This is a genomic window from Actinokineospora sp. (genome assembly GCF_052390155.1).
In the GTDB taxonomy this organism is placed as follows: domain Bacteria; phylum Actinomycetota; class Actinomycetes; order Mycobacteriales; family Pseudonocardiaceae; genus Actinokineospora.
In genome coordinates this window covers 1-55,984 of record NZ_JBQTHF010000073.1, presented here as the reverse complement: position 1 = coordinate 55,984, position 55,984 = coordinate 1, and the positions used below count along the sequence as shown (strand labels likewise).

Sequence of the window (55,984 nt, the reverse complement as noted above, 5' to 3'; positions counted from 1 at the left end):
TGTACACAAGGAGCCGGACCTCACCGTGCAGGGCAGACGAACCTGGCGTTTCTCCCGGCAGGGCAAGACAGTCACGCTGGCGACGGCCGTGTTCGAGGGACGCTTGGAGGTCACCGAACCGGCGACCCTTCGGCGCGCGCTGACCCAGGGAATCGGTCCTGCCAAGGGATACGGGTGCGGCCTGCTCACCCTGGCCCAGGGGTAGGCGATGGCCGACATCCCTGGCGCCAAACCGGTTCCACTGTCCCAACTCACCCGGGCGCAGGACCGCCTCACGTTTGTCTACTTGGAACACTGCGTGGTTCATCGCGATGCCAACGCGATCACTGCCCAAGACAGGCGAGGCACGGTCCACATCCCCGCCGCGACCCTCGGTGCGTTGCTCCTCGGGCCAGGAACGAATGTCAGCCAGCAGGCCATGGTCTTACTCGCGGAGAGCGGATCGACAGCGGTCTGGGTCGGCGAACACGGCGTGCGCTACTACGCCCACGGCCGAACACTGGCACGATCGTCGCGCCTGCTGGAACGACAGGCAGCCCTGGTGTCCAACCGGAATTCCCGCCTGCGCGTAGCCCGCGAAATGTACGCGATGCGATTTCCGGGTGAGGACACAACCGGACTCACCATGCAACAACTCCGTGGCCGAGAGGGCGCCCGGGTACGCCGAATCTACCGCGCCCAAGCCGAACGAACCGGCATCGAATGGGAACGGCGCGACTATGACCCGACCGACTTCGCAGGCGGCTCGCCAGTCAACCAGGCGCTCTCGGCGGCGAACACCAGCCTGTACGGAGTCGTGCACGCGGTGATCGTCGCCCTCGGCTGCGCGCCCGGACTCGGATTCGTCCACACCGGACACATCAAGTCGTTCGTCTACGACATCGCCGATCTGTACAAGGCGGAAATCAGCATTCCGACTGCCTTCGACATCGCCGCCCGCGAAGTCGCCGACATCGGCGCCGAAACCCGGCGCGCGGTTCGCGACCACATGAAAGACGGCGCTTTCCTGGAAACCTGCGTTCGCGACATCAAGACTCTCCTGACCGAGGAGGACGACGCCGTCGAATACGGCCCGGAAGCCTTCGAGGACCCCGATGTGGTCATGCTGTGGGACTACAACGGCCGCAACGTCGCAGGCGGAACCGCATACGGAAACGACGACGAATGACCGTCATCGTCGTCGCCGCCTGCCCGATCGGCCTGCGCGGACACCTGACCCGCTGGCTGCTGGAAATTTCCCCAGGCGTCTTCGTCGGCAAGGTGAGTGCCCGAGTTCGCATCCTGATGTGGGAACGCGTGATCGAGATGGTGAAGAACGGACGGGCGATCATGGTTTACGGCGCCGACAACGAACAGGGGCTCGCATTCGAAGTCCACGCCCACGAATGGCTCCCGATCGACTTCGAGGGCATCAATCTGATGCTGCGCCCCGACAAGACGGAACGAGATCCAACGCGAAAGACCGGGTGGAGTAACGCCGGCAAACGTCGGCGCTTCGGCAGTCGATAGGAACGTTGCCGACGGAAGTGAACGAGAAACACTGTTTCGTTTACAGACCGCCTGGTCAACAAGCGTCCTCCCGCGCACGCGGGGCTGCTCCGGCATCGACTCCTGTCATGTAGACGCGGCGGGTGTCCTCCCCGCGCACGGAGCGGGAGCGGGCCCCCGACGCCCGCTCCTCCTCCGCCACCCCAGCTACTTCGTCGTAGTCACGACCGGAGGTGAGGTCGACACGGATGCGCTCGGGGCCGAGGGGGTGGTTGTGACGGACGGGGTGGTTGCGGCCGAGGGGCCGGGAATCAACGGGACGAACGGCAGGTCTGTCAGTTCCGTGCAGACTCCGGTGTCGTAGCTGACTCGGGGTAGCGGGAACCGGTTGCGGTATTCGTCCTCTACCGGCATCCTCGTCCGGTCGCAGTCGGGGTGGTAGACGTTGAGGGGGCGGCCGGTTTCGTCGTAGAGGTAGAACTCGGTGAGGGGGCGGCCGTCGGCGCCTACGGCGTACACATTGGACAGTCGGGAACCTTCGTAGGTGAGGCCGGACGTGGAGTAGCCGGTGACGTAGTACGGGTTTCGGTCCACACCGGACACCGCGGCCGCCGCCAGCGCCAAGCCGAGGCCGATGGCGAAGGCGTTGGCGGGGATGACGATCATCAGGAGCCGTCGGTCGGTGCGGACCTTGGCGCCGCACCAGAGGAGCAGGGCCGCTATGCCGAGGATGACCAGCAGGCCCGCGGCCCTGACATCCAGCGCGGCGAGGAAACCCAGGGCCAGCAGCACTATCCGGGCCAGCCACCACGCGGGCTGGAGAGTTCTCAGGTACCGCACCGGCTTGACCGGCAAGACACCGACCGCCGACCGGCCGAGGCGTTGGAACAACGCGTACTCCGGCAGGGTGGCGATGTCGGAGCGGCGAACGAGACCGCCGAAGACGAGCCACAGGGCGGGGATGGCCGCGAGCGTGAACAGCGCCAGGAAGACGAAGTGTTCGCCGGTGTAACCGTCCACTGTGCTCAGTCCGGTGAGCGCGGCGACGACGATCACCAGCGCGGTGATCCAGAAGACGTAGCGGCCGCGCACGGCGCGGGGGCGGCCGACCGGCGTGCCGGGTGGCGGATATCCGCCGGCTGCTCGCAGTTCCGCCGCGTAGTCCTCCGGTGTGCCGAGCCGGGTGGTGACCTCCTCGGGCGTGTCGGCTTCGCCGAAGACCTCGGTCACGTGCGGCTCGACGTCCTCCATGACCTCGGCCAGTTCCTCCGGCGGAAGATCGGCCAACGCGGCCCGCACGCGCCTGAGGTAGTCCGCCAACTCTGGGCGGGTGTCGATGTCCCCGTTCACGCCGCCGCCCCCTTTCGCAGAATCCCGTCCAACGTCTCGGAGAACGCCCGCCAGGCCTTCTCCGACTCGACCAGGCGCTCGCGGCCCGCTTCGTTCATCCCGTAGTACTTGCGGTGCGGCCCCTCATCGCTGGGGACCACATAGGACGTGAGGTATCCGGCGCGGTACAGCCTGCGCAGCGTCCCGTAGACCGACGCGTCCCCCACTTCGTCCATGCCGCCGTGCCGCAATCTTCTGAGTACGTCGTACCCGTAGCCGTCCTCGTCCTTGAGTACGGCGAGCACGGCGAGGTCCAGCACTCCCTTGAGCAACTGGCTCGTATCCATGCGCCCTCCCCGGTATCGCGCTACCAACACTATTGCGCATAGCGCAGTACCGCGCAAGGTGGAATGTCAAGGGCGTGCCGGGAAGTGGCTCAGGGGTGACGCTGGCAGCGCGGACAGGAGAACGACGAGCGGTTCATGAACGGTTCGCGCACGATGGGGCGGCCGCACCGGGGGCACGGCAGACCCTCCTGCCCGTACGCGGCGAGCGAGCGGTCGAAGTAGCCCGACTGGCCGTTCACGTTGACATACAAGGCATCGAACGACGTGCCGCCTGCGTCGAGGGCCGCGCGCATCACGTCGGTGGCCGCCGACAGCAGCTCGCCCGCCTTCGCGGCGGACAGTCGGTCGGTGGGCCGGGCCCAGTGCAGACGGGCGCGCCACAATGCCTCGTCGGCGTAGATGTTGCCGATGCCCGACACCAGGGTCTGGTCGAGCAGGGCGCGCTTGACCTCGGTTCGCTTGCGCCGCAACGCGGCTACGGCGGCGGCCGGGTCGAAGGCGGGGTCCATCGGGTCGCGGGCGATGTGCGCTACCGGGACCGGCAGCGGCACGCCGTCGACCTCGACGACCTCCTCGACGGACAGACCGCCGAACGTGCGCTGGTCGACGAACCGCAGCTCCGGGCCGTCGTCGGCGAAGACCATCCGCACGCGCAGGTGTTTCTCGTCCGGGGTGCCCGGCGGCTGGACGAGCATCTGGCCGCTCATGCCCAGGTGCGCGAGCACCGCCTCGCCGGACCCCAGCTCGACCCACAGGTACTTCCCGCGACGACGCGCGGCGACCAGCTCGCGGCCCACGAGCCTGCCCGCGAAATCCGCCGCACCCGGTAGGTGGCGGCGGACGGACCGGGGATGGAACACCTCGACCCGGGCGATCACGCGGCCCTCGACGTGGTTCTGCAATCCGCGCCGGACGACTTCGACCTCGGGCAGCTCGGGCACGGCTCAGGACTTGTCGGCGCCGGCGTCCGCCTGTGCGGAGTCGGTCGACTCCGACAGCTCGCGCCAGGCCGCCTCGGCGGCCTTCTGCTCGGCTTCCTTCTTGGTGCGGCCGTCGCCGTTGCCGTAGCCCTGGCCGTTCACCACGACGATGGCGGTGAACTCCTTGCGGTGGTCCGGCCCTTCCTCGCGCACCCGGTACTCGGGCACGCCCAGCCCGGCGGACGCGGTCAGCTCCTGCAGGCTCGTCTTCCAGTCCAGCCCGGCCCCGCGCAGCGGCGCGGCGGTCAGCAGCGGGTCGAAGTGCCGGTGGACCATCTCGCGCGCGGTGTCGATGCCGTGCTGCAGGTACACCGCGCCGATCACGGCCTCCATGCCGTCGGCCAGGATGCTGGCCTTGTCGCGGCCGCCGGTCAGCTCCTCGCCCTTGCCGAGCAGCAGGTGCGCGCCGAGGCCGCCGTCGCCGAGGGCGCGCGCGACGCCCGCGAGCGCGTGCATGTTGACCACGCTGGCGCGCAGCTTGGCGAGCTGGCCCTCGGGCAGGTTCGGGTGCGCGCGGTAGAGGTGATCGGTGACCACGAGCCCGAGCACGGCGTCGCCGAGGAACTCCAGGCGCTCGTTGGGCGGCAGGCCGCCGTTCTCGTAGGCGTACGAGCGATGTGTCAGCGCCAGCACGAGCAGCTCGGCGTCCAGATGGACGCCGAGCGCGTCGAGCAGCGATTCCGGGTCCGCCGTCGGGCCCCGGGACGCCTTACCCCCCATGGCGTGGTCCTACTTCCGCCGTGGGATCACGCGGGCTGCGTGACCTGGCGACCGTCGTACTGGCCGCAGGTCGGGCAGGCGATGTGCTGCGGCTTCGGGGCGCGGCACGCCTTGTTCGAGCAGTTGACCAGGTGCACCGCAGTGGTCTTCCACTGCGACCGGCGCGAGCGGGTGTTCGAACGCGACATCTTCCGCTTGGGGACGGCCACGACTAGATCTCCTCTTGACGAGCTGTTGAGCAGGATCGAAAGCTACTACGTGACTACAAACCGCGATCCTGTTGGAACCGCTCTTGCAGCGCGGCCCACCGAGGGTCAATGGTCTCATGCCGGTGATTCGGACCGAGATCGGCCCACTTGCCGCCGCAGTCCGCGCACAGGCCCGCGCAGTCGGGCGCGCACAGCGGCACGTGCGGCAGGGCCAGCACGACCGCGTCGCGGACCACCGGCTCCAAGTCGATCAGGTCGTCGACGAGCCTGCCGACCTCGTCGTCGTCGGTGGTCGTGTCGGTGGCGCTGTCCGGGTAGGCGAACAGCTCGGTGATGTCGACCTCGGTCTCGTCGGCGATCGGGTCGAGGCAGCGGGAGCACTCCCCCGCCAACGGACCGGCCGCGGTACCGGTGACGAGCACGCCCTCGACCACGGACTCCAGCAGCAGGTCCAGCTCGACGTCGGCGCCCACGGGCACGGCGATGACGCCGTCGATCCCGAGCGGGTAGGTCGTCTGGGCCGCGCGGCGCAGCGGGCGGCTGGACCCGGGCCGCCGTCCGAGCTCCCTGGTGTCGATGACCCAGGGACTGCTCAGTACCGGGCGCGCCGGGCTCTTGCGGTTGTCGGACATGGTGGACTCAGGTCAACCTTCGGGCGGATTCGGCGCAGCGCGATCTGCGCGGCAGGCGAGAACAGCGTACGCGACGCGCCGGGGTGCGGAAAAATCAGCCGTGGTAGTCGAACGGCACGGCGCCCGCGGGCACCCCGGTGAGCGCGCCGCGCAGGTGCACGCGGCCCTTGCCGACCGTGCGCAGGGTGTGGGTGAGCAGATCCTCGATCTCGGCGAGCTTGCCGTCGACGTACTCGTCGCACTCGCCGCGCTTGCGGGCGGCCTCCTCGGCGGCGGCGTCGAGCAGCCGGGCCGACTCGGCGTGCGCGGCCTGCGCGACCTCCGTCTGCGAGACCAGCCTGCCCTGCTCGAAGCGGCCCTCCTCGACGGAGCGCTCGTAGGACTCGCGGCCTGCCTGGATCATCCGGTCGGCCTCGGACTGGGAGCGCCCGACCAGGCTCTCGTACTCGGCGCGCCCGGCGGCGACGGCGCGGTCGGCCTCGTGCTGGGCCTCGGCGACGAGCCGGTCGGCGTGTGCGGACGCCTCGGCGACCAGCCGCTCGGCCTGCGCGCGGGCCTCGGCCAGGGTGGTCCCGGCCTCCAGGTTCGCCTTGCTCACGGTCTGCTCGGCCTGGTGCTCGGCGCCGCCGACGATCTCGTCCTTGCGGTCGAGCACGTCTTGGGCGTCGTCGACCTCGGTGGGCAGCGCGTCGCGGATCTCGTCGAGCAGTTCGAGGACGTCGCCGCGCGGCACGACGCAGCCGGAGGTCATCGGCAGCCCCCGGGCCTCCTCCACGATCGTGACCAGTTCGTCGATGGCCTCGAAGACCTTGTACACAGCTCCTCCTCGCACCTGTCGCCAGGCTCCCCGGACTCCCCCAGTCGATTCTGCCTGTTCGCCGGGGCGCGGGGGTGGACGTGCGGCGGGCGTGTCGGTTGACCCGCTGTGGCAGGCTGTCGCCCCGTGAAGATCCGTCCCGCGCAGCTCGACGATGTTCCCGCCATCGTGGCCATGCTTGCCGACGACCCGCTCGGCGCCGCCCGCGAGAGTCCCGGCGACCCGCGCTACGCCGAGGCGTTCGCCGCCATCGACGAGGACCCCAACCAGTTGCTGATCGTCGCCGAGGCCGACGGCGAGGTGGTGGGCACCCTCCAGTTGACCATCACCCACGGCCTGTCCCGGCTGGGCGCCACCCGCGCGACCATCGAGGGCGTGCGGGTCCGCGCCGACCAGCGCGGCGGCGGCCTGGGCCAGGAGTTGTTCGAGTGGGCGATCGAGGAGGCGCGGGCCGTGGGCGCCGCGCTGGTCCAGCTCACCACCGACGCCACGCGCGCCGACGCGCACCGCTTCTACGAGAAGCTCGGCTTCGTCGCGAGCCACGTCGGGATGAAGCTCACGCTCTGATCGCGGCGGCCTTGGCGTCGAGGTAGTCGCGCTCGGGGGTGCTGGTCGTGCGGCGGGCCGCCCGCAGGTAGTGGGCGCGGGCGGCGGCGTGCTCGCCCGCCAGCTCCAGCAGGTGCGCGCGGACGGCGTCGAAGCGGTGGTTCGCGGTCATCCGGCTGTCGGCGTCCAGCGGCGCGAGCAGGTCGAGCCCGACGCGCGGCCCGTGCACCATGGCGGCGGCGACGGCGTGGTTGAGCGTGACCATCGGGTTGTCCGAGATGCGCAGCAGCAGCTCGTAGAGCGCGAGGATCTGCGGCCAGTCGGTGGCCTCGGCGGTGCCGGCCTCGTCGTGCACGGCCGCGATCGCCGCCTGGAGCTGGTACGGGCCGAACCGGTGCGTGGCGGCCAGCGCGGCGGTGACCAGCGCGACGCCCTCGGCGATGGCCGCGCGGTCCCAGCGGGTGCGGTCCTGCTCGCTCAGCGGGATCAGCGCGCCGTCGGGCCCGGTGCGCGCCGGGCGCCGCGCGTCGGTGAGCAGCATGAGCGCGAGCAGGCCGGCGACCTCGGTGTCGTCCGGGAGCAACCCGTGCACCTGGCGGGTGAGCCGGATCGCCTCGGCGGCCAGCCCGCGCCGCTCCAGCGGGCCGGAGATGCTGGTGTAGCCCTCGTTGAAGATCAGGTAGAGCACGTGCAGAACGGTGCCGAGCCGCTGCGCCCGTTCGGGCTCCGGCGGCATCCTGAACCCGACGCCGGAGTCCTTGATCCGCTGTTTGGCTCGGGTGACGCGCTTGGCCATGGTCGCCTCGGGCACCAGCAGGGCGCGGGCGATCTCGTCGGTGCTCAGGCCGCCGACCGCGCGCAGGGTGAGCGGGATCTGCGCGCCCGGGGTGAGCGCGGGGTGGCAGCAGAGGAACAGCAGGATCAGCGTGTCGTCCTGGTCCGGCCCGCGCGCGGAGTCGGCGGCGGGCGCCATGAACCGGTCGCGCGGGACCCGGGTCAGCTCGGCGTCCTCACGGTCGCGGCGGGACTGCTCGGCGCGCAGCAGGTCGATCATCCGGCGGGCCGCGACCCGGATCAGCCACGCCCGCGGGTTGTCCGGCCGCCCCTCCTCCGGCCACTGCCGAGTTGCCGCGAGCAGCGCCTCCTGGACGGCGTCCTCGGCGGTGTCGAAGTGCCCGTAGCGGCGCACGAGCGCGCCGAGAACCTGCGGCGCCAGCTCGCGCAGCAGGTCCTCGGCGACCGGTGGCTCGGTCACGCCTCCAGCACGCCCGCCTCGTCCATGATCGGGCGCAGCTCGACCGTGTCGCCGGTGAAGTCGACGATCCGGGCGGCGATCTCCACGGCCCGGTCGTAGCTCTCGCAGTCCACGATCGCGAAGCTGACCAGGACCTCCTTGGACTCCGCGAACGGCCCGTCCGAGGCGACCGGACCGCCGTCGGCCTTGCGGACGGTCTTGGCGTGCGCCGGGTCGGCCAGGCCCTCGGTGCTGACGAACTCGCCGGACTCGCCGAGCTCTTTCACCAGGTTCTCGAAGAAGTCGCACGCCGCCTGGACGTCGGCGGGCATCTGCTGGGTGGCGCTCCACTCGGCGTTCGCGGCGTCCCACGCCTCGCGGTTGGTGTAGGCCAACATCATGTACCTCATCGCTGACTCCCTCACGGTTCGCGATGCCCGCCGTGGGCATCTTCCGCCGGTGACGTCGGAGCGGCCCGCCCGGGATGGACACCGGTCCGCGAATTCTGCCCCAGAAAGTTTCCGCCGCGGGGATGTCCAGCCGGTCTCGTCCGCTCCGACGTACCGGCGAACCGATCCACCGGCGGAAGGACAGGACCATGGCTCAGCGGAAGAGGGGAGTCCTCATCGGACTCCTCGTCGGACTCCTCGTCGGACTTCTCGTCAGCCTGGGCGGCCAGGCGGCCGCCGAGGAGGACGAGCGGCGCAGTTACACGGGCACGATCGAGGGCGCGGACTTCCGGGTCGAGGTGCCGCGGCGCTGGAACGGCACCCTGGTGCTCTACAGCCACGGCTACTACACCCCCGAGGTGCCGCCCGGGATCTGGCTCGCGACCCGGCCGGAGACCGAGGAGTGGCTGCTCGACCACGGGTACGCGCTGGCCGGGTCGGACTACCGCGGCCGTACGGGCTTCGCGGTCGAGCAGGCGCTGCACGACCAGGTCGCGCTGCTGGACTGGTTCGCCGCGCGGGTCGGGCGCCCGCGCCGGACGGTCGCCAGCGGGATGTCGATGGGCGGCGGGATCTCGGTGCTGCTGGCCGAACGGAATCCGCGCCGGTTCGCCGGGGTGCTGGCCCAGTGCGGCGACCTCGACCTGAACGGGTCGTGGAACACCGCGCTGGACGTCGCGTTCACGGTCCGCGCGCTGCTCGCCCCCGACCAGGGCGTCGACCTGGTCCGCGCGACTGACCCGGCGGCCAGCGGCCGGGCATTGCAACACGCTGTCGAGCGGGCGCTGACCACACCGCTGGGCCGGGCCCGGCTGGCGCTGGCGGGCGCGTTCGGCAACATCCCGGACTGGGCGTCGGCGCACGCGCCCCGGCCGACCGATCTGGTCGAGCGGATCGGCCAGCAGGCGGCGTGGACGCACGGGGCCTACGTCGGCGGGCTCGGCCCGACCGGGCGGGTGGACCTGGAGCGGCGCGCGGGCGGCAACCCGTCCTGGAACACGGGCGTCGACTACGGCCGCCAGCTCGCCCGATCGAGTCAGCGTGAGCTGGTCGAGCAGGCGTACCGGGCGGCGGGCGCCGACCCGAGCGCCGACCTCGGCCTGCTGGCGGCGGCGCCGCGAATCAGCGCCGACCCGGCCGCCCTGGCCTACATGTACCGCCACGCCGTCCCGCGCGGGACGACCCCGGCGCCCGTGGTCACGCTGCACGACACGGGTGACGGCGGCGCGATGGTCGACCAGGAGCGTTGGTACGCCGAGCAGGTCCGCCGCGCGGGTGACCCGAACCGGCTGCGGCAGCTCTACGTCGACCGCGGCAGCCACTGCGCGTTCAGCGCGGCCGACGAGATCGTCGCGCTGCGGACCCTGTTCGCCCGGATCGACAGCGGCCGGTGGCCCGACACGAGCCCCGACCAGCTGAACGCCGCGGCGGGCGCGTTCGACGGGCGGTTCCACCTGGTGCTCGACCTGCTGACGTTCCACGAGCAGGCCATGCCGCCCGCGTTCGTCCGGTTCACCCCGCCGCGGTTCCTGCGCCCGTCGCGCTGAGCCTCCAGACGGCCACCTCCGCGCGAGGTGGCCGTCAGGCGTTCTCGGCGAGCCGCTTGACCAGGCGCTGGTGCACGTTCGGGGGGAGCAGGTGGGAGACCTCGCCGCCGAAGGTGGCGACCTCCTTGACCAGCGAGCTGGACAGGAAGCTGTTCGCGGGCGAGGTCGGCATGAACATGGTCTCCACGCCGGTCAGGCCCTGGTTCATCTGCGCCATCTGCAGCTCGTAGTCGAAGTCGCTGACCGCGCGCAGGCCCTTGACGATGGCCTGGACGTCGTGTTGGGCGCAGTAGTCGACCAGCAGGCCGTACCAGGAGTCGACGCGCACGTTCGGGAGGTCGGCGGCCAGCTCGGCCAGCATCTCCATGCGTTCCTCGACGGTGAACAGCCCGCGCTTGTTCTTGTTGATCATGACCGCGACGACCACTTCGTCGAACAGGCTCGCGGCGCGCGCGATGATGTCGAGGTGGCCGTTGGTGGGCGGGTCGTACGAGCCGGGACACACAGCGCGCGTCATGGGCCCGGACCGTAGCAGCCGAATCCGGGCGTCACGGCGGCGCGGTGACGTGTGTGGCCCAGTGCAGTTCGGTGTCGCCGTAGCGCCGGGTGCGGCCCGGGGCGAGGGCGGCAGGCCAGTCGGGCTCGCCGGAGCGGCGGGCGCGCTCCACGATCACGGTCGAGCCCGGCGCGGTCCAGCCGTTGCCGACGAGCGCGGCGAGCACGGCGGCCAACTCGGGACCGGGCACCGCGTACGGCGGGTCGGCGAACACGAGGTCGTAGGCGGCCTCCGGCGCGGCGGCGAGCACCTGCGCGACCCGGCCCGGCCGGATGTCCGCCCCGGGCAGCCCGACGGCAGCGGCGTTGTCGCGCAGCACGGCGACCGCGGCCCGGTCGGACTCCACCAGCGTGGCCACCACGGCGCCCCGCGACAGCGCCTCCAGGCCGAGCGCGCCGGACCCGGCGTAGAGGTCGAGCACCCGGGCGCCGTCGAGGTCCACAGCGGATTCCAGGGCGCTGAACAGCGCCTCCCGCACCCGGTCCGCGGTGGGCCGGGTGCCCTTCGGGGGCACGGCCAGCCGCCTGCCACCGGCGGCGCCCGCGACTATCCTCGTCACCGGCCCATGGTGCCCGACCGCCGTGGAACGTCACCCAACCGGGGTGAGCCGGCGCACATCGGCCACGCGGACGATTCGGGCCGGAGCCAAAGCGCGTAATCTCGCTCTCCCGTCCGAACAACCGTGGGAGCGCTGCGTGTCGGAGACCTCTGTGAGAGAGGCCGAGATCGCGGTCGAGCAGCGTCACGTAGACGTCGTCTACGCGCGGGTCGCCGAGATGCGCGTCGAGGCCGAGGCGATGCGCACCCGCGGCGACGAGCTCGCGCACGGCGCGCGCAACGAGGCCGTCTTCGAGCAGGCCGCGATGCTGTTCGACCGGGACGTGATGGTCCGCCACGCCAACCAGATCCTGCGCACGCTCGACGCCGAGCACGAGGGCCTGGTGTTCGGCAGGCTCGACAGCACCGACGGCGAGACGATGTACGTCGGGCGGCTCGGGGTGCGCGACGAGAACTTCGACAACCTGGTCACCGACTGGCGCGCGCCCGCGGCGGGGCCGTTCTACCAGGCGACTGCCGAGCAGCCGATGGACGTGGTGCGCCGCCGGGTGATCCGCTCGACCGGGCAGAGCGTGGTCGACATCGATGACGACCTGCTGATGCCCGAGCACGAGCTCGACGGCTTGGCCGTGGTCGGCGAGGGGGCGCTGATGGCGAGCCTGACCCGGGCGCGCGGGTCGAACATGCGCGACATCGTGGCCACCATCCAGCGCGAGCAGGACGAGGCGATCCGCGCGCCGTGGCGCGGGGTCACCGAGATCACCGGCGGGCCGGGCACCGGCAAGACGGCGGTGGCGCTGCACCGGGTGGCGTACCTGCTCTACCGCGACCGCCGCCGGATGGGCGGCTCGGGCGTGCTGGTGGTTGGCCCGTCCGCGGCGTTCACCTCGTATATCTCGCGCGTGCTGCCGTCGATGGGCGAGGACAACGTGGAGCTGCGCGCGCTCAGCGACCTGCTCGACGGGGTCAAGGCGACCCGGGTCGACCCGGCGCCGATCGCCGCGGTCAAGGGGTCGCTGCGGATGCGCCGGGTGCTGAAGAAGGCGATGCGCGACGCGCCGCCGGACGCGCCGACCGAGCTGCGCATCGTCTACCGGGGCGAGGTGCTCAAGCTCGACGCGCGCGAGCTGGACGCGGTGCGCACCAAGGTCCACAATGGACGGCGTCCGCCGAATCAGTCCAGAGTGGACGCCGCGGAGGCACTGCTGGAAGCGTTGTGGCGCAAGGCGGATTCCTATGAAGACTTCCCGGTCAACCGGGCCGAGCTGATCACCGACCTGGGCGAGCGAATCGACTTCCACCGGTTCGTCGTGGTGTGGTGGCGAATCGTCACTCCGGCGGAGATCCTGCTGTCCCTGTCGGACCGCAGGCGGCTCGCGCGGGCCGCGGGCCGGGTGCTCACCCGGTCCGAAGTGGACCTGGTGGCCGACTCCTGGGCCGACCCGGCGGCGGGCCCGACCACGGCCGACGTCGCCCTGCTGGACGAACTGCGGGTGCTGCTGGGCAAGCCGCCGAAGCGGCGCAGGCGCCGGGTGGACACCTCCGCCGCGGAGCTGCGCACGTGGTCGGAGCGGCAGAGCGGCCCCGGCTATCACCGCCCCGACGACTACGACGAGTACTCGCACATCGTGGTGGACGAGGCGCAGGATCTCTCGCCGATGCAGTGGCGGATGGTCGGCAGGCGCGGGAAGTACGCGAGCTGGACCGTCGTGGGCGACCCGGTGCAGAGTTCCTGGCCGGACCCGGCCGAGGCCCGCCAGGCCCAGGACGCGGCGTTCGGCGGGCCGAGCGCGCCGCGGCGGCGATTCGCGCTGCGCACGAACTACCGGAACTCGGCGGAGATATTCCGGCTCGCCGGCCGCGTCGTCACCGACGTGGCCACCGCCGACCAGTTGCCGCATGCCGTGCGCAGCACGGGAATCGAACCCTCGGTGCGGGTGTGTTCGGCGGCCGAGCTGACCCCGGGCGCGGTCGCGGCGGCGCGGGAGCTGCTGGAGGTGGTCGACGGCACGGTCGGGGTGATCACCGGCTCCGGCCGGGTGGACGCCATGCGCGAAGCCGTGCTGGCCTTGGGCGAAGAACGCCTACGGGTGGTGGACGGCTTGGAGTCCAAGGGTTTGGAGTACGACGCGGTCGTGCTCGTGGCGCCCGGGGAGCTGGTGGCGGAGTCGACCACGGGCCCGCGGACCCTGTACGTGGCGCTGACCCGCGCGACCCAGCGGCTCACCGTGCTGACCACCGACCCCTCCTGGCCGGACGGCCGCTAGACAACCGTCCGAATGACCACAGTGGACAGCGTCACCGCGGTGACCACCAGACTCGCCCAGAGCACGGTGTGCGCGTGCCGCTGCCACCACCGAGCCCGACGCAGCGCGGAGCGTGGGATCAGCTCCCAGTCCACGAACCGCACCGCCACCAGATAGACGGTCATCGCGACCATCCCGAACCCGCCGAACGCCGCCGCGCGCAGCAGCAGGTCATCCACCATGTGCGGCCTCCGTCACGCGATCATCGCCGAGACTGGGTGAACCCGGGCGCCGCGACACGACCGGGCCCACACGTGGGTGGGGGGTTCTCCTCCCTTCGCGGACGGGCGCCGCCCGCGGCGTGGTGTCGATGCACCAGCCGAGGGCGGCGAGTCCGTCGAGCGAGTCGGACAGACACCGGGTGTGGGCACTCATCCGACCGACGGGCCGAGCCCGAGCGACTGCGGTGTGCTGGCGTCCGGCGACGGCTGGCGCAGGCCCTCGTCCAGCTCGCCGTACTCGGTCATCAGGGCAGCGCTGCCGCCCCACGGGGTCTGCGCCTCGGCGATCAGCGAGTTCGTCGTGAGCAGCAGACCAGCCACCGACGCGCCGTTCTGCAACGCGCTGCGCACCACCCGCAGCGGGTCGATGATGCCCATCTCGACCAGGTCGCCGTAGCGGCCTTCCAGCGCGTCGAACCCTTCGTCCAGACCGAGTTCGGTGGTCTTGGCGACGACCTCCTGGCCCGCGTACCCGGCGTTGCTGGCGATGAGGAACGCGGGCTCGGTGAGCGAGCGCCGCACGATCTCCACACCGATGGCGTAGTCGCCGGTCACGTCGAGGTCGTCGAGCGCCTGCTCGGAGTGCAGCAGCGCGGCGCCGCCGCCCGCCACGATGCCCTCGGCCATCGCGGCCCGGGTGGCCGACAGCGCGTCTTCCACCCGGTGCTGGGTTTCCTTGAGCTCGGCGGGTGTCGGCGCGCCGACCCTGATCACCGCGACTTTGCCGCTGAGCGCACCGATCCGTTCGCTGAGCACATCTTCGTCCACCCCGAACGACGCCCGCTCCAGCTCGGCCCGCAACTGGGCGACCCGGAACTCGACGGCGTCGGCCGATCCGCCGCCGCCGACGATCGTGGTGTTGTTCTCGGTGATCAACACCTGGTCCGCCCGGCCGAGGTGGTCCAGCGTCATGGTCTCCAGGGTGAATCCCGAGTGCTTGCTGAGCACCGCGCCGCCGGTGACCGCGGCGAGATCCTCCAGCTTGCGCAGCCTGCGGTCGCCGAAGCCGGGCGCCTTCACCGCGCACGCGGTGAAAACGCCGCTGACGTGGTTGTGCACCAGCATGGACAGCGCGGTGCCCTCGATCGTCTCGGCGATCACCAGCAGCGGCCGGGGCGCGCGCATTATCTTGTCCAGCAACGGAAGCAGCGACTGCACCTGGGAGATCCGGTCGCTGCACAGGAGAATGTAGGGATTGTCCAGGGTGGCTTCGAGCCGGGCCGGGTTGGTCACCAGGTAGGGCGAGAGGTAGCCGTTGTCGAACTCGAAGCCCTCGACGAAGTCCACCCGGATGCCGTTGTCCGAGGTCTCCTCGACCGTGACGATTCCGCTGTCCCCCACGGTGAACAGCGCGCGGGCGATGACGGCGCCGACCGCGTCGTCGTCGTTGGCCGAGATCGCCGCGACGCGCTGGTAGTCCAGTTCGGTGGCCACCGGGTGCGCGACCTTGTGCAGGTGCTCGACCAGCCTGCCGACCGCCAGGTCGATGCCGCGCTTGACCAGCACCGGGTTGCCCCCGCCGCCGATCGCCTTCATCCCCTCGCGCACGATGGCCTGCGCGATCACCGTCGCCGTGGTGGTGCCGTCGCCGACCATGTCGTTGGTCTTGATCGCGGCTTCCTTGACCAACTGGGCGCCCATGTTCTCGAACTGGTCGCTCAGGTAGATCTCCTTGGCGATCGTCACGCCGTCGTTGGTGACCACCGGCGTCCCGGTGATCTTCTCGATGATCACGTTGCGGCCCTTGGGTCCGAGGGTCGACTTGACCGCGTCCGCCAGCTTGTCCACGCCCGCTCGCAGCAGATCACGCGCTTCGGAGTCGAACCGCAGTTCCTTGGCCATGGCTTTTCTCCTTGGTGTGGAAGGGAATCAGGGGACGAGGATGGCGCGGCCGCGAACCCGGCCGGCGTCGAGGTCGGCGAGCGCGTCGAGCGCGCCGTCAAGCGGGTAGGTCCTGGTGTGCAGGGTGACCTTGCCCGCCTGCGCGAGCACCATCAGCTCGGCCAGGTCGTTGTACGTGCCGACCAGGTTGCCGATGATGTTGCGCTCGGTGGAGATGATGTCGATCGTCGGGATGTCGAGGTTGCTGCCGTAGCCGATCACCGCGTAGCTGCCGTTGCGCCGGGTCATCGCGAACCCCTCCTGCTGCGCGCCCTGCTCGGCCACGAAGTCGAGCACCACCTCGGCGCCCACGCCGCCGGTCATTTCCAGCACCGCGTCGACATGGCTGCCGTCGGCGACCACGGTGTGGTGGGCACCGAGCTGCTCGGCGAGCTTGAGCGCGTCCGGGTTGCGGTCCACCACGACGATCGTGGTGGCGGTGAGCGCGTCGAGGCACTGGATGCCGATGTGGCCGAGGCCGCCCGCGCCGATCACCACGCATACCGTACCGGGGTACAGCAGCGGTACGGCCTTGCGGACCGCGTGGTAGGCGGTGATCCCCGCGTCCGCCAACGCCGCCACGTCCTCCGGGCGGGTCGTCGATTCGAGCTTCACGCACGCGCGGGCCGACGTGCGCAGGAACTCGGCCATGCCGCCGTCGCTGTCGATGCCGGGGAACGCGTTGTCGGTGCAGTGCATGTCCTGCCCCGCACGGCAGGCCTGACACAGGCCGCAGGTCGGGGTGGGGTGCAAGATCACCGTGTCGCCGACCGCGACGTTGGTCACCGCGGCGCCGATCTCGGCCACCCAGCCCGCGTTCTCGTGCCCGATCGTGTACGGCAGCACGACGCCGCTCTTGTCCGCCCACTGCTCTTCGATGATGTGCAGATCGGTGCGGCACACGCCCGCGCCACCGATCTTGACGATCACGTCCAGCGGCCCGGAGATGGTCGGCTCCGGCACCTGCTCGATCACGGGTTGGGTGTGGTAGCTGTGCAGACGGACCGCTCTCATCATGTCTCCTGTGATCGCACGACTTCCGGGCCCACCACCGGGTACCGCTCCCGCAGCAGCCCCCGGCAGACCCCGGCATTGGCTTCCACACTCACTCTGGTGACCCGGGCGCGCCGCAGGTGCAGCGGCAGCCCTTCGACGCCGACGGCCGCACCGGTCACCGGGTCGATCAGCACCGCGGCGTCCGGCCCGGCTGGCAGGCCCAGTTCGGTCCTGCGCGCCAACAACCGCTCCAGATCCGGCGACGGTGGGACGTCGCCGACGGTCATCTCGGCCAACTCGGCCACGGTGCGTCCCGCCGCCAGCAGCGGGCGGCACACCCGGTCGGTGCCCGCCAGCACGGCCTTGCGCACGAAGTCCGCGCGCAGCCCGTCCAACTCGCTCTGCGCCTCGCCCTGGAAGGACTCCACGAATCCCGACCGGGCCGCCACGCCACTGTTGATCGTGTCCGAGGCGAAGTGGTCCAGCAACTCGATCTCCACGTGCCGCACCCCCGGCACGGCGACAAGCACGTCGTGCGCGTCGGCGACCATCAGGAAGGCGAAGTTCGGCGCGCAGAAGTAAGTCGGCAGTCGCAATTGGACAGACACCTCGCCTGCGTCGGACACCTCGCAGGCGCCGACGAACCCGAGCTCGGTGACCGACTCGTCCAGCTCTGGATCCCGAACATGGCCGAGCGCCGACCAGACCGCGACCTCAAGGGCCGCGGTCCGGTCGGCGTCGACGAGATCGCCATGCGGGGTCGAGACCGTCATACGGTGACAGTCTCGGTGAGCGTGGCGCTGTCCTCCGGGTCGGCGGCCAGGCCGAGGCCCTCGGGCACCTCCAGGTCGTAGAGCCGGGCCGCGTTCAGGCCGAGGATCTTCTTCTTGGCCGTGAGGGACAGTTGCCCGTAGTCGGAGAACTCCTCACCGGTCGGCATGTTCCAGTCGACGAAGCCCTCGACCTGCCAGCGCGGCTCCCAGATCGCGTAGTCCGCACCGAAGATCAGCTTGTCCTCGCCGAGCCAGAACATCAGCTCGCCCATGACCTTGGCGAAGAACCGCGGCCGGGCGTGCATGAGGCCGCCGACCACGACCGCCAGACCCGCGTAGACGTTGGGCTCCTGGGTGGCCATGAAGCAGAAGTCCTCGATGCGGGGCAGCCCGACGTGCTCGACGATGAAGTTCAGCTCGGGGAAGTTCGTCGCCGCGAAGTCCACATCGGACACATCGAAGGCATCCTTGTCCAAGGGCCAGATCGTCGGGCCCTTGTGCACGTGGATGTTGCGCACGCCCAGTTCCTGGCACTTCTCCAGGTACCGCGCGGCCTCGGGGGTCTTGAGGTTCCAGCCCCGGGACTCGCCACGCCACTCGGCGGTGTAGAGCTTGGCTCCCTTGCAGCCGTAGCGCTCCACCGCCTCTTCCAGCTCACGCAACCCGTCGTCGCCCGCCCGCGGGTCCCAGCTCGTGTTGACCACGAACCGGCCCGGGTGCTTCGCCGCCAGGGCGGCGTTCTTCTCGGTGGTGTTGAACCCCTCGGTGTACCACTGCTTGAGGTTCGTCGGCTGGAAGATCGCGACGTCGACGTGACCGTCCTCGAACAGGTCCTTCATCATCCGTTCTTCGGAGTACTTCTGGAAGTCCTCGATCGACCAGTGCGTCTCCGGCGGGCCGAGGCCCTGGTAGGCGTGGAAACACTCGATCCAGCCCTTGGCGTACTGCTCCTGACCGGGAACCCAGTTGGCCGGGCTGGCATCCCAGAAGTGGGTGTGCCCGTCGACCACGAAGTACTTCTCGCCGTCCTTCTCGTACATATGCGTTTCCTCACGCCAGTTCGGATTGCGGGTGGGACTACTAGCGGGAGACGGCCGCAGGCAGGTCGAACCCGATGTACTCCGCCGCGTCCTCGGGGTTGGCGAACATGATCGTCCGGTCGTCCTCGTGCACCATGCGGCCGTAGTGCGTCGACATGGACTCCTCGAACTCCGCGGCGTCGAAGAATCCCGGTTCCTCGCCCAGTGCCTCGGAGATCTCGTCGTAGTCGAAGTCCATCCGGTTGATCGCGTCGACCCGGATCATCGATGGCAGCGGGGTGACGGTGACGCCTTCCTTGCCCCGCATGACCTCGGCGACCTGGGCGCCGATCTGGTTGTTCATCAGCGTCACGCCGCACATGTTGGACGAGGTCGCATTGGCTTTGAACGGGCTATCGGCCATCTTGGAGGTCACTGTGCCAACTCCTTCGGAACGTCGAGACTCAGCGAGGTCAGCAGTTCACTGAACCGGTTCTTCACCCGGTCCAGCCCGTCCTCGAACCGCTGGGGCTTCACATCGGGCTGAGACCACAGCGGCTGCAGCGTGCGCGCGGCGTCCAGGCACTGCGGGACCCAGTTCGCCAGCCACCCGCCGATCACGGACTTGTTGTGGCCCGCGAATTCCTTGTCGTTGGTCAGCAGCTCGAACATCGCCTTGGTGTAGCGCAGGTCGCGCTGGGCGAAGTCGTACTCGGACGCGCCGACAACGGTCGGGGTGACGAAGTCGCCATTGCCGGGCGCGGCCTGCTGCACCAGGTGGCTACGGAACAGCTCGCCGACCAGCGGCTCGAACACCACGTTGGTCGCGAAGATCGCCTCGCACCAGTCGTCGATGCCCGTCAGGCCCTCGGTAACCCGGCGCACGCCCTGCCAGCACTTGTCGTTGTTCCACGCCTCCAGGTGCGCGGTGCCGTCGAACCCGGGAACCTCTTCGGTGAGAGTCAGGTTGTAGAGCGCGAGATCCTGTGCGGACCGGATCCTGTGCATGCTGTTCACGGCGATGGCGTTGTTGTGCATGTTGGTCGGTGCCCGCCGGTTGGCGTTGGCGAACACATAGAGCCCGAGTCCGTGCTCCGGGTGCATCCAGGCACCGACGTGGCTCTCCACGAACCGGATCCAGTTGGCGCTCCACTGCTCGAACGCCTTGGACTGCTTGGCCGCCTCGATGTTCTGGGTGAGCTGCCGAATGATGTTGGCGTTGTACCGGTAGAGGGTGAGTTCCCACTCCTCGTTGGGGTCGCGGAACTCGTGCCAGCCGAGCGCGGGCCACTCATGGCCGGTGCCGCCCGAGGCGATGCCGCGCTCGGGCAGCGGCCGGTCGGTGCCCCACGCCTTGAGCGCGGTCCACTCCAGCGGGTACCCGCCGGTGCCGTCGGCGAAGCCGTAGAGCCAGCCCTGGCTCAGGTAGTGCCGCGGGTCGGGCTGGACCTCGATGGTCACGTCCTCGTAGTGCGACTGCTTGCGCTTGGTTGGTGTGTAGTAGTTGTACCGGCGGGCGGTGGAGTCGGGAAACTCCTTGGCACCGGCCTCCGCGTCGGTGAACACCGGCTTGGGAACGCTGCGTTCCTGTGTGGTCGTCATCGATCCGTACCTCGCCAATCCGTGCTCGACACGACTCGTTCGGCTCAGCCGTCCGAATCGCCGGTTGTGGTGAACTTGTCGTAGTAGATGCGCGTCTCCGCCACGCCTGCCCCGGTCAACATGGCCATGGCCGCCTCCACCATGGGTGGCGGGCCGCAGACGTAGGCGTCACATCCGGTGAGGTCGGCCTTGACGCGTTTCACCACGTCGGTGATCAGCCCGACTTCGCCGTCCCACTCGCATTCCGCCGTCGGTTCGGACAGCGCGGGGATGTACCGGAACCCCGGTATCGACGCCTCCAGTTCCTTCAGTTCCGCCTCGAAACACAGGTCCCGGCGCCGGCGCGCGCCGTAGAAGAACGTGGCGTTGCGGGTGATCCCGCGCTCGCTGATGGTGCGCAGCAGCGACAGGATGGGCGCGAGTCCCGCCCCGCCGCCGACGAAGACCAGGTCGGCGTCGTGGCCCTCCCGCAGGGTGAACACGCCGAACGGCCCGGTGACGTCGAGCCGGTCCCCCACCTTCAACTCCGCGGCGAGGAACTGGGAGAACAGCCCGTCGGGGTACACCTTGATGACGAATTCGAGCTTGCCGTCGTCCTTGCAGGAGGTGTTCGCCATGGAGAACGACCTGGTGGCCTCGGTCCCGGGCACCGCGAAATCGAGGTACTGGCCGGGAAAGAACTTGATCTCCCTGGGTTCCAGCAGCTTGATCACCAAGTGCCGCATGTCGTGGGTCACCGAGTCGTTGGCCACCACCTCGGCCACCGCCTGCTGGATCGGCAGCCCGGACCGGATCATCTCCTCGTCGTAGTTGAGGAGCTCGATCACGACGTCCTCGTAGACATGCGCCCGACACAGCAGGGTGTAGCCCTCGTCCTTCTCGTAGTCGGGCAGCGCGAACGTGGAGTAGCGGTCGTGTTCGACGTCTTCGCCTTCGAGCAGGAAGGACTTGCAGGCGGCGCACTGGCCTTCCTTGCAGCCGTGCATGAGCATGATTCCCTGCTCGGCCGCCGCACGCAGAACCGTCTGGTCCTCGGCGACCTCGATCTCGATGCCGACCGGCTCGAACCGAACGAGATGTTTGTCGGTCATGACGTCCTCACGGCAGCGGGCGTGCGGGTGGGAAGGGCGAAGTGCCGCCCTTCCCACCCTGGGCGGTCAGGCGGCGGGTGCCGGCCTGCCACCCGGGCCACCACGCCGGTAGTGCGCCATGGTCGCTTCCCGGTCGGCCGGGGACATCTCGTTGAGCAGCACGTTCGGGCTCGGGAACGGCGGGCACTTGCGCAGGTGGTCCAGCGTCCACATCTTCTTCGGGTCGAGGTTCAGATGTGGTTGCGGGATCAGGGTCTTCTCGTCGTCGCGGACGATTCCCATGTCCTTCGCGATGTCGGCCACGTTCCAGTTGTGGTAGATCGTCTCCCACTCCCGGTGCCCGATGAGCTTGCCCATGTTCGGCGTCTGCCGTCCGTTGTAGACCGGGCGGAACGCGATCTTGTCCGTCCAGTGGCAGGTCTCCGAGCAGTACGTGCGCGCCTGGTCGTCCACGACATCCATGACGATGTCACCGCGGATGAGGCAGGGCACCATGCAGGTCCAGCAGCGGTGCGGGTACTGGTAGTTGACGTCCTCGAACGCGATCGGCAGGTGCCCGTTCGGGGTCGACAGGCGGTTGTAGTTCTCCCACCACTCGCCGTACTTCGAGTACCAGCCCGGGTACTTGTGCTCGAACCACTCGAAGTCCTTGTCGGTCATCGGGTCGATCCGCCAGTAGTTCACCAGCCAGCCGGTGGCGAAGAACTGGGCCACCTCGTGGATGTAGCCCTTGTTCCAGATCCGGTTCCAGGACTCCTCGACCAGGTCGTGCGGAATCTCCAGGCCGTACTTCTCCAGCGGGACGAGGTAGCTGCGGTAGTAGTCGTCGTAGATCCAGCGGCGCCACATCTCCGCGTAGCTCTCGCGGTCCTTGCGGCGGTCCTTGGTGCCGTACTCGATGAAGGTGCCGATGGCCGCGTCGACGACCGCGTGGTTGTTCCAGTACGCGTAGCGCAGGTCGCGCGCGAGCAGCTCGTGGTTGCCCTCGTCGGACAGCGCCATGAGCAGCGTCGCGTAGCCGTTGCTGATGTGGCGGGACTCGTCGGACTGCACCGAGTGGAACACCGTGGGCAGCAGGTAGTCGCCGTTGGCGGCGGCTTCGGCGGGCATCGCCACGAACAGGGTGTTGGTGAACGCGGTCTCGGCCACGATCGTCAGGTAGATGCTGGCCGCGGTGATGGCGTCACCGGTGATGAACCCCTCGGCGAACTGCCTGCCGATGGTTCCGCAGTAGTCGTTGTGGAAGTGCCGCAGGCTCTTGTTGAAGCCCGCCGGGTCGATGTAGTTGTTCATGTACAGGCGCTTGAGGTTCTGCTGGATCGTCGAGTGCCTGACCTCGTCGATCATCTGGATCGCCTGGCCGTTGTGCAGCTCGGGGTTCGGGACGGTCCTGAACAGCAGCGGCATCGCCCGTGCCGCCGAGATCTCGGGCAGCGGAATGATGCTGAGGAACAGCTTCTGCCATTCCATCCACCGCTCCTGAACCTGACGGAACATGTTTCCGCGAATGGCTCCGTCGGACGCTCCGTAGACCCGGTGGTCCTTCTCCTCCTGCATCGGGAAGTAGGACCGCAGCACCTGCTTGAGCGGGTCCTTCTTCTGGGCCTTGCGGAATGTGTAGTCAGTGCCGTAGTGCTTCACCGGCTCGTGGTACTGCGGCTCCCAAGCAAGTTCCTGGATCTTCTGGTGAGCCTTTGCCACACTCTGCCGACTCATAGCTACTCCTCACCGTCGCTCTCCATTGGCGCAGACGCCCTGCCTGCGGCCGTGACCGGTCCTAGAGGCGCGAGTTGATAAAGCGATCACACATGGCTGACACCGCATGTGCGGTCTCAACCTGAGACGGCGCCCCCTCCGCGCGGTCAGTACCGTCGACCATGCTGGTGAGTTAGACTCACCAGTCGAAGTGCTGCGGCCACCAGGACCAAAGGGGTTCCACGGAGGCAGGTGTGGATCGGCGTGCAACCATCACGACGTGACACGAATACGGAGACCACGGACAGCCGCAATCGGCGGCTGCGCGGCGGCAATCTGGCGTTCGCGCGCGAACTGTTCCTGACTGCCGAACCCGTTCAGGACGGCGTGGTCCGCGACAGCATCATGGCGTCCTGGGTCCGCTCCAGGGACTGGCGAGTCGACGCCTGCAACCTGGAACTGCCCTACCAGCAAGGGATCGACCACGACTCGCTGCTCACCCACACCGCCGAGCAGATCCTCGACGACATCAACGACCAGTTCGCCGACGAGCCCGCGTGCGTCATCCTCACCGACCCCCAGGGCGTGGTGCTCGACCGCCGCACCGGCGACGACCCCCTGCGCCAGAAGCTGGACCGGGTGTCGCTGGCCCCTGGGTTCAGCTACGCCGAGCAGTTCGCGGGCACCAACGGCATCGGCACCGCGCTGCACGGCAACGGCCCGACGATGGTGATCGGGCACGAACACTACGTCGAGCACCTCGAAGACCTGGCCTGCGCGGGCGCGCCCATCCGCCACCCGACCACGGCCGAACTGGTCGGGCTGATCGACATCACCTGTTGGCGCACCGACGCCAACCCCACCATGGCCGCGGCGGCCGCCAGCATCGCGGGCCGGATCGAGGCTGCCATGCTGGCCCAGGTAGGCAGGCGCGAACTGGGGCTGTTCAACGACTATCTGGCGGCGTGCCGACGCAACCACGGCCCGGTCCTCGCGGTCGGCGACGACCTGGTGATCATGAACGACAGCGCCCGCGAGCTGATCGAGCCGAACGACCTGGAGACCCTGCTCGGGCTGGCCACCCAGGCGCTGGCCACTGGCCGCACCAGGATCTTCACCACCACCCTGCCCAGCGGCGCCACCGCGCGCGTGCACTGCAAGCCGAGCTGGATGCGGTCGCCGAGCATGGGCGGGATAGTCCAGGTGCAGCCCACCGCGCCGGAGGAGACCGACCGGCCCGCGCACCGCGTCGAGCCGGTCGGCCGGTACGCCCTGCCCGGGGTGGCGGGGTCGAACTCGCTGTGGCTGCGCTGCCGCCAGGAGGTCGAGACCTACAACCGCGCGGGCGAGTGGCTGGACCTGGAGGGCGAGGTCGGCGTCGGCAAGCTGACCCTGGCCAGGGCCACCCACCTGATCCACGCCCCGCAGGGGCACCTGCGGGTGCTCGACGCCGACGACTGCGCCGACCCCGACCTGTGGCTCTCCGAGGTGCACGGCGAACTGGCAGGCGGCACTGGCACGCTGATCCTGCGCCACGTCGATCACCTGGCCGAGGACGTGCTGGTCCGGCTCGGCGACCTGCTGGCGACGGCGCGGGCCGGCGTCGCGCTGCCCAAGCCGTGGGTGGTCGTCACCCGCGGCGCCCGGTCCGAACTCACCGGCGGCCTCGGCAGCGTGGTCGACTGCCTGCCGCGCTCGGTCGCCGTGCCGCCGCTGCGCCACCACATGGACGACCTGCCCGAACTGGTGGCGCTGCAACTCAAGCGGCTCACCCGCGGCGCCGACCTGAGCTGTTCGCCGGAGGCCATGCGGGCGCTGATGCGCAACCGGTGGCCCGGCAACGTGGCGCAGTTGGTCGGCACGCTGCGCAAGGTCGTGGCGCACCGGCGGACCGGCGTGATCGAGTTCGCCGACCTGCCCGCGGAGTGCCTCGCGATCAGCGGCCGGGTGCTCAGCCAGGTCGAGGCGATCGAGCGGGACGCCATCGTGGAAAGCCTGATCAGCACCAACGGCGACCGCGCGGCCGCCGCCCGGGATCTCGGAATGTCGCGGGCCACCATCTATCGCAAGATTCGCAACTACGGCATCACGGTGCCGACCAGATCGCGCCGCGGCTGACTATTCCTCGCCGAGCATTACCGCCCGAATCTCGGTCAACTGCTGCTTGATCGCGAGCGATACCTGTCGATTGCCCTCGACCATCGGCTCGATGCCGAATGCCTTCAGCAATGCGGCCGCCGGTTCACCCGGGTCGTCGGTGCCGCCGAGCACCGGGTGCAATCCTTCGTCGGCCAAGTGGTGAAACACCAGATTCACCACACTCCACGGGTTGTAGGTCTCCGCTGCGGGCTCGGGCTCGTTCACGTGACGACTCCATCCGAGTGGACCCGATCATGAGGTGCGACCCGCCAGGGTGCCACGGCGAGGATACGCCCGCCGTCTCAAAATGACGCATGCCGAAATCGGTGCCGTCGCAGATTGAGACGGCACTACAACGGGGCATTAGTCCGCACTAACGTCGTGGTTCATGTGCGCTCACCCCGCTCGTCGAACCGGGACCTCGTGTTGCCGGATCAGCCATACCGAGGCGGTGGAGGACGCGCTGAAAGCGATCTTCTCACTGTCCACTCGGAACGAACCGACGACGACGTCCGCGTTGGCGGGCTATCTGGGAATCGCCCCGCCGACGGCCACCGCGATGTGTAAACGGTTGTCCGCCAACGGTTTGGCCGAGCGGACCGAGGACCACCAGGTGACCCTGACCGACCACGGGCTGCGGCACGCCCTGGACGTGGTGCGCCGCCACCGGCTGCTGGAGCAGTTCCTCGCCGAGGTGCTCGCCGTGCCGTGGGACGAGGTGCACGACGAGGCCGAGGTGCTCGAACACGCCGTCAGCGACGCCCTGGTCCAGCGGATCGACGCCTACCTCGGCCATCCGACGCACGATCCGCACGGCGACCCGATCCCGCCGCGCGGCCGGGGCCACGTCGAGACCTGGACCTCCGTGCTGGCCGACACCGAGCCCGGCGCCACCTTCCTGGTCGAGCGGATCAGCGACCGTGACAGCGCGGCGCTGCGCTATCTCGGCACCCTCGGAATCCGGCCCGGGGTGCTGCTCGACGTAGTCGAGCGCGCCCCGTTCGGCGGGCCGCTCTGGGTGCGGATCGACCAGCACGCGCACGGCCTCGGACCGACACTCACCAGACTGGTGCACGGGAGCGTCGCATGACCTCGCGGCGGGCGTTCCTGGCCGGGACGGCGGCGCTCCCGTTCGGCGGGGCGGCGCTGGCCGCGTCGGCTGGTCAGCACCAGAACCACGGCAGCGGTCACAGCGGCGGCCACGGCGGCCACGGCGGCGGGGTGAACGGCGCCACCTTCCGCCAGGGCACGCAGGTCGACCACCGGGCGAACGGGTTCGACCCGACCGAGGTGTTGCGCGAGTTCGACTACGGCACCACCTCCCGGCTCCCGGACGGGCGCGTGCTGCGCGAGTGGGAGATATTCGCCGTCGACCACGAGATCGAGGTCGCCCCCGGACTCCGGTTCCCCGCCTGGACGTTCAACGGCCGGGTGCCCGGCCCGACGCTGCGCTGCACCGCGGGCGACCGGCTGCGCGTGCGGTTCACCAACGGCTCCGAACACCCGCACACCATGCATTTCCACGGCATCCACCCGGCCGAGATGGACGGGATTCCCGGCGTCGGCGCGGGTGTGATCGCGCCGGGCGACAGCACGGTCTACGAGTTCGACGCGGAACCGTTCGGGCTGCACCTCTATCACTGTCACGTCGGTCCGCTGGCCGAGCACATCGCCCGCGGCCTGTACGGCACGTTCGTCGTCGACCCGCCGGGCGGCAGGCCGCCCGGCGACGAACTGGTCATGGTGATGCACGGCTACAACACCACCTTCGACGGCGAGGGCAACCAGCTCTACGCGGTCAACGGCATCCCGTTCCACTACATGCACGAGCCGGTCCGGGTGCGCCGCGGCGAGCTGGTGCGCATCTACCTGGTCAACGTGCTGGAGTACGACCCGATCAACAGTTTCCACCTGCACGGCAACTTCTTCGACTACTACCCGACCGGCACCCGGCTGGAGCCCAGCGAGCTGACCGACACCGTGGCGCAGGTGCAGGGCCAGCGCGGGATCTGCGAGCTGCGGTTCCCGTATCCGGGCCGGTTCATGTTCCACGCGCACAAGACCGAGTTCGCCGATCTCGGCTGGATGGGCTTCTTCGAGGTGGTCGAATGAACCGCGCGCAGGCCCCCACGTGGGCGTCGGGCTTGGCGGCGCTGATGATCGTGGCGGGCGCGCTGGCCCTGCTCGCGTCGATCGGCGGCCGGACCCTGCCCGACCGCACCGGGCCGCCGGTGGAGGAACTGAGCGTCGAACGGACCGTGCTGACCCCCGGCACCATCGAACTGTCGATGCGCAACGGCAGGCCGGACCCGGTCGCGGTGGCCCAGGTGTTCGTCAACGATTCCTTTGTGGACTTCACCGGCGGCGACCGCCCGATCAGCCGACTGGACAGTGACACCCTGCGGCTGTCCTACCCATGGCAGACCGGCCAGCCCTACCACGTCACCCTGCTCACCTCGACCGGCGCGGTGATCGAGTACGAGATCGCCGCCGCCGCCCCGACCCCGTCCGCGGACGGCAAGCTGTTCGCGCTGATGGCGTTGCTGGGCAGCTATGTCGGGATCATCCCGGTGGTGCTCGGGCTGCTGTTCCTCCCGATGCTGCGTCGACTCAGCCGCGGCGCGGTGCAGGTCCTCATGGGACTCACCGTCGGCCTGCTCCTGTTCCTCGCCGTCGACGCGAGCCTGGAGGCGATCGAGCTGGCCGACCAGACCGGCACCGCGTTCGGCGGCCGGATGCTGGTCGTCCTCTGCGGCGCGCTGGCGTTCCTCGGACTGTCCGTAGTGGACCGAACGGCACGGTCGCGGGCGCCTGCCGACTCGCCGGGCGGCTTCCGGCTCGCCCTGATGATCGCCCTCGGCATCGGCCTGCACAACCTCGGCGAGGGCCTGGCAATCGGGTCCGCGTACGCCATCGGGGAACTCGCCCTCGGCACCGGTCTGGTGGTCGGGTTCGCGGTCCACAACACCACCGAGGGCCTCGCGATCGCCGCGCCGCTGACCGAGCGACCGCCGACCTTGGTGCGCCTGGCGGGTTTGGGCCTGCTGGCAGGCGGCCCGACCGTGATCGGCGCGCTGCTCGGCGCCACCGTGAACAACCCAGCCGTGTCGGCGGCCCTGCTCGGTGCGGGCGTGGGCGCAATCGTGCAGGTGATGGTGCAGATCTGGCCGGTGCTGCGAGGTCAGGTGGGCCAGCGTCTCACCCCGCCGGTGCTCAGCGGCATCGGCGCGGGCATGGTGGCGATGTACCTGACCGGCCTCCTGGTCACCGCCTGAGGGCCTGCGCTGAAGATCCAGCCAGTTACGAGATGTCGCAACCACCGATCCCACTGCATCCACACCATTTGGATACCGACCCGTGCCAACAAATATCGCGTCTCTCGGTCCGAATGACGCGCGTCAGGGTTTGTCCGCGTTCTCGATGTCCCGGAACATTCCGTAGGGCTCAGGAATCCGGTAGGTAGGCCGCTGAACACTCAGCCAATACGGATCGAGCGCCAATCCGGCTTGTTGTTCCATCAAGACAAGCACGTCTGCCGTGCCGACGCGACAACGGCGACGGGTTCCTCACCCTCGGCAAGCACCCGGTCTTGCTGCCACCCAAGCTGGCGGCACTGATCGAGGAGCACATCGCCCAACCCCGGTATCTGCTGCCGGGCGGTAGGCCGGGCAAGCCGCGAAGCGCTCGGACGGTACAGAACCTCCTGCGGCAGCACGGACTGCCAACCCTCGCCGCCCGGAACACCGCGATGATCGAAGCGGTCAGCGAACTGCCGCCGATCGTGGTCGCCGACCTGTTCGGCTTCCATCCCGGAACAGCCCACTCCTGGCCAACTTCGCCCAAGCCAGCTGGACCGACTATCTCGCGGCCGACACGGCTGTCGAACCTGCCACCACCAACCTCAACGGCTGACCAACCGACCGAACACCCAGCAGATCCCGTCAGGAACGCGGGAATAGTGCACACCAGCAATACCTACCTCTCACCAGTCGGTTGTGCGGCAAGGATTTCCGCCGGTCGTCAGGTCAGGCGTGGCGGCGTGGGTCGGCGTTGCGCGGGCGGTGGGCCGGTGTCGGCGATCCCCGTGGGTCGTGGCGAGCCGGGCCGCTGCGGGGCGCGGTGTGCCGGGACAGCTCGCGCGCGTCCTCCGGGCTCGCGTTGAAGAAGATCTTGCTGCGGGCGTTGGTGGACATGCCCTCCCGCGGCTCGCGCGGGCCAGTCCCTTCCCAAAGCAGCCGAAACCGTTCGGAGAACGAGGGTGTGGCCGTCAGGCGGCGTCGAGGTCGATCTGGTCGTCGGAGTCGACCGAACCGAATTCGTCCGCCCCGGCACGCCAGGCTCTGGAAGGCGACTCTCTGGGTTCCGGCCGACAGCAGGCCCTGGCCCCGGTCGGCCGAGAGCAGGAATTGTCGTTCCCCCGCGGACAGGTCGAAGGTGTGGGTGTCGTCGATGGCTTGCGACGCCTGCCGCAGGAGCACCTGGGTGGCGGCGTCGGCGATGACGGCTTTGCCGAGTTCGCTGCCCAGGACGTCGGCGGTGTCCTGCGTCGCGACGGTGAGCCCGGCCCAGTGTTTCCGGGCCGCTTTGGCCATGCGAAACAGGAACTCGGCGCCGGTTCATCGCTCGTCCTCGTCCTCGCCGTCGCGACCACGGCGATGATCGATGACGCCGACCTCCACATTGTGCAGCCACAGGCCGAGCCCGCCGACGAGGCGGTCGCGGTTCACGCGGTACAGGCGTTCGCGTCCCGACTTGCGAACGATGATCAGCCCGGAGTCGACGAGGACAGCGAGATGGCGGGTCGTGGTGGGCCAACTCTGCTCGAACCTGGCCGCAAGATCGCCCGCCGTGACCTCCCCGCGCTGGTGCAGCACCAGGATGATGTCCCTCCGGGTCGGATGCGCGAGCGCGCCGAACACGACATCGAGCTCGCTCAGGTTCCGAACGATCCGGCTGCGAGCCATCTACGACTGTCAGGCCTTCGCCAGGTCCGGCGAGGCGTGCCGCGGCTCGTAGATGCCCAACTCGCCGCCGCCGGGGACACGCATCGCCGTCAGGAGCCCCCACCCGGCGTCCTCGACCGGTCGAACGAACTCGACCCCTTTGGCTTGCAGTTCCTTGACCGTTGCGTTGATGTCGTCACACATGAGGTACAGCTCGTGCGCGCCCGGCCCCTCCGTCGGGTGGACCCCGAGCTCGGCGGGCGGCAGCGCGAAGATCAGCCATCCGTCGCCGGTGTCGACCGAGTCGAACTCCAGCACGTCCCGGAAGAAAGCGCGCAGGGCCTGCGCGTCCTTGTTGTAGATGATCGCGTGCGTGCCAGTGATCATGACTCGGCCTCCTGTGTCGCAAGTGGAATACCTAGCAATGTTGCTAACTATATCCGAAGGGCACACCAGGTCAACCCGCGGACGGTCCGGGCGAAGGACGGCGTGGCCGCCCGCCAGGCGGCGATCGATGTCTCGCATGCGCTGCTCGACCCGCACCTGCGCCATCGTTTCAGGACGCGGTCGACGTCGACCGGCTCGCGGTGTGGGCGACGACGGCGCGATCGCGGGCGGCAAGGTCACGATCGAGGCGATCCGCGACCGCGTCCACCGGTAGTTCAGCGCGGTTTCAGGGTTGGTGGGCGAGGATCGAACCGTGCGGGTCTTGGTGGTCGAGGACGAGCGGCGGCTGGCCGACGGGTTGCGGACCGGGCTGGTTGCCGAGGGGTTCGCGGTGGACGTCGCGAACAACGGGCCCGACGGGCTGTGGCGGGCGCGGGAGCACCGCTACGACGCGATCGTGCTCGACATCATGCTGCCCGGCATGAACGGCTACAAGGTGTGCGAGAGCCTGCGCCGCGACGGGGTGTGGACCCCGATCCTGATGCTCACCGCCAAGGACGGCGAGTGGGACGAGGTCGAGGCGCTCGACACCGGCGCCGACGACTACCTGACCAAGCCGTTCTCCTACTCGGTGCTGCTCGCCCGGCTGCGCGCGCTGGTCCGCCGCGGCACCCCGCCCCGCCCGACCGTGCTGACCGCGGGCGAGCTGCGGCTCGACCCGGCCTCGCGGCGGGTGTCGCGCGGTGAGGTGGAGATCGCGCTCACCGCGCGCGAGTTCGCCCTGGCCCAGTTCCTGCTGCGCCGCCGCGGCGAGGTGGTGTCCAAACGGGAGATCCTGGAACAGGTGTGGGACTACGACTTCGAGGGCGACCCCAACATCGTCGAGGTCTACGTCGGGCACCTGCGCACCAAGCTCGGGCGCGGCGCCATCGAGACCATCCGCGGCGCGGGCTATCGGATGGGGAGGTGATGGTGGCAGGCGGCAGGCGTTCCACCGTGCGGGTCCGCGCCACGGCGGCGGCGGTGGTCGTGGTCGGGGTCGTGCTGCTCGGCGGCTCGATCGCCCTGCTCGCCGTACTCCGGGACTCGCTGGCCACCCAGGTCCGCGCGGACGCGCAGCTCCGCGCAGGCGAGCTGGCGGCTGACGTCGCGGCAGCCGGAATCATGCCGACCCTGGCCGACGGCGACGGCGAGCTGGTCCAGATCCGCCTCGACGGCGCCGTGGTCGCTGCGAACCAGGGCGGGGCGTTCCTGGCGGGCCTGACGCCGGGGCAGTCCGCGGAGGTCGGGGTGCCCGGTGACGACGAGCGGTTCCTGGCCGTCGCGGTCGCCGCCGAGACCGGGCGCGGGCGGTTCGTCGTGCAGGTCGCGCGCAGCCTCGACGACGTCGCCGACCCGACCCAGGCCGTCGTCCTCGCCCTGGTCGTCGGGCTGCCGGTCCTGCTCGCGGTGGTGGGCGCGACGACCTGGCTGGCGGTCGGGCGGGCACTGGCCCCGGTCGACGCGATCCGCCGCGAGGTCGAGGAGATATCCGCCGCCGAGCTGCACCGCCGGGTGCCCGACCCGCCCGGCCCGGACGAGATCGCCCGGCTGGCGGCCACCATGAACCGGATGCTCGACCGGCTGGAGCGGGCCGCGGCCAAGCAGCGCCGGTTCGTCTCCGACGCATCGCACGAGCTGCGCTCGCCAGTGGCCGCCATCCGCCAACACGCCGAGGTCGCGCTCGCCCACCCCGAGACGACCACCGTCGCGGAGCTGGCCGAGACCGTGCTCGCCGAGGACCTGCGCGTGCAATACCTGGTGGAGGACCTGCTTTTCCTGGCCCGCACCGACGAGGAGACCGCCGTGGCCGCGCCGCGCCCGGTCGACCTCGACGACCTCGTCTTCGCCGAGGCCCGCAGGCTGCGGGAGACGACCGGCCTGCGGATCAGCACCGCCGAGGTGTCGGCCGGGCGGGTCTCCGGCGACGCGGGCAGGCTGGCCAGGGTGCTGCGCAACCTCGGCGACAACGCCGCGCGCCACGCGGGCGGCCAGGTCTGCTTCGCCCTCGCCCGCCGCGACGGGGCCGTGGTGCTCCACATCGCCGACGACGGGCCCGGCATCCCCGAGGCCGACCGCGAGCGCGTGTTCGCGCGCTTCGTCCGGCTCGACGCCGCCAGAGCGCGCGACGGCGGCGGCAGCGGCCTCGGGCTGGCCATCGTGGCCGAGGTGATCCGGGCCCACGGCGGCACGGTCACCGCAGGCACCGGGAGCCTCTGCGGCGCCCGGATCGAGGTCGTGCTGCCCGCCGCCGACTGAATCCGGGTTCAGCCGCGTTCAGCGTCCGCTCAGCGTCGGTGCGCCATGGTCAGCTCGACCGATTCGCACGAGAGGGCACCACCATGAACCGCAGGACAACCTGGATCGCCGGTACCGCACTGGCCCTCATCCTGGCAGGCGCGGGCGCCGCCATCGCCGCCGCGAACGCAGGCGAGGGCCCCGACACCCCCATCACCGGCGACTCGCTGACCAAGGCCAGCGCCGCCGCGCTCGCGAACACCCCCGGCATCGTCACCGAGACCGAGGTCGGCGACGAGGAAGGCTTCTACGAGATCGAGGTGACCCGCGCCGACGGCAGTCGGGTCGACGTCCACCTCGGCGCAGACTTCGCCGTGCTCGGCACCGCCGCCGACGAAGGCACCGACGACCCCGGCAAGTAGACCGTTCCCAAGTGGACGGTGCGGTGTCGCGCAGCGAATGGCAAGTGCATCGACCGCGGACAGCTTGCCTGCTCCCCGATGGGTGTCTTGCCCCAGCTCAAGTTGACACGACTCCAGAGTCAGCATGTTTCGCTCATCCGCCGATGTGCGCGAGGTCGGCTCGACAGGTACAGGTCGTCATCTGGATCGTTCACAGGCGTTGCTCGGCCTCCTGCTCGCCGCGGTCGCCACCGGCATCGCATGGTCGCCTTCGCCTGGTGAAGCATCGTTCCGTCCATCTCCGATCGGTCTTGCCCGGCACCGGCTACGCCGTAGGCGATGGTCGTCGCCCGCCGAACGGTGATTCAGCGCGATCTGCCGACGGCCTCCCTCGGACCCGGGCTCAACCTCACGCCGCCCCGTGGCGGGTGAGCAAGCCGGCAGGCATCCCGGAGATGAGGACGGCGCCGACGGCCAGGTGCATCAGCACAAGGGTGGTGGTGGTCGAGGCGGTACCGCCTGCGGTGAAGGGCCCGCCCACCGACAGCACCAGGACGATCAGCGCGGTGCTGGTCCAGACGGTGCGGGCTCTGGTGACGAACCTCTCCAGGACAGCGAGCAGGGACCACGCCAGCAGGCCGGCGAGCAGGCTGGCCGCGATGACGAGCCCGACGCCCACGGTCTGTGGGTTGCCGCCCGAGCGAACGAGCAGGTCGATGCCCAGCAGCGGGCCGGCGATGGCCCAGACCGCCACCGCGGCCACAACGGCGGCAATGACGGTGACGACACGGGCCTGGCGGCGACGAGTCCGCGTGAGGTGTCCGTGGGGCGCGGTGGTGGACATGGCATGGCTCCTTATGGGTTCTTCGGGACTGCTAACCTGGTTGTTATCAGCATAACGTTATGCGCCAAACGTTATGCTGATAACGGGTTGGCGTCAAGGTTGGAAGGAGGCCCGATGGACTACGCTGAGGCGGACGCGATCAACTCCGGGATCCGCTCCCTCGCCCTGCGCCACCGCGCCCGAGCGGGGGAGCTGCTGGCAGACCTCGGGCTGTACCCGGGCCAGGAGTTCTTGGTGATGGATCTTGCCGAGAACGGGCCCCGCATCCAGTCCCAGCTCGCGACGGCGATCCACTGCGAGCCGCCCAGCATCACCCTCATGGTCGGCAAGCTGGAGCGCGCGGGCTACGTCCGACGCCGACCCTGTCCCCAGGACCGGCGGGCCATCGTCGTCGATCTCACCGACAACGGGCGCACACTCGCGACGACCCTGCGTCAACTGTGGATCGTCCTCGCCGAGGAGACCGTCGCTGACCTCCCCGAAGCCTCGGTTGAACGGATCGCCGCCCAGCTCGCCCAGCTCGCCGACAACCTCCGCCGCGGTCTTGCAGCACGTCGACGATGACCTCGCGGCGGTCGGGGACTCGGCCCTGCGCTTCGAACACCTCGGCGTACCCGCACCCGATCGGCGCCGGCTGCGCGCCGAGGGCGGCCCCCCGCGATCCTCTGGTCCATGGCGCCGCAAGCCATGTCCGGCACGGTGCCCGCGTGCCGTTCCACCTGAGCAGCGGTGCCGCCACCCTGATCTGCACCGGGTTCGAGTCTGCCTCGGTGTCGGCGATGTTCCACATCCAGGTCGGTAGCTGGCCCGGGTTCAACCCGCCCGTGCTGCCGATGTAGCCGCCGTTGTTCGACGACAGCAGAATCGTCGTCCCGCACGCCAGGCCACCGACATTCTTGATCATGAAGACGAACTTCCGCTCGCCGCCGAGCAGCAGCGCCGCCGCCAGAAGTACCCTTCGCCAGCGCCGGGGAGCATCGGTACCGGCTGCCTATACATGGCCACGACAGATGCCCAAGTTTGGGCGACGTATCAAGGATGGCGTGCGCCGCAGTGACACCGGCCGGTGATCGCGTTGTGGGCGAAGCGCCGCCCCCTAAAACAGGTTCGGCATTGGCGCGGGCCTGGGTTAGCCTGCGGCAATGCCGCAGGGGGATATTGACAAGATCGCTAAGGAGACCGGCTTCTCCGGTGTGGTCTGGATCGACCGGGCAGGCCAGATCGAGTTCGCGAACGCCTACGGGCTCGCCAACCGCACCTACCGCGTGCCCAACTCCTTGGACACCCGATTCGGCATCGCCAGCGGCAGCAAAGGGTTCACCGCCTTGGCCGTGCTCTCGCTGGTGGGTGACGGCGTGCTGGAGCTGAGCAGCACCGCCCGATCCCTGCTCGGCAAGGATCTACCGCTGATCGCGGACGATGTGACCGTCGAACATCTACTCACGCACACCTCTGGCATCGGTGACTACCTGGACGAAGAGGCCGACACCGAGATCACCGACTACTTCATCGGCGCGGCGCACGAACTGACTACTACCGAGGCTTTCCTGCCCCTGCTGGACGGGTATCCCACCAAGTTCCGGGCCGGTGAGCGGTTCGGCTACTGCAATGGTGGCTTCGTGGTCCTCGCCCTGCTGGCGGAGCGGGCAGGCGGCGTCGGCTACCACGACCTCGTCCGGGAACGGGTGCTCCGCCCGGCAGGCATGACCAGTACCGACTTCCTCCGCTCCGACGAGCTACCCGCTGACGCGGCCGTGGGTTACCTGCCATTGGACGGGGCGGACCGTTCCAACATCTTCCACCTGCCGGTACTGGCCACCGGCGATGGCGGCATCCACACCACCGCCGCCGACATCTCCACCTTCTGGCGCGCGTTTTTCGCCGGCGACATAGTGGATTCCGTCGAAGAGGTAGTACGGCCACGTTGCGACGTACCCGAAGAATTCATGCGCTACGGTCTCGGCTTCTGGCTGCACGAGAGCACCGACACGGCGATCCTGATCGGGTACGACGCAGGCGCGTCGTTCAGGTCCACCCACGACCCACACACCGGCACCACCTGCACCGTGCTCTCCAACACCTCCCCCGGCGCCTGGCCCATCGCCCGCGCATTCACCCCTTGAGGACCGTCACGCCGTACTCGCGGCAGGCGGCAGCCGTGTGACGTCGTGGAGGTGACGGGGCCGGGCACGGTGAGCAGTACCCGGCCCACTCGGCCGCGGCGGTGGCGCGGCATCCGCCGCGGACACCGGCCTCGACGACGACTGTCGCGTCCATCGACGCGATCAGTCGGTTGCGAGCCGCGAATCGGTGCCTGGCCGGGGCGTGCCCGGCGGGTACTCGGTCACCACCGTCGGCTCGCGCGATCGAGCGCAGGTCGTGTCTCACGTGGATCACGTCGGCTTGTTCTGACATGATCACGCGTCGTTGGACTCGTTGTCGTTGCGGCTGGTGCCGGATGAGTTGTGGGCGCTGGTGGAGCCGTTGATCCCATCGTTCCGGCGGAGGGTCTGGTCGACTGGTCGCGCGCAGTCCTGGGACGGAGCCTCCGCCAGGGCCGAAAACGGGGCTCCCTGCCGGGGACGGACGGCTGTCCGTGGTGGTCCGGGGCGGTGACGACGAGCTGTGGGTCACCACACAGACGTCGGTGAACGGCTCGGCCTAGGGAAGCTACGTGTCGCAGGGCGGCAACGCGGCCAGCGACCCGTTCGTCACCCACTACGCCGACCAGCGCCTCGCCGTCGTCTACACCTCCACCACCGACCTCGTACGCCACATCGTCCAGGGCGGCAACTACGCCTTCGCCGGGGCGTCCACCACCCACACCGATCTGGGCGGTGCCGTCGTCGGCCCGTCGTCGGCCTGCCTGGGTGCCGACGGCAGGCTGCATGTGTTCGCCACAGCCAAGTCCGACAACCAGATCCTGACCGCCGACCAGACCACCATCAACACCACCGGATTCTCCACCCTCACCGGAATCGGCGGCGACCTCAGCGGCGATCCCGCCACGCCCGTCACCGCTGTCCCGGTGCCGCACTTGCTCACCATCGGCGTCATCGACGTCCTCTACCGCGCCACCGACAACCAGGTCCACTACGCCAGCCAGACCAACCTGTGACGACCTGATCAACAGTACGTGGTGCTGACCCTGCTGGCCCGGTCCTCACCGACCGGGCCAGCAGTGGGGGCTGGTCCCGAGTCGGCTTTCTGAACGTCGAACCCGGACGAGGACGCAGCCATCGCAGCAGATGCGCAAAACTGCTCAAGGCGTCACAGTGGCACCTGGCTGGCCGTCCTTGACGTCATCGCGGGCGGCACGTGCTTGTTCGGCGGGTGTTTCAGAGGGCGTCACCGTGGCGGGGCCGGTCGGATCGTCCGCAGCCACACGTCGAGGTTGAGGGCGAATTCAATGCCCGCACGGGTGGCTCGATTGGTCACCTTGCGATCCAGCCGATCACGAAGCCGTTGCGGGTCAAGGAATGTCCACACCGGTGCGGTCGGTGTCGTCACCAGGTCAGCCGCCTGTTCCCGGATCGCCCGGTTGTAAGCCGGATCCTGTGTGACGGGATACGGTGCCTTGGTTCGGGTCGCGACACTGGCCGGGAGCACGTCGGCGGCGGCCGCGCGCAGCAGGGATTTCTCCCGGCCGTCGAAGGTGTGCTGACCCCACGGGGTGTCGAAGGCGTACTCGACGAGCCGGTGGTCGCAGAACGGGACGCGCACTTCCAGACCGACGGCCATGCTCAGCCGGTCCTTGCGGTCAAGCAGGTCGGGCAGCCACCGGGTCAGGTGCAGGTGGAACACCTCGCGCATACGGCGCTGGATGCCCGTTTCCCCTGGCAGCACGGGGACTTCCGACACTGCCTGCCGGTAGTGGTTCTCCCGGTGCGCCGCGATGCCGAGACCGGTGGCGACCTCATCGCGCAGCAGGGCCTGGTACGTGCCGCTGCGGCCGGTCAGGTACCGCCACGGGTAGCCATCGGTGGTCAGCGTGTCAGCGTGGTGGAACCATGGGTAGCCGCCGAAGACCTCGTCGGCGCTTTCCCCGGAGATCGCCACGGTCACGTGCTCCCGGACCGCCTGGAACAGCAGGTAGAGCGACGTGTCCATGTCACCGGTCGCGGGCGCGTCCCGGGCGGCGACCACCGCTTGCCGGACAGCCGGATCGGTCAGGGCCGCGGAGTCGAGCAGGATGTCGTGGTGATGCAGGCCGCAGTGGGCGACCATGTCGCGCACGTAGGGTGCGTCGGGAGTCGCGCGGAGTGCGTCGGGGACGAACTGGTCGGCGTTCCCGGCGAAGTCCACCGAGAAGGTTCGCAGGTCGCCCAGGGTGGCGCGCTGTCCCAGCGCGGCCAGCACGCTGGAGTCCAGTCCGCCGGATAGCAGTGCGCCGAGCGGGACATCGGCCCGCACGTGGCGGTCGGCGATGTCACCAAGCAGGTCGCGAACATGGCCGATGGTGGCAGGCAGGTCGTCGGTGTGCGGACGCGCTTGCAGCGCCCAGTACCGACGTTCCCGGATGCCGCGGGCGTCCAACGCCAGCATGGTGCCAGGCCGGACCTCGTACACGCTCTGAAAGAGGCTGCCACCGGGTGTGCGGACCGAGGCGAGGAAGTCTCGCATCCCGTCTTCGTCGACAGCGGGGGTGATCAGTCTGCCTGCGAACAGCGCCTTGGGTTCCGAGGCGAACACGACCCCCTCGCCGTGGCGGGCGTAGAACAGGGGCTTGACGCCCAACCGGTCGCGGACGAGCAGGAGTTGGTGTCGCGGCGCGTCCCACACCGCGAACGCGTACATCCCGTTGAGGCGTTCGGCGACCCCTGTTCCCCACTGCTGACAGGCGTGCAGCACGACCTCGGTGTCGGTGTCGGTGCGGAATTTGTGGCCGAGCAGTTCCAGTTCGGTGCGGAGTTCGAGGTGGTTGAAGACCTCCCCGGTATAGGCGAGCACCACGAGCGGTTGGTCCCGGTCGTCGCTGATCACCATGGGCTGGTGGCCGCGGTCAGGGTCCATCACCGCGAGCCTGCGGTGGCCGAGCACGGCATTGGTGCCGGCCCACAGGCCCGCGCCGTCCGGTCCGCGCGCGGCGAGCGTATCGGTCATCGCCCGGACCGTCCGAGCGCCGTCATGAAGTGGGCGTGCCAGATCGGCCCAGCCCGCGATGCCGCACACTGCTGAATTCCTCCGAGAACGGGTGCCGATCACTGAAGATGAGCGGCCGGGGTGACTACCCTGACGACCCGTACGATCACACAGGGTGTCGCCCGTCCTCTGGTGCCGAGCCCGACACCAATGGGTGTGATCACTGTCACGACCGCCGCGATGGCTGGTCGCGGCACGACGCGAACGAGGACAAGATGAGTACGCACGAGCCGATCGCCATCATCGGCATGGGCTGCCGGTTTCCCGGCGCCGCCAACTATTCCCAGTTGTGGGACCTGCTCGGCAACCAAGGCGACGCGGTCGCACCGGCGGCTCCCGACGGTCGGTTCAGCGCGGCGGAGCTCCATGACCCGACCCCACGCCTGCGGGGGCGCCTGGTCAGCCTTGACGGCGGTTTTGTCAACTACACCACCGGTTTCGACGCTGAGCAGTTCGGGATCACCGAACGCGAAGCGGCCGTTCTCGATCCTCAACATCAGGCGGTGCTGACCACCACCCGCGATGCCCTGTGTGACGCGGGCCTGGACGCGGAAACGATCGCGGGGCGCGACATCGGGGTCTTCATGGGACAGAGCACGGGCGAACACTGGGACGCACTCCGCGCACAGGTGACCGTGGACATGTACGCCATCGCGGGCGCAGCCGCCCGCAGCATGGCGTCGGGACGCATCAGCCACGCCTGGGACCTGCGAGGTCCCTGCGCCACGGTGGACGCCGCGTGCTCGTCGGGCACGCTGGCGGTACACCTGGCCTGTCAGAGTCTGCGCACCGGCGAGTGCGACACCGCCGTGGCCGGCGGCGTGAGTCTCGTGCTGGGCACCGACCACACCGTCGGGTACTCCGCGGCGGGCATGCTGTCGGCCGCCGGCCGGTGTCGCTTCGCCGACGAGAACGCTGACGGCTTCATCCGCAGCGACGGCGCAGGTGTGGTCGTCCTCAAACGGCTGGACCAGGCGCTGGGCGACGGTGACACCGTCCACGCGGTGATCCTCGGCAGCGCCCAGGCCAGCAAGGGACGCACCGCGAAAACCATCATCGCGCCGTCGGTGGACGGCTACCTCCAGGTGATCACCCGGGCCTGCGTCAACGCCGACATCGCGCCGGAACGGATCGGCTACGTCGAGGCGCACGGCAACGCCGCCCCCGCCGGGGACACCATCGAACTGCAGGCGATCGGCACCGCCATCGGAACCCGCCGCGCGCAGGGGCAGCCGTGCCTGGTCGGCTCGGTCAAGACGAACATCGGCCACCCCGAGGCCGCTGGGGGCCTGGCAGGCCTGATCAAAGCCGCCCTCGTGGTGCGGCACCGGAGTGTGCCCGCCAGCCTGCACTGCCCACAGCCCACCTCCAGCGTCGACTGGACCGGACTGGGCATCGCTCCCGTGCGCGACCAACTCCCCTGGCCTTACCCCGGCGCGGCCATCGCCGGTGTCAGCACCTACGGGCTGTCCGGCATCTTCGTGCACATCGTGGTCGGCGAACCGCCCCTGGCCAGATGAGACGTGCTCGACCCCCGAACTGTTGGACCTCAAAGCCCGCGCCCTCAGATGCTTCCACTCACAACACCAACTCGACATGCTCTCGTCCAGCGCCTCGCCGAAGTGGAATTCCGCCGACACCTGCACCACCGAACAACAACCGGTTTCCCGGACGGAGCGACCTGCGCCGAACTGTTCGCCATCGCGGCGGGCGGTGTTCGCCAGTCACGAAACCCCGTAAGTGCCGGACGCGGGGGGACCGCCATGAGGCAAGTTTCTATACGCCCTTCGGCGTGAGGTGCTTCGCCACGGATGTTCTGCGCTTGATGGAGCAGACGGACCTCATTCTCAGGGTTTCTATACGCCCTTCGGCGTGAGGTGCTTCGCCACTGTCTGGTGAAGGCTACATTCCCGTCCAGGTAAAGGAGTTTCTATACGCCCTTCGGCGTGAGGTGCTTCGCCACCTGAACACCCGGATCGCGGAATGCGGCGGATCCTCCGCGTTTCTATACGCCCTTCGGCGTGAGGTGCTTCGCCACTATCGAGCATACGTGGCGGTGGGTGCTGGGAAGAGAAGTTTCTATACGCCCGTCGGCGTGAGGTGCTTCGCCACCGCCTCGTCGGTGTCGGCGGGCACGGCAAAGGTGGAGTTTCTATACGCCCTTCGGCGTGAGGTGCTTCGCCACACCATCGACCCCCGCCCGTTCGCCCTGCAGGATGAGCTGGTTTCTATACGCCCTTCGGCGTGAGGTGCTTCGCCACGGTCGTCGAGGGCGCAGGCGGACAGCTCCTCGTCACGTTTCTATACGCCCTTCGGCGTGAGGTGCTTCGCCACACAGCACGCCCGCCTCCCGCAACAAGCGGGCATGATCTGCCTACAAGTTTCTATACGCCCTTCGGCGTGAGGTGCTTCGCCACCTAGTGTTATCCGTGCGCTGCCATGCCTACTAGAAAGTTTCTATACGCCCTTCGGCGTGAGGTGCTTCGCCACCTCCGGGCGAAGAGAAGTGCCCCCCGGGCACCATCATCGACGGGGTTTCTATACGCCCTTCGGCGTGAGGTGCTTCGCCACTCGTGGCGGCACTGATCCGCGGCCTCATGCACCGTTTCTATACGCCCTTCGGCGTGAGGTGCTTCGCCACGGGTGGACCGACTCATCGGCGACCTGCCGTCGATCGTGCTCCTGTTTCTATACGCCCTTCGGCGTGAGGTGCTTCGCCACCGGCGCGGACCTGAGCTACGCGGACCTGAGCGGCGCGAACGTTTCTATACGCCCTTCGGCGTGAGGTGCTTCGCCACCCGCGACGTCGTCGACACCGCCATGCGGGTGCAACGCAGGTTTCTATACGCCCTTCGGCGTGAGGTGCTTCGCCACTCGAGTTGGTCTAGGGAACGAGATTTTTCAGCTGTTTCTATACGCCCTTCGGCGTGAGGTGCTTCGCCACCCTTGCGGACTGGGGACAGCTCGGCGAAGTCTCAAAGAGTTTCTATACGCCCTTCGGCGTGAGGTGCTTCGCCACCGCCACAACCTCGCAGAACTCATGGAGCTGGCGCGGATCATGGTTTCTATACGCCCTTCGGCGTGAGGTGCTTCGCCACACGAGGGTTTCTGAACCTGCTAGAACAACCGGAACCGGAGAAGTTTCTATACGCCCTTCGGCGTGAGGTGCTTCGCCACACCCTATCCGCGTTGGGGTGCCTGTGACCAGCACGGATGGACACTTTGTGCACGCGAGCTCCAGGAGAGGCTCCATCAAAGATCGACACAGGCGCGCGTAGGTTGCATCGTCGCAGGTCAGGGTGCTGCACGCGAGACGTGTTGTCGATCTTCACGGCTCTACCCCCCGTTCGGGCTAACGGGACGGTTCACAGGGCGATCCAGTATGGGCGGTCCGGTTCCAACTCGGCCTGGCCGAGGACGGTCACTTTCGACCAGCAGGTCGCGCAGGTCGGCATGATGTGCACCGCGTCGGTCTTGGGGTCGATCATTGCGGCGAGTCGGTCGCGAAGGTCGGCCAGTTCGGTCGGGTCCAGGATGCAGACGAACACGCTGCGCTGGATCCTGTCTCCCCATTGTTGCAGGTAGGCCGCGACCCGGGCGCGGATCCCGTCGCGCGAGATGTCGTAGCAGACGAGGGTGGTCAGCGCCATGACAGACCGACCAGGCCGGGCGCGGTGCCTTCGATGTAGGCCGCGATGGTTTGTGCCTGCCGGTAGAGGTGTCGACGCAGGCTGCCCGCGAAGTCCGGTAGCGCTCCCTTGGTGACCTGCAACATTCGACGTTCGTAGCCGTCCAACAGGACTTCGCGGCCTGCTCTGGTCAGCAGGACGCCGTCCCGTTCGGTGTCGCGGCGGCCGTGCTCGACGCCCAGTCTGCGCCTGCGGACGGCTTCCATGACGACCTGGTCGACCACCATCGGCCGGAATTCCTCGGCCAGGTCCAGCGCCAGGCTGGGTCGACCGTCGTGCTCGGCGTGCAGCAGGCCGACCGTGGGCTCCAGCCCGGCGGCGACCAGTACCGAGGTCGCCTCGGACACCAGCACCGCATAGCCGAACGACAGTGCGGAGTTGATCACGTCCAGTGGTGGGCGCCGATTGCGGCCGGTGAAGCCGAGTTCTTCGTCGAGCACGGCGACCCACGATTGGAAGTACGCCCGGGCCGCCGCTCCCTCCAGGCCCATCAGTTCGTCGCGGGTGCCTGCCTGCGGCAGCATCGCCAGGTAGCTCTCGATCGCGCTCACCGCGCCACCCAGTTCCTCGGCCGACTCTTTGCGCATCAGCCGACGCAGCAACACTGCCTGTTTGCGGATCTTCGCCTCCACGATGGCCCGCGCGACCGGCGTGTACCGATCGGGATCGGCGGCGGCTTCGAACTGGCGCCGAACCCGGGCTGCCCGCGCAAGATGACCCGACACGACCTGGCCCAGGTATCGGCCCCGGTGCGAGCAGAACACCAACTCGACCCCGGAGGACAACGCCCAGTTGCGCAGGCCCGCGCTCACCCCGACCGCGCCGAAACAGACGATGCGCGCCACCAGACCGGCCGGGACGTCGAGCAGTTCCTCGCCGTCCTTGGCCACGACCACGCGGCCCTCGCCGATCCGCGCCCAACTGCCCTGCACCCCGAGATACATCGTGCGGTGCTCCGGCACGCGGGTGCCGTGCTCGACCACGGGCGGGTACCGGGGGCCGAAGTCCTCACCGAGGAAGGTGAAGCCGTCGGCGAAGGACATCACCTCGGTCTTGTCCGCACCCACGGTCATGCCGATCTCCTCCACTGCCGCCGTCATCGCCCGCGCCGCTTCCCAGGCGTCAGCCCGGGACAAAGCGAGCGCGCACAGGTCGTCGCCGTAGCGCACAATCGGGAACCCGCCGCGCCGCAGCCGCTCGTCGACCGATTCGAGGACCAGGTTGGACAGCAGCGGCGAGAGTGGCGAACCCTGCGGCAATCCACGAGGGGCAACGGGTCGCGGCGGCCCGGGCGCAGCGCGTGCCGCCCCAGCAGAAGATCGAGTACCGCGAGCAGCTCCGCGTCGGCCACCACCACCGACAACCGGCGCCGCACCAGATCCAGTGGCACAGTGGGAAAGCAGTCGTGCACGTCGGCGCGCAGCACCCAGTCGTGCCCTTCGTCGCGCAGCTGCGCCACCTCCTGCACCGCGTCGCGGACGCCCAGCCCCGGCCGGTAGCCGAAGCTGCTCGGCCCGAGCAGCGGCTCCACCAGCGGGCCCAACACCGCGAGGATCGACCGCTCCACGATCCGGTCCCGCACCCGGGGAATCCGAAGGGTCCGCTCCCCACCGTCCGGCTTGGGTATGGCGACCTCGGTGAGCGGACCCGGGCGGTAGGTGCCGTCGGCGAGTTGCGCACCCAACTCCGTCAGCCGCCCGTCGGCACCATCATGGAATCGGCGGACACCCGAGGACAGCACGTCATCCTCGGCGTCAGCGGCCAGGACGTCTTGCCACGCGTCCGCCAACGCGGCGCCGCCCGCGATCACGTCGAGCAAGGCGCCCATGCGATCAGCTCCCGCGACCGGCCGGCACCCTGGTGCCGCCGAAGCCTCTGGTCGTGTGCGCGCCCACGCCGCTGAACGGTGCGAGAGCCATCAGCGACCCGACCGCACCCGCGTCCACCTCGCCATCGATCGTGTAGGTCAGGCTGCCGAGAAAGCCGCCCACAGTGGCCTGCACCGGCACGCGCTCGCCAGCGGCGTTGGGCCGCTCGTGCAACACCACCCGCTCGACCTCGCTGGCACCCCGGAACGAGGTGACGATCACCGGCTCCTTACTCAGGTCGATGATCACATCGCCGACATGCGGGGCAGCGAACCTACGCCAATCAGCGCGCAGACTGCCCAACACCGCAGACGGCGAAGGCCACGGCACCAACCGATTGCCTCGCCGGAACGTGACCGGACTGACGAACTCCACCGTCCACTCACGACCCAGATGCGCTGCGGCGAGTTGCGCCCAGGGGGCGGTCGCGACCTGGGTCAGGTCGCGACCGGCGTGCCGGGTGAGCCGAGCGACAAGGGAGTCGTCCACCAACCCGATCTCCAAACCGGCCCCGGTAGTCGTCCACGACCACGGCTTGCGCTGCGCGTGATGGTCGACGTCCAACCACCGCGACAGCATCCGGTGCACGCCACGCCGGTCTACGCATCCGTTGTCGGGCAGTGGCAACCGCAACCGCCACAGACTCGGCATCGATCCCCCTCGGGGTGCTTGGTTAGGAGAACGCATCGGGCGGCTACCGCGCGGTGTTGTCCAGCCACGCTTTCCAGGTGGACACCGGGTTCGGAATCGTGAGCGTCCGCGCAGGATCGGAACGCAGGCGCGGCACGATGCCGTCGGCGAGCAACTGCGATGTGAAGACGTGAGTGAACATCCGCCACTGACTGTCTTCGACGGCCACGGGACGAAGCCACACCGGCGACGCGCGGCGAAGTACCCCGTTGCTGCCGTACGGTTCGACTACGTCGTCGGTATAACCCGGGCAGTGGTAGCCCACGGGTAGTCCCAACGCTCCCACCGGGTAGCGAGTCTCCGGTCCGTTGACCACAAGCAGCCATTCGGGCGACCTCCTGCGGTTACGGTCCTTCGGATCAGGCTGGTCGGGTGCACGAAACTCTCGCCACTGCGTACCGATCATGTCCAAGGCGTCGCCGAGATCGCCGGTGACCCCCGGTCTGAGAACTCCTTGCCACCATTGTGGATTCAGCGTGGGAACCACCGGGATCTCCGCGTCCAGAGGCCGTGGCGCGCGCGGGAGCGCGGACCACCCTAGATCGGCATGGTCGAGGATCCACTTTGGAAGGGCTTCACGCCCGAGCACCGCCCACTGTTTCGGCTTGGGCGGTTTCAGATGCTGCTCCTGCCAGTCTCCGGGGAGGCTCCCTGTCACACTGTCGCACGCCAGTTGTCCGAAACCTCGCCGGACCCGAGCACCTATGCCCCCGTAGGTAAGCAGAGCCCACAACGCGATCATGAATCGGGCATCGGTCTGCGCAACACCACTGAATCTGACCTGGAGCGTCACGCGCTTTCCGGGCACCACAAAGGACCGCCGGACCCCCTCACCGCGGGTCCACAGCCCTTGCCCGAGCAAGTACCGCACGCCCAGCCGCCTATCTTGCCATGGCGGGTACTTAGCCCCGCTCGTCTGCGGTTGCTTGGCGATTCGCAGGCGGATCGGCGAGGGGGTGTGGGTGCTGCCGAAGACGGCGCTCTCCGCCTTGGCCAGGTCGGGCAGGTCGGTGACGCCGTGCCCGGCGGCGATGGCTCGGAACCAGAACCGCAGCGCACCTCGGATCGTGGGCACCCGAATCGGGCTGTCGGTTGTCTGGTCCGGGTCTTCGCCGCTGAACAGCGGGGTGACCACGGTGAGCTCAAACGTCGTCCAGGCGGTCATCAGCGTCCTCCTCGCACACGGCGCAGGCGACCCAGCGGCGCGGTGACCGGCCGGTCGTCCCACAGGATTTGGGCGGCCAGGCCGACTGCCAGCGACCACCCCGTCATCAACACCAGGATTCGGCCGGGCGCGGCGGCAGTGTGCGCGTGCAGGTCTTCGACGCACTGAGCCTGGATACCGGTCGGCCAGGGAAGCTGCTGCCACGGGCTGTGGTTCCACCATCCCGCCAGACATTCGCCGTGTTCGCCCATCGACGGCACGACGAAGCCGAACATCACCAGGCACACCACGACCGAGTACAAAATCCCGACACCGCCGAGTAGCAGGCCGCGACCGATCGCGGCGCGCCGAGACGCGCCGTGCAATCTGGATTCCACCATCAGGTAGAGCAGCGCCGCGCAGGCCAGTCCGACGCCGACCCGCCAACCGCCGGGGTCGAGCCACCATCGGGGCGTGAGGCTCAGCAGGAGCAGTGCGCCGACCCCGACAGCGGCCGGAAACCGGAGCAGGACAAGCGAATCACGGCGGTCGGGGCGCAACAGGACCACAGCGAGCAGCCCGATACCGGTCACGGCCAACGCTATCCAGCGGGCGGTATCCGGCTGACCGAAGGAAAAGAACGTCACAGTGGTCAGTTGCGGCAGGGTGAGCACCAGCAGCAGCGCCCAGGTTCGCCAGCGGACCGGCCAGAACGCCCACACGGACCGCAGCACAGAACCACGCGGCAGCCAGTGGGCCTCGGCGACATCAGCCGCGATCCGGTGATGATCCTCCCGCCTGGCCGCGTTGTCAGCCTCTCGCCCGGCCGCGTCGTCAGGCTTCCGTTCGACCAGTGCCAGCGGCACGGACCCGCCCCACTCGGTGTTGGGACCGGCTTCGGTCAGCCACCGCAGTTCCCGCTCCAGCCGGTGGCGCCCCGCCGTGGCCAGCCACGGATCGTCCTCCCAGGCGTTGAGGTAGCCCAGCCACTCCTCCCGCGCCTCCCGGGCGTAGACGAGTACCCGCTGGTCTGTCTCCAACGTGACCCCGGGGGTCCCGGGAGGCGCGTAGGGGATCGGAGCGGAGGACGGCAGCACATCGGCCGCACGACCGGCCGCACGCAATCGAAACGGCAGGCTCCACAACAGGAAGCGCAGCCTGGCCGCGCGGGATCGAGCGGTGACAGGCAGCACGTCGGCGGGCATGTACTGCAGCCGCAGCGCCATGTCGGTCAGCGCTTCGAGCCGCTCCAGATAGTTCTGGGTACTGAAGTCGGGCAGGTTCGTGGGGTTCGTCAGGAGATTTTCGAGATCTTGATAGTTGATCAGATTGAACCCTTGCGGCATAGGACGGTCCGCGCGCCCGCCGGTTCCCAGCGCGATGGTCTCGGTGATGTAGCGGGTCACCAAGTCCGCTACCGAGTGCTCGGCTACTGAACGGTCAGTGCCCACAACGTCCTCACCATGATCATCCCTGCCTCGGTGAGCCTGCGTCTGCCGTTCGTGGTGTCGTCCTCCAGATACCAACCGCGGAAGTCGTTCAGCTTGGACTCATCGACATGGACGCCCTGTTCCGCGTATATGACAAGGCTTTCCGCCTTTCCCAGAAGGGAGTCCCCGCTGAGCCAACGCAGTGGCAGCCGCACCGGTTGCTCGCCCTCCTCATGCAGCACTTGTGCGCGCACCCGCACCCGGGGGTCGCCGAAACTCTTACGCACCACGGTTTGCACGCCTTCGGCCACGACCAGCAGGTATGGCAGCAACGCCTTGTAGCCGCCGGAGAGGTGGAACATCACCTCCCAGTCGACGTCTGATCTGCTTGCCGTGCGGGCGATCGCCGCGCCGACGTCGCCGAGGGACAGCCAGGTGTCGTCGTCAGGTTTCTTGCCAGGAGCGGGATTCTGGTCACGATTGGGATTCAGGTCGAGCCCCGGGATGCGAGCGACCACGATCTGTCCCGATTTCAAGGTCGTGGGCAGGCCCGTGAGGGGATCAGCGACGTAGCGGATCGGTCGGCCTTGGGCGTATTTCGCGGCAGCGAGGACAGCGGCCCGCAGACCGACGTCGGTGTCGGAGGCGACGAAGAGCAGCACGTCGTCGTTGATCTCGCCCATCGTGCTAAGGGAGTTCCACTCAGCGCAACAGGTCGCGCACAGGGTGGCGAGCCCGTCAAGCACCTCCTGGGACTTGGTCGAGTCGCGGTGCAACAATGCGCCCAAGTCCAGGAGACCATGCTCGTCGCTTCTGGAGAGCAACTCCACCTGAACCCGCTTGGCTGGGTTGGCTTCGGAAAAGTGTGCGGGGAGCATCGCCTGTTTGACATCCAGCGGCACCTTGACACATTTGTCTATGGCCTTGGTTAGTGACGCGCCAACCGGTACCACGTGGATCCGGCACTTCTTCGACATGGTCACGGAAATTCCTCGATGTCGCAGTAGCCATACCCGGCCGCGGTCTTGCCGCCAAGCCCAAGATCGTCGACGCCCGCGGCCAGCAGCTCGTGGAACGCCTTGACATCCGCGGGCGCGCCGACCAACGACGTATGGAAGGTGGTGCCGGTGACCGCCAAGAACCGCACCGGGACCGGGTTGTGGTACTCGGCGGGCGGTGTCTCCACCTTGCCGCCGTTGCTGTTCACCTCGTTGTAGTACGGCTGCACATGCGGGGTGAGTACGTCGACAACGAGCTTCAGCGGCGGGACCGGGAGGGCGTCGAGCACCACCACCCCACCACGTTCAGCGTCGAGATCCTTGGCTTCGGGGCGGGGTGCGCCGAAGAGCCGAACCCTGTCATCGATCGACCGGCCCTCGGCTCGTGCCTGTGCCGCGGCGACACCCTTGAGCGCCGAGCCCGGCCAGATCGGCACGCCGTAGGTGGGTGAGAACGTCAGGCTGCTCTCGTGTACCGAGTCCTCGCCATGCCCTAGCACGACCCTCCACTGTGGAGTGATGGCGAGATGAAGCACGACGTGGTCCCGGTTCACGGCGAGGCTGGCCACTGCGGCCCGACGTCGTGCGTGGATCGATCGGAGCAGGTCGGCGGAAACGGCCATCGCGGCTTTCCGTACCTGTCCCAAGTGGACAAGCTGGTGGGCGTTGTCGTCTGTGAGAGCGCCATCGGCTTCTTTGCCGTACCAGACTCGGCTGAACAGCAGGTGCGCATTGACACAGGAAGCCTCCAGCCCGACCAGTGTCCCGAAGCCGGTCACGATGGTTTCACCACGGCGGGCAGCGCACGTGCGGTGGCGATTCTGGCCAACCAGCCCGCGAACACCGTGGCCCGCCGTTCGGCCGCGATGTAATCCTGATCGCGGAGCTTGACGAGTTCATTCAATAGCTCCAAGGGTTTCCTGCCCTCGCGGTCCTTGAGTTGGACGAACTCCGCCGCGTCGGCCAGTACGGCGCGCGTGGTGCGGAAGTATCGGTCGCTGTCCTGTTGGACCTTGACTCGCGAGAGCAGGTACGCGCACGCGGCGGCGAGACCGCTGGTGTGGATCATGACCGGCAGGGCGCGCAGCGTCGACCGAAGCTCGTTGTCGACCTGGTCGGGCAGTGCGTCGGCCGCCGCGACGGCAAGTCCGCGATCGACTCGGGCGCTCACCGGTTCGTCCGTCGCATCGTCGCGGGCGACGGCCTTCCCGCGGCAGGCGGGCTTGGCTCAACTGTGGCGGAAGCGGATTCCGCCTCGATCGCGGCCGGTGGACCGGGATCGCTGAGAGTCTGAGCCTCGGGCATCCGGCACCACAGGATGCCCTTGCCGATGGTCTCATCGCCGCCGAGTTGCAGCGGCCTGCCGTCGAGCAGCAGAGCCATCTTGTCCAGGTGCTCCGTCGAACCGCTGAGCACGGCGACCAGCACGGTCTCCGCGGGCAGGTATTCGGAGTAGAAGGGACCGTTCGCGACAGTCTTGCTCGTCGTGTCCAATTGGACTCGGGCGACCACGTCGGTGCCGGTCTCGGCGAGACCGCTGAGCACGGTGTCGTCAACGACGAGCAGATCGGTGCCAAGTTTGGTTCGCGTGTAGTCGAAGACCTCGTTGGTGGGAAACGTGAGGGTGGCCAACACTCGACCGATGGCGGACACCCCGGTGTGGCCGCGCACATCCTGGACGTAAGAACCGATCACCTGGCGCCCCTGCCAACTCGGACCAGCCAGAATCGCGCCGTCCGGTGCCCGTCCCAACTTCAGTGTGTCGCCGTGGTCGATGGCCGCGAGTGCGGTCTTGCGCGCCAGTCGGGACAGCAGCATGGGCGAGGTCACCCAGGCGAAGGTGTTGGTCATGGTCGCCGCGGGGAACAACAGCAGTTGCGCGTCACCGATCGACATCTCTCCCCGGGTGAGCGTGCCGGTGCCGTCGCCATCGTCGGCGGTCCCGTCGTTCTCGTCCTTCCCGGCGTCCCCGCCTTTCCCTGTGTCCCCGCCTTTCCCGGTTTTCGCGGACTCACCTGGCGGGGACAACCGGGAACCGAAAACCGTGTTCACCTCAGGCGCCAACCAGTCGGGGTCGTGGTGGGCCGCGTCGCGCAGGGCGCCCTTGAGGCTCTGCCCCCAGATCACCGGCAGCCCGGTGGCCGCCTCGCGCTGAATGGGCAGGTCCACCACCCCCACCGATTCACTTCCCCCGGCGTGCACCGGCGTCTCGGCGAACAGAACCAGCAGTCGTCGTGGCATTACCATCTCCCCGTCAGACAGGTGCCGAAACCTGCGGTGACAATCGGATAGCTCGCGCCGGGCAACAACCGACCGTGGTACTCGGTCGACCATGCCTTGGCGTCGGCGGCGGTGTCGAACTTGAGGTAGTACACGCTGCCCGCGGGCACGGTCCAGAACAGTTGGCGAGTGGCGCCGAATCGGCCCGGTGATGCGGTGGCGACCGGCTGCGGACCAGTCACGGCCAGCGCGCAGAGTCGAGCACCCGCCGGTTCCCATCGAACCGTGTTCATCAGCGCGGGGGTCGCGACATATACGGCCAGCCTGCCGTCGGGAAAGTCGCCCGGCGACTCGGGAAAAGGCACCGCGTACGGTTCGACTGCCACCGTGGCCAGCCTGCCGCGCCCCCCGATGGGCACGACGGGATCCGCGACCGTGACCGGGCCGGGGTCTTCGCACCCGACGGCGAACGCCAGTCCCTCGACGGGCCGCAGGTGGTTCGCGGCGTAGAGCAACTGGGCGATCGCGGTGCCGCGTAGGCGGCCGTCGACGTGCCGTGCCAGCCCAATCCGGCGTTCGGGCTGCCAGGGCTCGTCGCCCTGCCGAAGCCGCCAGTTGGCCTCAGGGAGCTCCACCTCCGCGCCGCTGCGAATGGCGCCCTGCGCGAGCCACTCGGCCAGACCGGCCAGGGTGATCCAACCACCCAGCGGGTCGCCCTCGCCGGTCAGGGAATAGGGGAGCCTGCCACCGTCATCGAGATCGGAGTGTTCGGTGTCGTCGCGTTCGGCGGGCAGGAGGCGCTGCACAGTGCGGCCGGTCGTCTCGTCGCCCCGCAGCACGATGTCAGCGGGCATCGGAAAGATCGAATTCCCGCTGATCTGCACCACCGGGCCGACGATGCGCTCGACGTTCTTGCCGTGCGCTGCCTTGACAACGCCGCCCAACGTGCTCGGCGGCGGGACAGTGCCCTGGGCCCGCCCCACGGCGCCTGCCGCGAACGGCCTGCCGTCTCGCACCATGATCGTGTCCAGCGGCGCCATGGTGAGCCAGGTGGTCGTGGTCACCGGCACTCCTGGGCAAGGAACCGTGCCACCAGTGTTGCGGGCACCGGTCGAAAGAACCGCTTGTCGCCTTCCGCGCCGCTTCGCTCGGCACGACCCAACACGGTGACCGCGTCCGCCACGTCCTCCGACCCGCCTTGGCGCATGACCAACCGTGCGACCTCCAGCTTCAACGTCCGATGTAGACGATCGACTTCCGCAAGTTGATCAAATTCGCCCTGGTCCCGTTCCAGCTTGGCCGCGAGCCGCGCGGACAGATCGGCGGGGGTCGCAGCGGGGGCAACTCGCCACAGCAGGTCAGCCGCGTGGTCACCGCCCGTTGTCGACCATGGCTGGATGGTGCGTGCCCGCTCACCCCCCGCACGCAGCACCACGACGGTCAACGCGTCTCGCTGGGCACCGTCTCGCACCGAGTTCTTGGCCCGGGTCAACGCATCCTGGGCCGTCGCGACGACATCCTGCAGCGGACTGGTCATGTGCGCGAACACCACCGCCGTCGACGCCGTGGCTCCCGCCAATGGGGAGCCTGCGAGGTGTTCGGTCGTGAGGACGCGCAGCTCGGCGGCCAGCGCGAGCGCTTGCGCGGCAGGGGCAAACGCCAGAAAGTCGTCTCCCCCGGCATAGATCGGCACCCCGAGGTGGGCTTCGCTCAACGTCAACTGCTTGACGCCGAGGCCGGTCAGCACATCGGAAGCCGCACGCTGCTCGTCCAAGCCCAAGTCTGCGACCGCACGACCGAGCTTGTCCAAGTCCTGCAGGACAATCGCGTAGTACGGAGTCAACGCCCGCACACCCCGATTCTGCGCGAGTGCGCCAATCTCGCGGGTAACGCGACGACCCTCGCGACACCGGCCTCCGTCGAGGCCGTCGGTGTCCGGCCCGCCCGACTCCCACGCATCGGGGCTGATCATCGTTCCCAGCCAGGTCGACAGCTTGGTGAGCTCAGTGGGAACCACGACGCCGGGAAGGCCCTGGTGCGCAACAGCGTCCGCAGGCAACACCGCGTGAAGTTCCTCGATCAGCGCACTCAGTTCCACGCGCACGGCCGGGTCCGTCGCGGCACGCACGAGTCGGGCGCGAAACGCCGATGACGCGATGACCGTCGTGGACGGAAATCGTTTCCCTTGCGGATGGTGTTCATTGCCGACATAGCGCTTGGTCCAGCCCGCCGCGGACAGCCGCTCAGCGCGGTCCCGTTTAGCGGCGGTCTGGGGAGCAGGCTCTGCTGGCTGCGCGGGGGCCTGGGTACACAGCGTTCTCCCCTGCCACCATTCCGGCACGAAGACCCTGGCCCGCCGGCGCTCGATCATCAACAGTTGAACCCGTTTCCACAGATCCGGGTATGCCTCCTCGTCGCCGGTCGCACACACCCACGTCACATCGGGCCAGCCAGGAGTATCCGGGAGCCGACCATCGAAAGCTTTCCGCACCCACTTTTGCCACGCCCCGGTCGCCGCCTTCGCCGCCGCCTTCGCCAGGTCCGGGCCCTCGCCGGGGGGAGCCAGGAACGCGATCTTGTTCGTCACCCCGACCGGCAGCGCGTCGGATTCGCGTGTGATCGTGGCAACGGTCGGAAACACGAGACCCAACGGAGCGGGCAACGTCTCCAGGTGCCTGTTCACCACCGTCGCAGCCTCGATCACCACGTGCCGGACAGCGAGACTCGCCCCCGCCAGATCCACCGTCTTGCGCGACTCGGCCAAGAATCGTTGCACTCCACCGATCGCCACCAACGCGAGATCAACTGACATCCAGGTCCCCTCTGACGCCGCGGTGCACACCACCCAGCCGTGCACTCCATGTCGCCACCGGAACCACAGATGTTTCACCGTGTCACAGATCCGTCACCTTCCGTCGGCTATCAGCAGCGAGTCAGCGGCGACGGCAGCGGCCACCCCAGCGAGCATGGTCGACCACCCATCGTCGGTGACGGCCGTCAGAGGCTCAGAACCTCTCGTGACACGAGCTTCACCGACGAACACGACAGGCACCACGTTCGTGCAGTCGATCTCCGCCGACGACTGGCGCGACGCTCAATGGCGCCTGCCAAGTCTCCAGAGTCATCTGCGCCCTGAGCACTACCCGTGACCTGGTGTTCATGCCTCATTGATGTCGGCTGGAAGCACCGGAATCGGCACGGCATCCGACAACTCTGCAAACCCTGCCACGCCGCCTCAATGGTGTCCGGCTGGAAGCACCGGAATCAGGGCGTCGACGTGGCCCGTCACTACGGGGTCCTGCTGTCCGCCTCAATGGTGTCCGGCTGAGAGCACCGGAATCAGCGCTCGGCGGCATCCCGCCAGAAAGTTCCAGTCCAGCCTCAATGGTGTCCGGTTGGGAGCACCGGAATCAGCGCGGCCGCCGGTTCCATTGTGGACGTAGGCAACAGCCTGCCTCAATGGTGTCCGGCTGGGAGCACCGGAATCAGCCTGTACGCACCGGAAATGCACGACCAGACGATTGAAGCCTCAATGGTGTCCGGCTGGGAGCACCGGAATCAGGACGGGCTGAGCCTCATGGAGGCGTGCGCGTATGTCGCGGCCTCAATGGTGTCCGGCTGGGAGCACCGGAATCAGCTTACGGTTCACCCAAATTTCGGCTGGTATAAATCAGGCCTCAATGGTGTCCGGCTGGGAGCACCGGAATCAGTTCACCGACGAGGCAGAGGTAGTCCTGGCTGCCATGCCTCAATGGTGTCCGGCTGGGAGCACCGGAATCAGCCTACACCTCGACCACCGCCGACGAGCGGGTGTCGATGCCTCAATGGTGTCCGGCTGGGAGCACCGGAATCAGCGGTAAACCTAAGCCCAGCCAGTATGTCATTGGTAGTGCCTCAATGGTGTCCGGCTGGGAGCACCGGAATCAGGACCGCGAGTTCCTGCGGTTCGTCACGCTCGGCCGCACCGCCTCAATGGTGTCCGGCTGGGAGCACCGGAATCAGCCAGTGCAGGCACCAGCGTCACCATCAGGATCACGCCTCAATGGTGTCCGGCTGGGAGCACCGGAATCAGCGGCGGACCGAGGCCCAGATCGACTACCTGCAAAGCGCCTCAATGGTGTCCGGCTGGGAGCACCGGAATCAGAGTGGCTCGCCTCGCAGGCGGAGTTGACCCGCTTCGGCCTCAATGGTGTCCGGCTGGGAGCACCGGAATCAGCTGCAGCGCGGCGCTGTAGGGTTTGAGAGGTAAGGCCTCAATGGTGTCCGGCTGGGAGCACCGGAATCAGCGGGCGGCTCTGGATGTACCGGGAGATCTACCACACGCCTCAATGGTGTCCGGCTGGGAGCACCGGAATCAGCCGGGTGGTTTGCCGCCCGGGAGGCCGTGTGGGCCGCAGCCTCAATGGTGTCCGGCTGGGAGCACCGGAATCAGCATCCACGCGCCCGAGCCCTACGTCTGCGGCCCGAGGTGGCCTCAATGGTGTCCGGCTGGGAGCACCGGAATCAGGATGACCCGCACCCAATGGCTGTCCGAGGTCGACGTGCCTCAATGGTGTCCGGCTGGGAGCACCGGAATCAGTACGAGTACGGATTGGACGGACCGCCGGCAGATCTGGCCTCAATGGTGTCCGGCTGGGAGCACCGGAATCAGGCGAAGCAGAGACAGCTAGACTTCATTGGCGGAACAGTGCCTCAATGGTGTCCGGCTGGGAGCACCGGAATCAGGGCTCGGGGTTTTCGGGCCCTGTGACCTGCGAGGATACCTGAGGTTGCGAGCGGTCCGCGAGGGTGATCGTCGTGGGGGTGGCGCGGGTGG

At 68.7% G+C, this 55,984-nt stretch carries 55 protein-coding genes, 3 pseudogenes and 2 CRISPR repeat arrays (1 of these 60 cut by a window edge); of the genes and pseudogenes, 19 read left to right on the top strand and 39 right to left on the bottom strand.

The genetic code is table 11. The features are described 5' to 3' along the window. The 3 genes in view from cas6e to cas2e are tightly spaced (at most 3 nt apart) and all read left to right on the top strand, a layout consistent with a single transcriptional unit that may run on beyond the window. Positions 1-205: the 3' portion of a type I-E CRISPR-associated protein Cas6/Cse3/CasE gene (gene cas6e, locus ACT4N7_RS24050; RefSeq protein WP_444831102.1), read on the top strand. It extends 455 nt beyond the left edge of the window; the window shows 205 of its 660 coding nt (coding positions 456-660); its start codon lies beyond the left edge, outside the window; the stop codon is at positions 203-205. Between the two features lie 3 nt (positions 206-208). After that, positions 209-1,168, top strand: a complete 960-nt coding sequence (gene cas1e / locus ACT4N7_RS24045) for a type I-E CRISPR-associated endonuclease Cas1e (protein ID WP_444831101.1) — start codon at positions 209-211, stop codon at positions 1,166-1,168. Continuing rightward, positions 1,165-1,509: a type I-E CRISPR-associated endoribonuclease Cas2e gene (gene cas2e / locus ACT4N7_RS24040; RefSeq protein ID WP_444831100.1), complete on the top strand. Its 345-nt coding sequence runs from the start codon at positions 1,165-1,167 to the stop codon at positions 1,507-1,509. Before cas1e ends, cas2e begins: the two co-directional genes overlap by 4 nt. Before the next feature lie 186 nt (positions 1,510-1,695). On the opposite strand, the gene ACT4N7_RS24035 is transcribed toward cas2e, so the two are convergent. From ACT4N7_RS24035 to ACT4N7_RS24005, 7 genes are all read right to left on the bottom strand, one after another. Next, on the bottom strand, positions 1,696-2,838 hold the full coding sequence (locus tag ACT4N7_RS24035; RefSeq protein ID WP_444831099.1) for a DUF1700 domain-containing protein: 1,143 nt from the start codon (positions 2,836-2,838) through the stop codon (positions 1,696-1,698). Then, a complete protein-coding gene (locus ACT4N7_RS24030; protein ID WP_444831098.1) occupies positions 2,835-3,164 on the bottom strand; it encodes a PadR family transcriptional regulator in 330 nt (109 codons plus the stop codon). Before ACT4N7_RS24030 ends, ACT4N7_RS24035 begins: the two co-directional genes overlap by 4 nt. 89 nt (positions 3,165-3,253) lie before the next feature. Further along, positions 3,254-4,105 (bottom strand): bifunctional DNA-formamidopyrimidine glycosylase/DNA-(apurinic or apyrimidinic site) lyase, encoded by an 852-nt coding sequence (mutM, locus tag ACT4N7_RS24025; protein ID WP_444831097.1) that lies wholly within the window; start codon positions 4,103-4,105, stop codon positions 3,254-3,256. Between the two features lie 3 nt (positions 4,106-4,108). After that, positions 4,109-4,864, bottom strand: coding sequence for a ribonuclease III (gene rnc / locus ACT4N7_RS24020; RefSeq protein ID WP_444831096.1), 756 nt, complete (start codon positions 4,862-4,864; stop codon positions 4,109-4,111). 26 nt (positions 4,865-4,890) lie between these two features. Beyond that, positions 4,891-5,073 (bottom strand): 50S ribosomal protein L32, encoded by a 183-nt coding sequence (rpmF, locus tag ACT4N7_RS24015; protein ID WP_444831095.1) that lies wholly within the window; start codon positions 5,071-5,073, stop codon positions 4,891-4,893. Positions 5,074-5,126: 53 nt separating this feature from the next. Then, entirely contained in the window at positions 5,127-5,705 is a 579-nt protein-coding gene (locus ACT4N7_RS24010) for a YceD family protein (RefSeq protein WP_444831094.1), read from the bottom strand. 94 nt (positions 5,706-5,799) lie between these two features. Beyond that, positions 5,800-6,522: a DivIVA domain-containing protein gene (locus ACT4N7_RS24005; RefSeq protein WP_444831093.1), complete on the bottom strand. Its 723-nt coding sequence runs from the start codon at positions 6,520-6,522 to the stop codon at positions 5,800-5,802. Between the two features lie 126 nt (positions 6,523-6,648). Here ACT4N7_RS24005 and ACT4N7_RS24000 point away from each other — a divergent pair, with 126 nt between their 5' ends. Further along, a complete protein-coding gene (locus tag ACT4N7_RS24000) occupies positions 6,649-7,089 on the top strand; it encodes a GNAT family N-acetyltransferase (RefSeq protein WP_444831092.1) in 441 nt (146 codons plus the stop codon). Here ACT4N7_RS24000 and ACT4N7_RS23995 read toward each other — a convergent pair. Beyond that, complete coding sequence (locus tag ACT4N7_RS23995) at positions 7,079-8,323, bottom strand: RNA polymerase sigma factor (RefSeq protein WP_444831091.1); 1,245 nt, start codon at positions 8,321-8,323, stop codon at positions 7,079-7,081. The genes ACT4N7_RS24000 and ACT4N7_RS23995 overlap by 11 nt on opposite strands. Further along, positions 8,320-8,712 carry a YciI family protein gene (locus ACT4N7_RS23990; protein ID WP_444831090.1) on the bottom strand — a complete coding sequence of 131 codons (393 nt, stop codon included), beginning with the start codon at positions 8,710-8,712 and terminating at the stop codon, positions 8,320-8,322. The genes ACT4N7_RS23995 and ACT4N7_RS23990 overlap by 4 nt, the downstream gene beginning before the upstream one ends. A 188-nt stretch (positions 8,713-8,900) precedes the next feature. Here ACT4N7_RS23990 and ACT4N7_RS23985 point away from each other — a divergent pair, with 188 nt between their 5' ends. Next, complete coding sequence (locus tag ACT4N7_RS23985) at positions 8,901-10,298, top strand: alpha/beta hydrolase family protein (protein ID WP_444831089.1); 1,398 nt, start codon at positions 8,901-8,903, stop codon at positions 10,296-10,298. Between the two features lie 34 nt (positions 10,299-10,332). Here ACT4N7_RS23985 and coaD read toward each other — a convergent pair whose 3' ends face one another. Together coaD and rsmD are read right to left on the bottom strand one after the other, a co-directional pair. Continuing rightward, a complete protein-coding gene (gene coaD, locus ACT4N7_RS23980; RefSeq protein ID WP_444831088.1) occupies positions 10,333-10,815 on the bottom strand; it encodes a pantetheine-phosphate adenylyltransferase in 483 nt (160 codons plus the stop codon). Between the two features lie 31 nt (positions 10,816-10,846). After that, positions 10,847-11,413, bottom strand: a complete 567-nt coding sequence (gene rsmD, locus ACT4N7_RS23975) for a 16S rRNA (guanine(966)-N(2))-methyltransferase RsmD (protein WP_444831087.1) — start codon at positions 11,411-11,413, stop codon at positions 10,847-10,849. Between the two features lie 136 nt (positions 11,414-11,549). Here rsmD and ACT4N7_RS23970 point away from each other — a divergent pair, with 136 nt between their 5' ends. Next, on the top strand, positions 11,550-13,679 hold the full coding sequence (locus tag ACT4N7_RS23970; protein WP_444831086.1) for a HelD family protein: 2,130 nt from the start codon (positions 11,550-11,552) through the stop codon (positions 13,677-13,679). On the opposite strand, the gene ACT4N7_RS23965 is transcribed toward ACT4N7_RS23970, so the two are convergent. From ACT4N7_RS23965 to ACT4N7_RS23925, 9 genes are all read right to left on the bottom strand, one after another. After that, a complete protein-coding gene (locus ACT4N7_RS23965; RefSeq protein ID WP_444831085.1) occupies positions 13,676-13,900 on the bottom strand; it encodes a hypothetical protein in 225 nt (74 codons plus the stop codon). The genes ACT4N7_RS23970 and ACT4N7_RS23965 overlap by 4 nt on opposite strands. A 189-nt stretch (positions 13,901-14,089) precedes the next feature. Further along, positions 14,090-15,781, bottom strand: coding sequence for a chaperonin GroEL (groL, locus tag ACT4N7_RS23960; protein ID WP_444831084.1), 1,692 nt, complete (start codon positions 15,779-15,781; stop codon positions 14,090-14,092). Between the two features lie 27 nt (positions 15,782-15,808). Beyond that, the gene (locus ACT4N7_RS23955; protein WP_444831083.1) at positions 15,809-16,834 is read right to left on the bottom strand and encodes an NAD(P)-dependent alcohol dehydrogenase; all 1,026 of its coding nucleotides are present in this window, start codon (positions 16,832-16,834) and stop codon (positions 15,809-15,811) included. After that, on the bottom strand, positions 16,834-17,589 hold the full coding sequence (locus ACT4N7_RS23950; RefSeq protein WP_444831082.1) for a metal-sulfur cluster assembly factor: 756 nt from the start codon (positions 17,587-17,589) through the stop codon (positions 16,834-16,836). The genes ACT4N7_RS23955 and ACT4N7_RS23950 overlap by 1 nt, the downstream gene beginning before the upstream one ends. Beyond that, the gene (locus tag ACT4N7_RS23945) at positions 17,586-18,629 is read right to left on the bottom strand and encodes an amidohydrolase family protein (RefSeq protein ID WP_444831081.1); all 1,044 of its coding nucleotides are present in this window, start codon (positions 18,627-18,629) and stop codon (positions 17,586-17,588) included. The genes ACT4N7_RS23950 and ACT4N7_RS23945 overlap by 4 nt, the downstream gene beginning before the upstream one ends. Positions 18,630-18,669: 40 nt before the next feature. Continuing rightward, entirely contained in the window at positions 18,670-19,032 is a 363-nt protein-coding gene (gene mimD / locus ACT4N7_RS23940) for a propane 2-monooxygenase effector subunit MimD (protein ID WP_444831156.1), read from the bottom strand. 8 nt (positions 19,033-19,040) lie between these two features. Next, on the bottom strand, positions 19,041-20,210 hold the full coding sequence (locus tag ACT4N7_RS23935) for a toluene hydroxylase (protein WP_444831080.1): 1,170 nt from the start codon (positions 20,208-20,210) through the stop codon (positions 19,041-19,043). Positions 20,211-20,254: 44 nt separating this feature from the next. After that, positions 20,255-21,301 (bottom strand): NADH:ubiquinone reductase (Na(+)-transporting) subunit F, encoded by a 1,047-nt coding sequence (locus ACT4N7_RS23930; protein ID WP_444831079.1) that lies wholly within the window; start codon positions 21,299-21,301, stop codon positions 20,255-20,257. A gap of 66 nt (positions 21,302-21,367) precedes the next feature. After that, positions 21,368-23,017, bottom strand: a complete 1,650-nt coding sequence (locus tag ACT4N7_RS23925; protein ID WP_444831078.1) for a methane monooxygenase — start codon at positions 23,015-23,017, stop codon at positions 21,368-21,370. 243 nt (positions 23,018-23,260) lie between these two features. Between ACT4N7_RS23925 and ACT4N7_RS23920 the strand changes: the two genes are divergently transcribed. After that, entirely contained in the window at positions 23,261-25,114 is a 1,854-nt protein-coding gene (locus tag ACT4N7_RS23920; protein WP_444831077.1) for a sigma-54-dependent Fis family transcriptional regulator, read from the top strand. Here the strand turns inward: ACT4N7_RS23920 and ACT4N7_RS23915 are convergent, their stop codons facing one another. Then, positions 25,115-25,360 (bottom strand): hypothetical protein, encoded by a 246-nt coding sequence (locus tag ACT4N7_RS23915; protein ID WP_444831076.1) that lies wholly within the window; start codon positions 25,358-25,360, stop codon positions 25,115-25,117. It abuts the gene before it with no gap. Between the two features lie 226 nt (positions 25,361-25,586). Here ACT4N7_RS23915 and ACT4N7_RS23910 point away from each other — a divergent pair, with 226 nt between their 5' ends. The 3 genes from ACT4N7_RS23910 to ACT4N7_RS23900 are packed head-to-tail and all read left to right on the top strand — an operon-like array spanning position 25,587 to position 28,410. Further along, the gene (locus ACT4N7_RS23910) at positions 25,587-26,225 is read left to right on the top strand and encodes a metal-dependent transcriptional regulator (protein WP_444831075.1); all 639 of its coding nucleotides are present in this window, start codon (positions 25,587-25,589) and stop codon (positions 26,223-26,225) included. Then, entirely contained in the window at positions 26,222-27,247 is a 1,026-nt protein-coding gene (locus tag ACT4N7_RS23905) for a multicopper oxidase domain-containing protein (protein WP_444831074.1), read from the top strand. Before ACT4N7_RS23910 ends, ACT4N7_RS23905 begins: the two co-directional genes overlap by 4 nt. Next, positions 27,244-28,410 (top strand): ZIP family metal transporter, encoded by a 1,167-nt coding sequence (locus ACT4N7_RS23900; RefSeq protein WP_444831073.1) that lies wholly within the window; start codon positions 27,244-27,246, stop codon positions 28,408-28,410. Before ACT4N7_RS23905 ends, ACT4N7_RS23900 begins: the two co-directional genes overlap by 4 nt. Positions 28,411-28,652: 242 nt before the next feature. Here ACT4N7_RS23900 and ACT4N7_RS23895 read toward each other — a convergent pair whose 3' ends face one another. From ACT4N7_RS23895 to ACT4N7_RS23880, 4 genes and pseudogenes are all read right to left on the bottom strand, one after another. Next, the gene (locus ACT4N7_RS23895) at positions 28,653-28,943 is read right to left on the bottom strand and encodes a hypothetical protein (protein ID WP_444831072.1); all 291 of its coding nucleotides are present in this window, start codon (positions 28,941-28,943) and stop codon (positions 28,653-28,655) included. A 523-nt stretch (positions 28,944-29,466) separates the two neighbouring features. Next, positions 29,467-29,748, bottom strand: a pseudogene (locus ACT4N7_RS23890) (conjugal transfer protein TraC); the annotation flags it as partial. Positions 29,749-29,751: 3 nt separating this feature from the next. Continuing rightward, a complete protein-coding gene (locus tag ACT4N7_RS23885) occupies positions 29,752-30,054 on the bottom strand; it encodes an ArsR/SmtB family transcription factor (RefSeq protein ID WP_444831071.1) in 303 nt (100 codons plus the stop codon). A gap of 54 nt (positions 30,055-30,108) precedes the next feature. After that, positions 30,109-30,465: a VOC family protein gene (locus tag ACT4N7_RS23880; protein WP_444831070.1), complete on the bottom strand. Its 357-nt coding sequence runs from the start codon at positions 30,463-30,465 to the stop codon at positions 30,109-30,111. Positions 30,466-30,778: 313 nt separating this feature from the next. Between ACT4N7_RS23880 and ACT4N7_RS23875 the strand changes: the two genes are divergently transcribed. The 3 genes from ACT4N7_RS23875 to ACT4N7_RS23865 all read left to right on the top strand — a co-directional run bounded on the left by ACT4N7_RS23875 (position 30,779) and on the right by ACT4N7_RS23865 (position 33,164). Further along, positions 30,779-31,435, top strand: a complete 657-nt coding sequence (locus ACT4N7_RS23875) for a response regulator transcription factor (protein WP_444831069.1) — start codon at positions 30,779-30,781, stop codon at positions 31,433-31,435. After that, on the top strand, positions 31,435-32,763 hold the full coding sequence (locus ACT4N7_RS23870; protein ID WP_444831155.1) for a sensor histidine kinase: 1,329 nt from the start codon (positions 31,435-31,437) through the stop codon (positions 32,761-32,763). The genes ACT4N7_RS23875 and ACT4N7_RS23870 overlap by 1 nt, the downstream gene beginning before the upstream one ends. An 83-nt stretch (positions 32,764-32,846) precedes the next feature. After that, positions 32,847-33,164 (top strand): PepSY domain-containing protein, encoded by a 318-nt coding sequence (locus tag ACT4N7_RS23865; RefSeq protein ID WP_444831068.1) that lies wholly within the window; start codon positions 32,847-32,849, stop codon positions 33,162-33,164. Positions 33,165-33,552: 388 nt separating this feature from the next. Here the strand turns inward: ACT4N7_RS23865 and ACT4N7_RS23860 are convergent, their stop codons facing one another. Further along, the gene (locus ACT4N7_RS23860; RefSeq protein ID WP_444831067.1) at positions 33,553-33,987 is read right to left on the bottom strand and encodes a DUF6069 family protein; all 435 of its coding nucleotides are present in this window, start codon (positions 33,985-33,987) and stop codon (positions 33,553-33,555) included. Positions 33,988-34,101: 114 nt separating this feature from the next. On the opposite strand from ACT4N7_RS23860, the gene ACT4N7_RS23855 reads away from it, so the two are divergent. The 5 genes and pseudogenes from ACT4N7_RS23855 (at position 34,102) to ACT4N7_RS23835 (ending at position 37,105) form a co-directional block, all read left to right on the top strand. After that, positions 34,102-34,551 (top strand): MarR family winged helix-turn-helix transcriptional regulator, encoded by a 450-nt coding sequence (locus ACT4N7_RS23855; protein WP_444831066.1) that lies wholly within the window; start codon positions 34,102-34,104, stop codon positions 34,549-34,551. 143 nt (positions 34,552-34,694) lie between these two features. Beyond that, on the top strand, positions 34,695-34,826 hold the full coding sequence (locus ACT4N7_RS23850; RefSeq protein WP_444831065.1) for a hypothetical protein: 132 nt from the start codon (positions 34,695-34,697) through the stop codon (positions 34,824-34,826). A 303-nt stretch (positions 34,827-35,129) separates the two neighbouring features. Beyond that, on the top strand, positions 35,130-36,110 hold the full coding sequence (locus ACT4N7_RS23845; RefSeq protein ID WP_444831064.1) for a serine hydrolase domain-containing protein: 981 nt from the start codon (positions 35,130-35,132) through the stop codon (positions 36,108-36,110). A 304-nt stretch (positions 36,111-36,414) separates the two neighbouring features. Then, positions 36,415-36,516, top strand: a pseudogene (locus ACT4N7_RS23840) (IS5/IS1182 family transposase); the annotation flags it as partial. Between the two features lie 145 nt (positions 36,517-36,661). Further along, positions 36,662-37,105 carry a hypothetical protein gene (locus ACT4N7_RS23835; RefSeq protein WP_444831063.1) on the top strand — a complete coding sequence of 148 codons (444 nt, stop codon included), beginning with the start codon at positions 36,662-36,664 and terminating at the stop codon, positions 37,103-37,105. Between the two features lie 230 nt (positions 37,106-37,335). Here the strand turns inward: ACT4N7_RS23835 and asnB are convergent, their stop codons facing one another. Continuing rightward, on the bottom strand, positions 37,336-39,159 hold the full coding sequence (gene asnB, locus ACT4N7_RS23830; RefSeq protein WP_444831062.1) for an asparagine synthase (glutamine-hydrolyzing): 1,824 nt from the start codon (positions 39,157-39,159) through the stop codon (positions 37,336-37,338). A 185-nt stretch (positions 39,160-39,344) separates the two neighbouring features. Between asnB and ACT4N7_RS23825 the strand changes: the two genes are divergently transcribed. Next, complete coding sequence (locus ACT4N7_RS23825) at positions 39,345-40,649, top strand: beta-ketoacyl [acyl carrier protein] synthase domain-containing protein (RefSeq protein ID WP_444831061.1); 1,305 nt, start codon at positions 39,345-39,347, stop codon at positions 40,647-40,649. A 252-nt stretch (positions 40,650-40,901) separates the two neighbouring features. Next, a CRISPR array of direct repeats spans positions 40,902-42,306; the repeat unit is 37 nt; unit sequence GTTTCTATACGCCCTTCGGCGTGAGGTGCTTCGCCAC. A 188-nt stretch (positions 42,307-42,494) separates the two neighbouring features. Here the strand turns inward: ACT4N7_RS23825 and cas2 are convergent. The 12 genes and pseudogenes from cas2 to ACT4N7_RS23765 all read right to left on the bottom strand — a co-directional run bounded on the left by cas2 (position 42,495) and on the right by ACT4N7_RS23765 (position 53,980). Beyond that, positions 42,495-42,779, bottom strand: a complete 285-nt coding sequence (gene cas2, locus ACT4N7_RS23820) for a CRISPR-associated endonuclease Cas2 (protein WP_444831060.1) — start codon at positions 42,777-42,779, stop codon at positions 42,495-42,497. Next, on the bottom strand, positions 42,770-44,077 hold the full coding sequence (gene cas1, locus ACT4N7_RS23815) for a CRISPR-associated endonuclease Cas1 (protein WP_444831059.1): 1,308 nt from the start codon (positions 44,075-44,077) through the stop codon (positions 42,770-42,772). Before cas1 ends, cas2 begins: the two co-directional genes overlap by 10 nt. Before the next feature lie 98 nt (positions 44,078-44,175). Beyond that, positions 44,176-44,646 (bottom strand): annotated as a pseudogene (locus ACT4N7_RS23810) (reverse transcriptase domain-containing protein); the annotation flags it as partial. 4 nt (positions 44,647-44,650) lie between these two features. Next, the gene (cas6, locus tag ACT4N7_RS23805) at positions 44,651-45,337 is read right to left on the bottom strand and encodes a CRISPR system precrRNA processing endoribonuclease RAMP protein Cas6 (RefSeq protein ID WP_444831058.1); all 687 of its coding nucleotides are present in this window, start codon (positions 45,335-45,337) and stop codon (positions 44,651-44,653) included. Positions 45,338-45,380: 43 nt separating this feature from the next. Further along, entirely contained in the window at positions 45,381-46,541 is a 1,161-nt protein-coding gene (gene cmr1 / locus ACT4N7_RS23800) for a type III-B CRISPR module RAMP protein Cmr1 (protein ID WP_444831057.1), read from the bottom strand. Continuing rightward, entirely contained in the window at positions 46,541-47,971 is a 1,431-nt protein-coding gene (locus tag ACT4N7_RS23795; RefSeq protein WP_444831056.1) for a hypothetical protein, read from the bottom strand. The genes cmr1 and ACT4N7_RS23795 overlap by 1 nt, the downstream gene beginning before the upstream one ends. Continuing rightward, positions 47,950-48,933 carry a hypothetical protein gene (locus ACT4N7_RS23790; RefSeq protein WP_444831055.1) on the bottom strand — a complete coding sequence of 328 codons (984 nt, stop codon included), beginning with the start codon at positions 48,931-48,933 and terminating at the stop codon, positions 47,950-47,952. Before ACT4N7_RS23790 ends, ACT4N7_RS23795 begins: the two co-directional genes overlap by 22 nt. Further along, the gene (cmr6, locus tag ACT4N7_RS23785; RefSeq protein WP_444831054.1) at positions 48,930-49,727 is read right to left on the bottom strand and encodes a type III-B CRISPR module RAMP protein Cmr6; all 798 of its coding nucleotides are present in this window, start codon (positions 49,725-49,727) and stop codon (positions 48,930-48,932) included. Before cmr6 ends, ACT4N7_RS23790 begins: the two co-directional genes overlap by 4 nt. Continuing rightward, positions 49,724-50,119: a type III-B CRISPR module-associated protein Cmr5 gene (locus tag ACT4N7_RS23780; protein WP_444831053.1), complete on the bottom strand. Its 396-nt coding sequence runs from the start codon at positions 50,117-50,119 to the stop codon at positions 49,724-49,726. The genes cmr6 and ACT4N7_RS23780 overlap by 4 nt, the downstream gene beginning before the upstream one ends. Next, positions 50,116-51,189 (bottom strand): type III-B CRISPR module RAMP protein Cmr4, encoded by a 1,074-nt coding sequence (cmr4, locus tag ACT4N7_RS23775; RefSeq protein ID WP_444831052.1) that lies wholly within the window; start codon positions 51,187-51,189, stop codon positions 50,116-50,118. Before cmr4 ends, ACT4N7_RS23780 begins: the two co-directional genes overlap by 4 nt. After that, positions 51,189-52,232 (bottom strand): type III-B CRISPR module-associated Cmr3 family protein, encoded by a 1,044-nt coding sequence (locus ACT4N7_RS23770; protein ID WP_444831051.1) that lies wholly within the window; start codon positions 52,230-52,232, stop codon positions 51,189-51,191. The genes cmr4 and ACT4N7_RS23770 overlap by 1 nt, the downstream gene beginning before the upstream one ends. After that, positions 52,229-53,980, bottom strand: coding sequence for a Cas10/Cmr2 second palm domain-containing protein (locus tag ACT4N7_RS23765; RefSeq protein ID WP_444831050.1), 1,752 nt, complete (start codon positions 53,978-53,980; stop codon positions 52,229-52,231). Before ACT4N7_RS23765 ends, ACT4N7_RS23770 begins: the two co-directional genes overlap by 4 nt. 420 nt (positions 53,981-54,400) lie before the next feature. Next, a CRISPR array of direct repeats spans positions 54,401-55,893; the repeat unit is 36 nt; unit sequence GCCTCAATGGTGTCCGGCTGGGAGCACCGGAATCAG. Positions 55,894-55,984: the final 91 nt, after the last annotated feature.

What these genes read in the sequence shown, in the direction of transcription:
- cas1e (WP_444831101.1), top strand. Translation starts at nt 209, where the DNA reads ATGGCCGACATCCCTGGCGCCAAACCGGTTCCACTGTCCCAACTCACC.
- cas2e (WP_444831100.1), top strand. Translation starts at nt 1,165, where the DNA reads ATGACCGTCATCGTCGTCGCCGCCTGCCCGATCGGCCTGCGCGGACAC.
- ACT4N7_RS24030 (WP_444831098.1), bottom strand. Translation starts at nt 3,164, where the DNA reads ATGGATACGAGCCAGTTGCTCAAGGGAGTGCTGGACCTCGCCGTGCTC.
- rnc (WP_444831096.1), bottom strand. Translation starts at nt 4,864, where the DNA reads ATGGGGGGTAAGGCGTCCCGGGGCCCGACGGCGGACCCGGAATCGCTG.
- ACT4N7_RS24010 (WP_444831094.1), bottom strand. Translation starts at nt 5,705, where the DNA reads ATGTCCGACAACCGCAAGAGCCCGGCGCGCCCGGTACTGAGCAGTCCC.
- ACT4N7_RS23990 (WP_444831090.1), bottom strand. Translation starts at nt 8,712, where the DNA reads ATGAGGTACATGATGTTGGCCTACACCAACCGCGAGGCGTGGGACGCC.
- ACT4N7_RS23985 (WP_444831089.1), top strand. Translation starts at nt 8,901, where the DNA reads ATGGCTCAGCGGAAGAGGGGAGTCCTCATCGGACTCCTCGTCGGACTC.
- coaD (WP_444831088.1), bottom strand. Translation starts at nt 10,815, where the DNA reads ATGACGCGCGCTGTGTGTCCCGGCTCGTACGACCCGCCCACCAACGGC.
- ACT4N7_RS23965 (WP_444831085.1), bottom strand. Translation starts at nt 13,900, where the DNA reads ATGGTGGATGACCTGCTGCTGCGCGCGGCGGCGTTCGGCGGGTTCGGG.
- groL (WP_444831084.1), bottom strand. Translation starts at nt 15,781, where the DNA reads ATGGCCAAGGAACTGCGGTTCGACTCCGAAGCGCGTGATCTGCTGCGA.
- ACT4N7_RS23955 (WP_444831083.1), bottom strand. Translation starts at nt 16,834, where the DNA reads ATGAGAGCGGTCCGTCTGCACAGCTACCACACCCAACCCGTGATCGAG.
- ACT4N7_RS23950 (WP_444831082.1), bottom strand. Translation starts at nt 17,589, where the DNA reads ATGACGGTCTCGACCCCGCATGGCGATCTCGTCGACGCCGACCGGACC.
- ACT4N7_RS23945 (WP_444831081.1), bottom strand. Translation starts at nt 18,629, where the DNA reads ATGTACGAGAAGGACGGCGAGAAGTACTTCGTGGTCGACGGGCACACC.
- mimD (WP_444831156.1), bottom strand. Translation starts at nt 19,032, where the DNA reads ATGGCCGATAGCCCGTTCAAAGCCAATGCGACCTCGTCCAACATGTGC.
- ACT4N7_RS23935 (WP_444831080.1), bottom strand. Translation starts at nt 20,210, where the DNA reads ATGACGACCACACAGGAACGCAGCGTTCCCAAGCCGGTGTTCACCGAC.
- ACT4N7_RS23930 (WP_444831079.1), bottom strand. Translation starts at nt 21,301, where the DNA reads ATGACCGACAAACATCTCGTTCGGTTCGAGCCGGTCGGCATCGAGATC.
- ACT4N7_RS23925 (WP_444831078.1), bottom strand. Translation starts at nt 23,017, where the DNA reads ATGAGTCGGCAGAGTGTGGCAAAGGCTCACCAGAAGATCCAGGAACTT.
- ACT4N7_RS23905 (WP_444831074.1), top strand. Translation starts at nt 26,222, where the DNA reads ATGACCTCGCGGCGGGCGTTCCTGGCCGGGACGGCGGCGCTCCCGTTC.
- ACT4N7_RS23900 (WP_444831073.1), top strand. Translation starts at nt 27,244, where the DNA reads ATGAACCGCGCGCAGGCCCCCACGTGGGCGTCGGGCTTGGCGGCGCTG.
- ACT4N7_RS23895 (WP_444831072.1), bottom strand. Translation starts at nt 28,943, where the DNA reads ATGGAAGCCGAACAGGTCGGCGACCACGATCGGCGGCAGTTCGCTGAC.
- ACT4N7_RS23880 (WP_444831070.1), bottom strand. Translation starts at nt 30,465, where the DNA reads ATGATCACTGGCACGCACGCGATCATCTACAACAAGGACGCGCAGGCC.
- ACT4N7_RS23870 (WP_444831155.1), top strand. Translation starts at nt 31,435, where the DNA reads ATGGTGGCAGGCGGCAGGCGTTCCACCGTGCGGGTCCGCGCCACGGCG.
- ACT4N7_RS23865 (WP_444831068.1), top strand. Translation starts at nt 32,847, where the DNA reads ATGAACCGCAGGACAACCTGGATCGCCGGTACCGCACTGGCCCTCATC.
- ACT4N7_RS23860 (WP_444831067.1), bottom strand. Translation starts at nt 33,987, where the DNA reads ATGTCCACCACCGCGCCCCACGGACACCTCACGCGGACTCGTCGCCGC.
- ACT4N7_RS23855 (WP_444831066.1), top strand. Translation starts at nt 34,102, where the DNA reads ATGGACTACGCTGAGGCGGACGCGATCAACTCCGGGATCCGCTCCCTC.
- ACT4N7_RS23845 (WP_444831064.1), top strand. Translation starts at nt 35,130, where the DNA reads ATGCCGCAGGGGGATATTGACAAGATCGCTAAGGAGACCGGCTTCTCC.
- ACT4N7_RS23825 (WP_444831061.1), top strand. Translation starts at nt 39,345, where the DNA reads ATGAGTACGCACGAGCCGATCGCCATCATCGGCATGGGCTGCCGGTTT.
- cas2 (WP_444831060.1), bottom strand. Translation starts at nt 42,779, where the DNA reads ATGGCGCTGACCACCCTCGTCTGCTACGACATCTCGCGCGACGGGATC.
- cas6 (WP_444831058.1), bottom strand. Translation starts at nt 45,337, where the DNA reads ATGCCGAGTCTGTGGCGGTTGCGGTTGCCACTGCCCGACAACGGATGC.
- cmr1 (WP_444831057.1), bottom strand. Translation starts at nt 46,541, where the DNA reads ATGACCGCCTGGACGACGTTTGAGCTCACCGTGGTCACCCCGCTGTTC.
- cmr4 (WP_444831052.1), bottom strand. Translation starts at nt 51,189, where the DNA reads ATGCCACGACGACTGCTGGTTCTGTTCGCCGAGACGCCGGTGCACGCC.
- ACT4N7_RS23765 (WP_444831050.1), bottom strand. Translation starts at nt 53,980, where the DNA reads ATGTCAGTTGATCTCGCGTTGGTGGCGATCGGTGGAGTGCAACGATTC.